The sequence below is a fragment of the Pseudoalteromonas sp. MBR-15 genome (assembly GCF_053628915.1).
In genome coordinates, this window is the sequence record NZ_JBRJHH010000009.1 from 56,343 (window position 1) to 114,013 (window position 57,671).

Below are 57,671 nucleotides of genomic sequence, written 5' to 3' on the forward strand. Positions count from 1 at the left end.
TAAACAACACCGTTATTTTATTAGACCCCTCTTTGAATCCTGATGGCTTAGCGCGTTTTGCGAATTGGGCAAATAGCAATCGAGGCATGAACTTATCATCGGACCCTGAAACACGTGAGCACCGTGAAAGCTGGCCGAGCAGCCGTACTAACCATTATCTTTTTGATTTAAATCGTGACTGGTTGTTACTACAACACCCTGAGTCACGTGCGCGTATTGCCCAGTTCCATCACTGGAAGCCTAATATTTTAACTGACTTTCATGAAATGGGCCCAAATAGCACATTCTTCTTTCAGCCGGGAATACCAACGCGTAAACACCCAATTACGCCAGAAGAAAATGTGACATTAACGAAAGCAATTGCAAATTATCATGCAAAGACGCTTGATGAGCACAATGCGCTGTATTTTACTGAAGAAAGCTTTGACGATTTTTACTATGGCAAGGGGTCAACCTACCCAGATGTAAATGGTGGCGTGGGTATTTTATTTGAACAAGCCAGTTCTCGTGGGCACTTACAAGAAACAATTAACGGCCCGTTGAGTTTTCCATTTACTATTAAAAATCAACTGTTAACGAGCTTATCTACATTCCAAGCAGCGATTGATAATCGCCAAGACTTACTAGACTATCAAGCTGAGTTTTACACTAAAGCTACGGATCTTGCTGGCGATGAAGATTTTAAAGGCTATGTGGTAAAAGGCGGCGCTGATAATAGCCGCATGGCGTATTTTTTAGACGTGTTAAAGCAACACCAAATCAATGCGTATTTGCTTGAAGAGCCCTTAAAAGTGAATGGTCAGAGCTTTTCTGAAAAAAGCTACTACGTGCCATTAGCACAGCCACAATTTCGTTTAGTAAAAGCGATTTTTAGCGAGCAACAACGCTTTGTTGACAATACTTTTTATGATGTTTCGGGCTGGACATTGGCCCATGCATTTAATTTAGAGTTTGCCAAAGTGAGCAGCAATTGGGGCTTAAATATTGCAAAAATGCCGTGGCAGAAAACGGTTAAATCAAGCTTCGCTGCGTTACCACAAAGCTATGCTTATGCATTTAAGTGGGATGACTACCTTGCTCCTAAAATGTTAAATAACTTACTTAAGCAAGGTGTTCAAGCGCGTGTTGCGCTTAGTTCACTTACAGCAAAAACACCCGCAGGTGAGGTTGCTTTTGAGCCAGGCAGTATTTTATTACCAGCCGGTATTCAAACAGACCCTAATTGGGTGCGTTATTTAAACCAAGCACAAACAGATTTCGGTATTGAAATTGTTCCCATCAGCTCTGGTTTAACAGTGAAAGGGGCTGATTTAGGGTCTCGTTCTATGGCTGTTGTTAAAGCACCTAAGGTACTGCTTATTGGTGGCGAAGGAACCAGCCAGTATGAGTTAGGCGAAGTGTGGTATTACCTTGATCGCTTTGTTGATATTGCCCCGAGTATTATTGAAATGGAGCGTTTAGATAATATTAACCTCGATAAGTACAGCCATATTGTGCTTGCGCATGGTAATTATAATCGCCTTGATGATGCGACTAAAATTGCAATAAAAGCGTGGGTTCGTAAAGGCGGGGTAATCTGGGGCCATAAAGGCGGTGCAAAATTCTTAGCGGATCAGCAACTATTAAAAGCGAATTATTTGTCACGCCGTGATGTTGCAAGTGCATTTGATACAAAAGGCCTTACTTATGCCGATAAAGATGACTTAGCAGGGCGCCAACGCATTGCTGGTGCCATCTTTAATACTCACGTTGACTTATCGCATCCACTGACGTTCTCGCTTGAGCGCAATACCTTACCTGTATTTAAAAATAGCACTTGGTTACTTGAAAAATCGGAAGCACCATTTGTTAATGTACTTACTTATACAGACACGCCATTACTTGCAGGCTTTACCGATGATGTCAATGTGGAGCAGGTAGCCGGTGCTGCAGGTTTAATTGCGCACTCTTACGGAAAAGGCAGTGTGATTGGTATGACTGATAATCCCGTTTTTCGTGGTTACTGGTATGGAACAAGCCGATTACTAAGTAATGCATTGTTCTTTGGTCATGCATTTAGTGCATCGGGTGACTAATTAAGGGGAGTCAAACACGTAAGGATTGCCCATACTTGTTTGGCCCCTGCCTGTTTTAATGCCTCTGTTGCTGCGTTTAATGTAGCACCAGAGGTCATCACATCATCAACAATAGCCACCGATTTCCCTGTCAGATCTTGCTGACATACAAACGCATTTTTTACATTCTTTACCCGTTTTGTTTTACTTAGTTTTGATTGTGGCTGGGTGGCTTTTTGTTTATGAAGAGGCGTAATAACGTCTTGCTGTAAGCCCTCTAGAACCGGTAACCACGTTTGGCTTACTTGGTTGTAGCCACGCGATAAAAAACGCCTTTTATGTAACGGCATTATGATAAATACATCAGGCCAGTGTGTGTTTGCTGCAAGGGCATGCTGCAGCTGTTTGGTTATGATTTGCTGTAAAGCCACTTTATAATGCTGTTGATTGTTAAATTTTAACTGTATGAGCCATTGTTTATAGGGTGCTTGATACCACGCACAGGCAATGAGATGATCAAAATGACAGTCAGGAAAAGCGTCACAAATATCGGGGCGATGTAAAAGGTTTGGATGACGTGCTAAGTCAAAAAGTGCAAGGTCATCCATACAGTGTGGGCAGAGTGACTGATTACTTTCAATGTGGCCCTTGCAACCCAAACAAAAATTTGGGAACAGCGCATCTAAAGCGACTTTAAACGCCTGAATTAAGCCCGCCATTGCATTCATTCCTTTAAACGCTATTATGAGCGCTAAGTGTGGTTGAGAGTTTATAAATATGCAAAATGAAATGGTGTTGTTACATGGCTGGGGAATGAATCAAGGTGTGTGGCAAGTCATTATGCCTGAACTTACGTTTTTTCATGATGGCGCTGTTCGCTGCTTAGATTTACCTGGGTTTGGTAACGCACAGTCAATACCAACACCTTACACTTTGCATGCTGCGGCAGAGCAGCTCAGTAGCGAACTAAATGAAGGATCAATACTTGTCGGTTGGTCACTGGGAGGGCTGTTTGCTTTGTATATTGCTGCGCACTGGCCTGACAAAGTGGCCAAAGTTGTGCTGGTAGCATCAACCCCATTTTTTGCCCAGCACGATGATTGGCCTGGTATTAAGCCGGACGTCCTGAATGCGTTTAAAGATCAGTTAGTGAGCCATAGAGAAAAAACCATAGAACGCTTTCTCGCTATTCAAGCTATGGGCAGTGAGTCTGCTCGTGATGATATAAAGCAGCTAAAATTATTATTGAATCAATACCCCGCTCCCAAAGAGCAGGCGCTAAGTGCAGGACTCGATATACTACAGCACGATGATTTACGCGCTATGTTTGCACAGTTAACGGTGCCTATAGTCGGCATTTTTGGTCGCTTAGATGCGTTAGTGCCTTATCGTGCTCTTAAGAAAATGCAGGCGCTGCAGCCTAATTTTGACTACGAGGTAATTGATAAAGCATCCCATGCCCCGTTTATTTCTCACAAAGAGGCATTTATAACAGCTCTTAAATCAGTGTGTTAAACAAAATCTAGCTTGAGGCCATAAAAATAGCGGGATTATACTTTATTTTGTTCGTTTTGTGAGCGATAATTACGGTTAGATCTCACTGTTGGAGACCATCATGGCAATCGGTTCTGTTTTTAATAATGCGGTAGAAGGTTATAACCGTGCTAGCCAAGGTATTGAAAAGGCAAGCGCAGAGATTAGCCGTGCCTCAATAGATCAACAAGATGATGCTCAGCTTGCGCAGCAGCGACAATTACAAGCCGCTCGCCCCGATGAAGCAGTCACGCCTCCAGTATCACAACCCGCGCGTATTGATGAGTCGTTGGTCAACTTAAAAGTAGAAGAGTTTAATGCCAAGGCGAATATCAATAGCATTCAAACCGCGGATGAGGTACTGGGCACTTTAATCGATATTAAAGTATAAATATCATGAACATCGTTACTCCTTATCCGGCCATTAACTTAAACACTGCGAATGTGCATACAGAAAGTGCGCGCCGTGATAACCAGTTGCGCGAGGTAATCCCCGCACCTACGGCAACCAAACCCAGTAACGCTGAAAATAAAACTTTAAACGATGGCGAAAAAGCCAGACAACCAGGCACTGACGCTGGCACTTATGATGCGAAAGGCCGTCTTGATGACAACACCGTAGTTCAAGAACGCCAACAAGGCGATTCTGAGCAATCGGAACAAGAGCAACAAGAAACAAAGCAAGAACAAAAAAAAGAGCAACAAGTTGCTGAACAAGAGCAGCAAGATGCGGAACAAATAAAGGAATTAAAAGCCCGTGATACTGAAGTGCGCATTCACGAGCAAGCACATGCATCTGTCGGTGGGCAATATGCGGGTGCGCCAAGTTATGAGTATCAGCGCGGTCCCGATGGTACTAATTACGTTGTTGGTGGAGAGGTTCAAATCGATGTTGCACAAATCGAGGGGGATCCAAAAGCCACCATTGAAAAAATGCAAACTGTACGAGCAGCAGCGCTTGCTCCACAAGAACCCTCAGGTGCTGACCGTGCTATAGCGGCAGATGCAACGCAAAAACTTGCGGCGGCTCAAGCTGAGTTAGCGACTCAGTCTGATGACGATAAGCAGCAAAATGGGCAAGCGTCATTTAAAATTAACCGTGAATTTGTCAATGAAGATAGCTCACAAGTGAGTGCATCGGAGACTAAAACAGCAAAGCGTGACGTGGAAGTAGATCAACGCGCTCAACGAATTGCTAATTTCTATCAAGCGGCAACCTCTGCTGCGGCTCAAAACCAATTTTCTGCGGTTATTTAACCTCATATTTTCTTACACATTACTTACTATTAATAGGGTTGTTCCTATTGTGGTAAAAAATTAGCTCTGTTAGATTGTCCACGATTTTAAATAAGGATGATTTAACATGAAATATGCTGTACTTATCGGTGCACTTTCACTTGTATCAACAGCTGTTATGGCACAAAACACCACACCTCTTAGCTATGATTATGTTGATGCTGGCTATCAGAAAATGAAAATTGATGATGCTGATGATCTTTCTCTCACGGGCTATGGTATCAACGTCAGTAAACAATTTGCACAAAACTGGTATGTGCAAGGCCACTACTCAAAAGTATCTGATGACTTTACAGAGTTAGATATCTACGACAATGTGACTGTTTATGATATGAACAACAACCCAGTCGGTACGGGGCAGACTGAATATCTTTATCGTACAGAGTTAGATATCACGCGTTATGAGTTAGCTTTAGGCTATATTTACTCTCTGTCTGATGTGACTAAAATTGATTATTCAGCGAAGCTGGGCCAGCTAAAATTTGAAGGTGACGTACTGTATAAGCAAGATATCACTTATCAAGAACAAGTACTCGATACCAACTCTGAGAGATATTCTGATTCAGATACAGCTGATATTTTATCTGTAAATGCACAAATTAGGCACTTATTAACCGATTCAATAGAGCTAAATGCGGGTATCGGTTACGAGCGTCTGCATGATGAAGAAAGCGAAAATAATACCGTGCTTCATGTCGGTGCAAATTATGCGATTACAGCTGATTGGTTAGTGACCGCAGCGTATCGAGATGTAAACGACTATTCAGATCTTACCTTCTCAATTCGTTATAATTTTTAGTTAATTAGTAAGCTAGCGAACCTTTCGCTAGCTTCTTTTTGTTTATTATTTCTGTTCCTGCAATAGTGTTCTCTACAAAAAGCTACATTTTGTATAAATAATCCGCAACGCTTTATATATCACCACTTCAATGTTTACATGGTGTTAATTTTGTATCTGAAATGTATACCTCACAGTTTGACCCCTCATAACGCCGCCTGTATATGTTTGTCTGCTAATAGAATTTAGTGTCTCAGCTTTTGCGTAAGCAAAGCTGTTTTAAATTAAATCAGTGGGAATCATATGCAACCTAGCAATAATAAAATAGCACACTTGAAAAAGAGCTCAGTTGCAGTACTTACAGCATTGTATGTAGGTACTTCAGGTTATGCTGCGGCAGAGCCGGGCTTTAATAAAGTGTCAGACAAAGGCTTTTATCAGCCAACATTTACAGCTGAAGATATCGCAAAGTATCAAGAACAAAAACAAATTGCTGATCATCCAAGCTTATTAAAGGGCAGTGTTGAGCGTTTAAATCAACATTATCAAAATCAACAACCAGAACATGTGTTCCAGCCTCAAGAGGGTGTGACAGGTGTTCAAACTTATATCGTTCAAATGACTGAAGAGCCAGTCGCGAGTTACCAAGGTGACATTCAGGGCTTTACTGCAACAGCGGTTACTGAATCTCGTTCGTTAATGGTTAATGAGCGCTTGGATACATCGGCACATAAGGTGCGTGCTTATCAGGGTTTCTTGAAGCAGCGCCAAACATCTGTATTAAGCAAAGCACGTGCCGTGGGTGCTAGCATTGATGTTAAAAAGCAATTTACGTTAGCAAACAATGCCGTTGTTGTCGAAATGACGCAGGCGGATGCTGAGCTACTGGCTAAGCAATCGGGTGTGAAACGCATCACACCAAACCGTATTTTCGAACTACGTACAGACCGTGGCCCAGAGTTTATTGGCGCAGATCAATTATGGCAAGGCGCTACACCTGCATCATCAGTGGGTGTTAAAGGCGAAGGCATGGTTGTAGGTATTATTGATACAGGTATCAATACTGACCACCCTGCGTTTGCAAGCGATGAAGAGTACAGCAAATCAAATCCATTTGGTGCAGGTAACTTCGTTGGTGATTGTGAAGCTGATCCTACGTTATGTAATGACAAGTTAATTGGTGTTCGCTCTTACCCTGAAATTACGGCTGCGAATTCAGACTATCGATTTGCACGTGCTGATCGTCGTCCAGAGAACGGTGAAGACTACAACGGTCATGGTTCACATACTGCAAGCACAACCGCGGGTAACTACATAGAGAATACGCCACTTCAAGCAGCCACAGGTGAGAAAGTGAGTGATGGTGAAAACTTACCATTTACCTTTGATCACACCAGTGGTGTTGCACCGCGCGCGCACATTATTTCATACCAAGTATGTCACGCGGGCAACTCGGGCGACTTATACGCTGGTTGTCCTGAGTCGGCGATTTTATCTGCTTTTGAAGATGCAATTGAAGATGGCGTTGATGCGATTAACTTCTCAATCGGTGGCGGTGAAAGCTTCCCGTGGGAAGATCCAATGGAAATGGCATTTTTAAGCGCACGTGAGGCCGGTATTTCTGTTGCCGCTGCTGCGGGTAACTCAGGTCCGTACTATATGTCTGCGGATCATACATCACCTTGGGTGACGACAGTGGGGGCATCAACGCATGATCGCGTGATGGAATTAGGTGTTAAAACCATTAACAACTTCCAAGGTACACGTGCACCTTCTGTTGGTGAGTATGCAGGTAAGAGTTTCGCTGGTGGAATTACTGGTGAGGTTGTTTTAGCTGAGAATTACGACGACCCTAATGCTGACGATGGCTATGATGCAGCTAGCTGTAATGCCCCATTCCCTGCGGGTACTTTCACCGCAGACCAAATAGTGGTGTGTTTACGTGGTGATATTGCGCGTGTTGATAAAGCGAAAAACGTAGCTGCGGGTGGCGCAGGTGGTTTTATCCTGCAAAATATTGCTTTTGGTGAGAACGTTGTTGCAGATAACTATGTGATCCCAGGTATTCACTTATCTTCAAGTGCGCGTTTTGCTATTCGCAACTGGGTGAATGCTAACCCTGATGGCGCTGCAATTGCGACTATTGGTGAGCCGCAAAATAACTATTCGTTTGACGAAGAAGCTGGCAACCAGCTCGCTATTTTTAGCTCTATGGGCCCAAGTTATTATATTAACAACCTTGTTCCTGATTTGACGGCACCAGGTGTTGATATTTATGCTGCGAATGCTGATGACCAACCATTCACTGCCAATCCTAGAGCATCAGACTGGACATTCATGAGTGGTACGTCAATGGCTACTCCGCATGTAACCGGCGCCATGACTTTATTGATGCAAATGCACCCAGATTGGACGCCTGCTGAAGTACAATCGGCTCTGATGATGACGGCGAATAAAGTGCGCATTTCTAATGGTGTTACGTTAGTTGACCCTTACTACAACTTCATGACGGGAAGTGGCTCAATTGATGTTGCGCAAGCGGCAAATGCGGGTCTTATCATGGATGAGACAATCGAAAACTATCACAATGCTAACCCACGTAATGGCGGTTTAGTGGAGTGGTTAAACCTGCCGACATTAGTAAACCAAGACTGTGAACTGACCTGCTCTTGGATGCGCACAGTGAAAGCGACTAAAGATGGTTCGTGGGATGCAACAGCCTATGGTTGGGGTATTGAAGGCGAGCAAGAAAGTGCGGGTGTCGAAGTGAGTGTTACACCAAGTAACTTCACACTTAAAGCGGGTGAAACACAAGACGTGATGGTAACGATGAAGTTACCGAATATCATTCAGTCTAAACTAGACCCTGCAGAACCCGGCGCACCATGGGACAGCATTATAAACAAAAATGCGTGGTTTAACGGTAAAGTACTTTTTAAAAATACCGATGGTAATTCACCTGATGCTCACTTCACATTAGCGGCTAAAAATGTCATTGATGAGCTTCCAGCCATGGTTGATATCGATATGGCTCGTGCCAATGCATCAGAGTCAATCGTTGTGAATACTGACAGCTACAGTGAGTTTACACCAACTTATTATGGCCTTGTAAAACCGACTGAAGTAACAGCCAATATCTTAGGTGTATCACCTTATGTAACGAAAGACCGTGTAGAAAAAGCATGGGATATTCAGGCAATTGAGGTACCTGAAGGTACAAAACGCCTGATGATTAAAGTGGCATCAACAGAGCAAACGACTGATTTATCAGATATCGTTGAACCGCGTTGGCAAATTAAAAAAGCACACTTAGTGGTGGGTTATGATGCGAATGGTAGTGGCTCGTTCATGGTGTCGGATGAAGACATTGCTGAAGATCCAAATGCATTAATTAAAGCACTGAACGAAGAGATGATTTGTTATTCTTCAAGCAGTGTTGAGGATAACTACTGTAATATTATCGATCCTAAGCCTGGTAAATACTGGTTCGCTACCGCAGCGTTAGCTGGTTTACGCGATGTGGGTTATCAAACAGTGACTCACTATGCATTTGTGAAAGAGCAAAATACGGGTGAATTCAGTGTGTCGGCTCCACAACAACATTCAGGTAATGGCAACTATGAAATTGCGATTAATTGGAATCTACCAGAAGCGCAGCTAAACGATGTGTATTACGGTGGTTTTGAACTGGGTGATTCAGAAGGTGCTGAAGGGACTTTAGGGTTTACATCAGTTAACTTTAAACGTGACGCTGAAGCGTTAACCCTTAATATTGATCAAGACTCAGCACGCGCTATGGATCTTGTAAATGTTAACGTGAAACTCAAAGCTAACTATGAATCTGACGCGCGCGATTACACTTTAGCGTTAACCATTCCTGAGGGCATGGAAGTTTGGCCTGATACATTGACTTCTAACAACGAGTCAGTTGCTGCTTCATTGGAAGTAGAGGGCAACACTTTAACAATTAAAGGGACTCAAGAGGCTACTCGCAATGTGAAGCGTGATTATGTTGTCACGAATAACATCACTAATGAAATGTGTAAAACGCCAATGATCGATGAGTACTCAACAGGTGGCTACATCGATTTATGGGGTGACTTCCGCATTCAACCTGATGCTTCTTGGTATGAAGGTGGCTCAAATGTTTACTTTGATGTACCAATTGATTGGTTATTCTACAAACAAGGCGCTAAGTTTGAAGTTTATAATCAAGCAAACAACAACGAAGTACGTTTACACCCAACAGGTGCTATGCAATTTACACCAATTTGGTGGATGATGAGTGCGCACCGTGGTCCAGGTTTCTTAGTTGAAGCATTAGCCCCGTTCTGGCGTGGTTCATTTGAAATCACTAATCTACGTGATCCAAGCGATCCAACAGGGTTAACAATTGCAAGTCAATATGCAGAAGAACGTCCTGATCTTGGTGACCTTCTGTTCATGGAATTTGATAATGTTACCGACAAGAATACGGGTGATACTTATGATTATGAAGTGATCTTACGCAGTGGTATTGATGACCATGAAGGTAAGTTTGAAGCGATTTTTGCATACGACAATCTAGGTGCTGATATTGATACAGGCACTATCTTTATTGAAGGTGGTGACAGTGTTTATGCTACAACCGCGGGCTTTAAAGACGGTGCTCTAAGCAATGTAATCGGTTTCGATGACCTTGGTAAAATCTTACAAGATGACTTAGTCATTTGTTTTGATTACGTGGGCCCTGAGCAAAGTGAAGTTGAATTTAACTTTACAGCGACAATAAAGCCAGAAGCGAAAGGCACCATGCAAGACATCGCGCTTGATTATCTATTAGGTAGCCAAGAGTCAGGTACATTAATGCACTCGATTGGTGTACAAAGCAATCTTAAAATGGCAGATATTGCTGATATGACGGTTGCTGAAAATGGTCGTATTGATGGCATTGAAGTGATGGTTATTGATGCTGATCAATCGCCAAATGAGCTAGTAATCACGGGTGAACATGTGTCAGCTGAGGTGAACGGTATGTCGTTTAATCTGATCCCTGAACCTTATTTCTTCGGTGAAACTTTTGTAACTGTTACAGTGCAAGACAAAGCAAATCCAACAGATAAAGTAAGCAAAGAGTTTTTACTGACTGTTGAGTCTGATGGTGAAGAAGCCCCCGTGATGGTTAACGACATTGCAGATATGACTGTGATGCAAGGCGATATGTTAGAAAGTATTGCTGTTTCTTTATCACGAGAAACAGAAGAAGCGTTCACTCTTACTGTAGACGCTGATAATGCGACATCAATGGTTGATGGCATGACATTTAGCCTTAAACCTGACGCTGACTTCTACGGTGAGATCCCTGTAACAGTGACATTAACGGGCACAGATACTACTATCTCAACTGACTTTATGGTTACAGTAACCGCCGTTGATCTTGCGATTGTTGCGCTAGAAGATATGTCGGTGATGGAAAACGAGTCAGTTGACAATATTATGGTTAGTTTAACGCGTGAGACAGCTGAAGAGTTCACACTGTCTGTTGATGCTGACAATGCGACGACATCAGTCGATGGCATGTCATTCAGCGTAACGCCTGATGCTAACTACTATGGTACAACGACAGTTAAAGTCACTTTAACCAGTGGTGAAAAATCATTGATGGAAGAATTTGCACTTACAGTTGTTTCAGACGGTATTGAATTAGGTTGTACAGATACCGCTGCAACAAACTACGATGCGAATGCTAATACTGATGATGGTAGCTGTGTATACCCAGAAGTAGAAGAAGATGATGACAGTGGTTCATTCGGTCACTTCATCGTGTTACTCCTTCCATTACTTGCACTACGTCGTCGTAAGTAATCGCTTTAAAGGCTCATTTTAGTGAGCCTTTAAAAACAAAAAAACCGCGTAAGCTTAACTTACGCGGTTTTTTATTAGCCAAATATAATGGCTACTTTTTAACTTTAGCGTTGGCAAAGGCATCGGCAAAGGCATTGCCCATGGCTGCATTACCAAAGTCACGTTTTGGTTTAGACGTGTTTTTTACCTTTTGAGCCGCGGCAGGTTTGCTTGTAGTTGCCGCTTTATTGCTGGTATCAACATCATCGTCTAAGCGCATGGTAAAGCTAATACGTTTACGAGCAGCATCCACTTCAAGCACTTTTACTTTTACGATGTCACCCGCTTTGACTACTTCACGCGGATCTGAGATAAACTTATTCGTAATAGCAGAAATATGCACCAAACCGTCTTGGTGAACACCTACATCAACGAAGGCACCAAAGTTTGCTACGTTTGACACCACACCTTCTAGAATCATGCCCGGTTTTAAATCGTTAATGGTTTCAACACCGGCTTTAAACTCGGCCGTTTTAAATTCAGGGCGCGGGTCGCGGCCTGGCTTATCAAGTTCTTTAATGATGTCTGTGACGGTTGGTAAACCAAATTTGTCGTCAATATAGTCGTTCGCAACAAGCTTGTTTAGTATATCTGAGTTACCGATTAAGCTATTGACATCCAGGTTGTTCTTTTCGCAAATACGCTTAACAACCGGGTAGGCTTCAGGGTGAACTGATGACTTATCAAGAGGGTCTGTACCATTAGTGATACGTAAGAAGCCCGCGGCTTGTTCAAATGCTTTTGGCCCTAAACGTTCTACTTTTTTAAGCTCAGAACGCTTGCTGAATGAGCCATTCGCATCACGGTAGTTGACAATGTTCTGTGCCAGAGTTTTGTTTAAACCCGATACACGAGTAAGTAACGGCACTGAAGCCATATTTAAATCAACACCGACAGAGTTTACACAGTCTTCAACCACCGAAGTCAAAGTTTGCCCTAACTGACTTTGTGACACATCGTGTTGGTATTGGCCCACACCAATTGACTTAGGTTCAATTTTAACAAGCTCTGCAAGGGGGTCTTGTAAACGACGCGCAATTGAAACAGCACCACGTAACGATACATCGAGATTAGGAAATTCATTCGCAGCAAACTCAGAGGCAGAGTAAACAGATGCTCCGGCTTCACTGACCATAATTTTGTTAAGGTTAAGCTCGCTGTTTGCTTTTATAAGCTCTGCGACGAGTTTGTCTGATTCACGTGATGCGGTGCCATTACCAATGGCGATTAACTCAACTTTATGCTGGCGACATAACTGTTCAAGCGTGCGCAGTGATTTTTCCCAATGATTTTGAGGGGCATGTGGAAAAATAGTTTGTGTCGTTAATAGTTTACCAGTGCTGTCTACAACAGCTATTTTACAGCCCGTACGTAAACCTGGATCTAGGCCCAATGTTGTACGAGGACCAGCCGGAGCTGCCATTAATAAGTCTTTTAAGTTCTTTGCAAATACGTCAATGGCACCGGTTTCGGCTTTTTCGCGCATCGCCCCTAAAAACTCATTTTCAAGATGTAAGCTTAATTTAATTTTCCACGCCCACTGCACTACGCTCATTAACCATGCACTCGCTGCTGAGTTGCTAACATCTAAGCGATAATGATCGGCAATCATTTGTGCGCAGATTTGTGCAGGATTTTCAGCACTGGGTTCAGGGTTAATATTGAGCTGCAATACGCCTTCATTTCGTGCTCTTAACATGGCTAAAGCACGGTGAGAAGGCACTTTTTTTAGTGGCTCTTGGTGTTCAAAGTAATCACGGTATTTTGCGCCATCATTTTCTTGGCCAGCAATAACGCGGCTCTCAATTTGACCATGTTGACTTATATGACTGCGGAATTTTGCAAGCAACTTAGCATCTTCAGCAAAGCGCTCCATTAAAATGAACTTAGCCCCATCGAGTACGGTTTTCGTATCAGCAAAACCAGCATCGGCATTGATGTAGTCAGTGGCGTGTTGTTCAGGGTCTAAGTTTGGATCATTAAACAGGGCATCAGCAAGTGGTTCAATACCTGCTTCAATTGCAATTTGCCCTTTGGTACGGCGCTTAGGTTTGAAAGGCAGATATAAATCTTCAAGCTCCGTTTTACTGTCCGCGTTATTAATATCCGCACTGAGCTCGGTTGTTAGTTTTCCTTGCTCTTTAATCGTGGCAAGTATAAAGCTACGGCGCTCTTCTAGTTCACGTAAATACGATAGGCGTTGCTCAAGTAAACGCAGTTGCGTGTCGTCTAAGCCACCCGTTACTTCTTTACGATAACGCGCGATAAAAGGTACTGTGGCACCTTCATCAAGTAATTTGATTGCAGCAACAACTTGTGGTTGCTGGGCATTTAGCTCAGTCGCTAAGCGTGCAGAGATATTGCTCATGCATAAACCTTTTTAAAAAATAGAAAATCAGTAAAACTGAAGATTAATTGCCTGAATAATATCACAATAAGAAGGCCTTAAAAGCACTGCTTTTAAGGCCCGCTGAAATAGTTCTTCACAACGCAAATTTTAATACTTAGTGAGGGTGATCGATGTGTTGCATCACTTCACTGAAGCTATTAGCAATGGGGTTGATATTAACAGGAATATGTAACTTTTTAGCAATTTGACGCGCAGAAATTAGCCCACAAATTTCATGCTCTTTACTGGTGACTAGCAAGAACATCATACCTTGATGCTCCATTGTTTGTAGTACATCGCCAATGCATGCGTAACTAATGCTTTGTAAGCTTGCACCCGCTAAATTACTAAGCGGTGTCATTACATCGTGTAATGTAATCTCGTCACGGTGCAGGTTTAAGCGCTGTGCAAGCATCATAATCTTAGAGCTTTGCAGGTCAGCACTTGATGTAATACCCAGTAACTTATCTTCACTATCAATTACTAAGATAAAGTCAGAACAGTGATTGCTAGTTTGTTTCAGTGCATTAACAACCGTTGTGTCGTAATGAGCGCGTAACGGGTCTTTACTGGTGAAGCTATTTAATACTTTAAGCGCCGGAGAGGTTAGGTCTAGGGTTGGCTCAACTTCATTTACAGCATTAGATAATGCGCCATTTGAAATGTCTTGTAGACGTAATTCTTTGAAATTATTCATTTTGATCACCATACATTTTAATAAAACTTTAATTGAAACAATTTTGAGTTAATTAAAAAGCAGGGGGACCTCGCTGATGCGCGCTGAACACAGAAATAACAGAACAAGGATTAACATACACCGCAACACGGCCATCTGGCAGTGGTTGAGCTGCACTGGCAATCAGCGATGGGGTATGTTTGTCAAAGTCAGTATCTGTATTGGCTGGGTCTGTACTGTCACACGCAATGAAATGTGCGGTTGGCGTAACACTGTCTGAGTGGCTTTCAATGTCATTGGCGTAAGATATCAAACTCGCACTCATTAAAAGCGCGAATACAATGGCATTACTCATGATGCGATGTATTAGGTTTGACATACTTACTACCTTCTAAAACCTCAAGCACTAAATGCGTCTTGAGTCTCTTTAGTTATAGAACACATTTTTAGAGTAGACAATCACTAATTAATGTTTTCTGAATATTTAAAGATAAATTAGGGTGCGTTAGGGTAAGTTATTTCATTGACGAACCATTCTTTTGTGCCTTCGGGTGTGATGACCGAAAATTCGTCATCCACTTCTTTACCCAATAGCGCACGCGCCATAGGTGCGTCGATAGAAATATAATCTTTACGCTCATAAATTTCGTCTGGGCCCACAATACGAAATCGTTTGATGTCGCCTTGTTCATTTTCAATTTCGACCCAAGCGCCAAAAAATACTTTGCCTGCTTGTTGCGGATTGTAGTCAACAATTTTTAGATCTGGCATACGTTTTCTTAGGTAACGTACGCGGCGATCTATTTGTCGTAAAACACGTTTATTGAATTGATAATCGGCGTTTTCAGAACGGTCACCTAAGCTTGCTGCCCACGTGACAATTTTGGTAATTTCAGGACGCTTCTCATGCCACAAATAGTCATGTTCTTGTTGTAATTGTTGATAACCTTCACGCGTAATTAAATTTGTTTTTGCCATTTTACTTAGCCTCACAAGAAAACCTGCCGCACGGTATAAAAGTCTTTTGTCTTTGTCGAGTAGGATTTTGAAATGTTCCGTAACAATCTAAGCGTGCAATTCGATTTTTATTCTTAAGTTTTTCATTTATATTAACAAGTAACACATTACAACAAGAATGAAAGTTATGGGACACGAAACGACAAAGGTATTAGTTGTTGATGACGATATGCGTTTACGCAGTTTGCTTGAACGTTATTTGGTAGAGCAAGGGTTTATTGTTCGTACAGCAGCAAATTCAGAGCAGATGGATCGCTTACTCGAGCGTGAAAATTTCCACTTAATCGTACTCGATTTAATGTTACCCGGCGAAGACGGTTTATCCATTTGTCGCCGTTTACGACAAAAAGAAAACGATATACCCATTGTGATGTTAACAGCTAAAGGTGACGAAGTAGACCGTATAATAGGTCTTGAGCTCGGTGCTGATGATTACATTCCTAAACCGTTTAACCCACGCGAACTATTGGCACGCATTAAAGCGATTTTACGTCGTCGTGCTAAAGAAGTACCAGGTGCGCCTGCTGCAGAGGAAAACGAAATTAGTTTTGGTGAATTCACACTAAATTTAGCCACGCGTGAGATGACGCAAGGTGATAACACCATGTCATTAACCAGTGGTGAGTTTGCGGTATTAAAAGCGCTTGTCACACACCCGCGTGAACCGTTAAGTCGTGATAAGTTAATGAACCTTGCGCGAGGCCGAGACTACAGCGCACTTGAGCGTAGTATCGACGTACAGGTTTCGCGTTTGCGTCGCATGATTGAGGTTGACGCTGCTAATCCTCGTTATATTCAAACTGTATGGGGCTTAGGCTACGTATTTGTACCAGACGGTGAAAAGTAGCAATAATGGGTATGTTTCCGCGAAGCGCATTTGGGCAAACCGTATTTTTAGTTGCAGCGTTGCTTTTAATCAACCAGATCGTGTCATATATCACGGTCAGCTTTTATGTTGTAAAGCCAACCATAGAGCAAGTAAATCTGATCCTCGCTAAGCAAATTAAAACGGTGTTTATCGAGTGGGAAGAAGGCGTTGAAGTGAGCAAAGAAGCCTCTGAAAAGTTCTTTGAAATAACAGGGATAGAAGTCATGACCCAGCGCCAAGCAATGCGCGAAGGGCTGGCTGAAACACGTGAGTATTCAATGCTTTCGCGCAGCATGTCTAAAGAGTTAAATGGTTCAGCACGTGTGCGCATTAGCCAAACGGATCCGCTTGTATATTGGGTTGAAGCACCGCAAGCCCCTGGTTATTGGGTGCGCGTACCCTTAACGGGTTTGCAAGAAAACAACCTGAAATTTTTAACTTTTTACTTGTCCAGTATAGGTTTTTTAAGTGTGCTAGGTGGCTGGTTGTTTGCGCGTCACTTGAACCGTCCTTTAAAAGCACTGCAACAAGCTGCTGTAAAAGTGGGGGTGGGCGACTTCTCCACCAAACTCGAAGAGCAGGGCTCAACCGAAGTCATTGAAGTAACGCGTGCTTTTAATCAGATGTCTCGGGGTATTGCGGCATTAGAAAACGACCGTCGTTTGCTAATGGCGGGGGTATCTCATGACCTTAGAACGCCGCTTACGCGCATTCGTTTAGCCACAGAAATGATGTCAGATGATGAAGACTACCTTCGCGAAGGGATAATCCATGATATCGAAGATATGAATGCGATTATTGATCAATTTATAGAGTACTTGCGTCATCACAAGCGCGAAGAGCTTGCGCTTGAAGATTTAAATGCGATTGTTGCAGAAGTCGTCGAAGCAGAACAAAAGCATCATCGCAGCATCACCTTTAAAGAAAACCCCAGTATTCATGATGTACCAGTGAGCATGGTGGCAATAAAACGTGTTGTCACTAATATGATTGAAAACGCGATACGTTATTCACAGGGTGATATTGAGGTTGAAACTCGCCTGAGTAGCAATAAAAAATTCGCGATGGTGGTTGTAAATGATCAAGGCCCTGGTATTCCTGAGAGTGAACTTGAAACCGTGTTTGAACCGTTTAAACAAGGTGATGCGGCGCGTGGTAGTGAAGGTAGCGGTTTAGGGCTGGCAATAATCAAACGTATTGTTGATATGCATGGCGGAAAAGTGCAGTTGCTTAATCGCCCCGAAGGTGGCTTAAGTGCACAAATCTATTTACCGTTGTAGATGAAATAACGTGACAGATTAAGACTGATTGCTTAAAAAGTGCGACAGGGGTGTCGCACTTATCTTATTGAACGTTATGACTGTGGTTGGCCGTAAATTTGCTCGGCACGATTAAACAATATCCACGAGGTCAAAATATACTTATCGTTTGAGATTGGCTTATTGCCACGGTGAGTGTGGGTAAAGTAGCCAGGAGCCACCACCATCGTTCCTTTCTTGGGCGATATTTTACGTTGTTGATAGTAAAATTCGGTTTCACCACCTTCCTCTACATCGTTTAAGTAAAACATAAACAACAATACGCGATGAAGCGCTTCGTTATGACCTACTTGCGGGTATACCTCACTGTGCCAGTATGGGTAGCCCCCTTTATTGATGTCGTATTTTTGCGCCTGAATGTTACCCATTCTAAAGATTTGCTGGACTAGTAAAGGCAGTTGCGGCTTGCCGACTTCTTCAAAGTTGTCTTGGTTTAAGTCAACGGGTTGACCGGTTTTTGGGTGATAGACTTTTAATCCAAACGCGCCAATCATCATAAAAATATGCTCTTCGAGATACTTAAAGATGTACCCTGCGGTGGTTTGTTGAATATGTTTTAATTGTTCGGCGTATTCTGGGTGATTATTTAGGTATAAATCGCGGCTGTCTTTTTTAGATAAATCAACGCCACCAGAGGTAATGCCTTGTTTTAAATGCGGGCTTTGTTCAAATACCGTGATAAAATTATCGCAAAATTCTTTGCTAAGGGCGTTTTCGTATACGCGAATAAAGTCCGTCATGAGCTACCTTTAGTTTATATTTTTTATAGGGTTACTATGTTTATTGAATCAATCACGCCCCGATTTAGCGAAACGGATGTCTTAGGGCATATCAACAATACCGTACTCCCCGTGTGGTTTGAAGCCGCCCGTGCGCCTATTTTTAGATTTTTTACACCGGATTTAAATCCGCATCAGTGGAAATTGATTATAGCCAAGGTTGAAGTAAGCTTTGTCGGAGAGTTGTTTTATGGCCACGATGTTGAGATAAAAACAAGTGTTGAGCATATTGGTTCAAGCTCCTTTGTATTACGTCAAGAAGCGTGGCAGCAAGGCACATGTTGTGCGGTGGGTAAAACGGTCTTGGTACGGTATGATTTTGCTAATAAATGTTCGCAAAAGTTAGATGAGCAAGAAAAAGCAGCACTTTCTGCACACTTATTCGTTTCTGAGTAGCCGTTTTTTGCCGACATTTCTGGGCGCTTGGGGTAAAATGTCGCTTCATTATTTTGACTGAGTAATTTTGGGTTACACGCAATGCTGTTAATGATCGACAACTATGATTCGTTTACCTACAACCTAGTGCAATACTTTCAGCGCTTGGATCAAGAGGTATTGGTTAAACGAAACGATGAGATAAGTGTTGCCGACATCAAGCAATTAAAGCCCGAACATATTGTCATCTCTCCTGGGCCTTGCTCACCAAATGAAGCCGGTATTTCGCTGCAAGTGGTTGAAGAGTTTAAAGGGCAGCTGCCTATTTTAGGTATCTGCTTGGGACATCAAACAATTGCGCAAGCATTGGGAGGTGAGGTCGTACGAGCACGACAGGTTATGCACGGTAAAACCTCCTTAGTGCACCATACAAACCAAGGTGTTTTTAAAGGCTTAGCCAACCCATTGACGGTATGTCGTTACCATTCGCTGGTGGTTGATAAACAGAGTCTTCCCAGTGAGCTCAGTATTACAGCGTGGACCGAACACAATACGCATTTTGATGAAATAATGGGAATAATGCACAAGGATCTCGCACTTGAAGGTGTGCAATTCCATCCTGAAGCAATTTTGACGCAACAAGGGCTTGAATTACTTGCCAACTTTTTAACTCGCTTCTAATCTTAAGCTAATTATTTACAAATATGAACGACAATACTGCTGTGCAAATGACCGATGAAATCCGACAACAAAGGACTGCGATGGTGCTTAATGAGCGTGCGCATGATCTTTTGCTTGGCCACAGTTTTGCACAGCGTCAGATTGGCTATATTCATACTTTAGAAATTGATTATGGCGAGCAAATGGAGCAGCGAACTTTATTAGAAGTTGAAGTTGCAGCGCAAAAGAAACGCCAAAAAAGCAGTACAGCGCACCATAAGTATCGTGCTCAAGCGAGTCAGCAATTACATCAAGTGATTGAAAATGCGATGAACAAGCAGCTGGAAGATATTGATTCAGTGGTACATGAAACCATTGGCATTCAAGACAGTGTGCCCGCTATTTTAGATATTCTTGCGACACGTTCAGCATCGGTAGGTCGCTTAGAGCCGTTAATTAAAGATTTAACCTGGCTTGGGCGTGAGCTCGTCGCGTTTGTTAATTTGCCATACTATCGCCAGCAACGCAGTAAACACACTTCCGTTAAAGTTGATAACCCGTTACTCGCATTGCGTTATATAGGTCTTGATAACCTGAAATTTGTGGTCCCGACATTCGCAGTACGTCACTGGATGCCTCACAGCACAGAACCCTTTCCTTTATTAAAGCGCCGCTTACGAGATAATTCAATGGCATGCGCTATTGCAGCACAAGAAATAGCAAAGCTAAACGGCGTTAATGAAGAACACGCGTTTACTTTAGGCATGTTATTGGATGTAGGGAAAATTGCCTTAGTAAGGCTCTATTTGCGCACTTTTGAGCGAGTGTGGCAACGCAAGGTGGCTATGGCGCGCGAAGAACAAAAGAAAGATTTGCATACTGCATTATTAGAGTTAAAACCCGATCCTTTATTTTTAAGTTCGTTATTAAGCAAATTGTCACTTAAAGTGACAGCCACCGTGATTGAGCAAATGGCATTTCGGTATTTGCCGTTTAACGCCGTTTTGCAGCAATTAACGACACCCCTTGCTAAAAATGATGAATACCTTCCTCTGACCCAAGTGATTTTAAAAGCACGGTGCTATGCGCAGTTTTTAAGCTTGAACGAACATCAGTTAGTTGAGAAAGATGAAGTTCAACGCTGGTTTACGCATTATGGTTTTACACAAAATGAGCTTGATGAACTGGCAAAATGCAACTTTGAGAACTTCCATATCCAAATTAATTAAAATAATTGTTAATTTTTTTGCGACTATTCATTCATTGTAAATGCTGAGCGATAGCAATATTTAGATAACGTGCCCATGCGTGGTTTGCTAGCAGCGCGCCTTTTAAGTGTATTTTGTATAAAAAATACCCCTCAAATAGTTATTCACTATCCATGAAAAAATATCTCAAACCCTTTATTTTCAAGGGCTGCATGAAAGTTTTCTAAGAGACAGATGGATTTTTTTCTGAAATAATGGATGAATGAAAATTGAACCAAAGAGTAATTAAGGTGATTTTACTCTAAGCTCAATTAGCTTAGTAAAATAGCTTAGTTTAGCTTTATAGCGCCGCTTAAGATGGCGTGTGCTTACGATAAAGAGGATATAAAATGACAGTCAATCGCGAATTATTTGATCACGTAATGGTTCCTAACTATGCACCATCAAGTGTTATTCCTGTGCGAGGCGAAGGCTCTCGAGTTTGGGACCAAGAAGGTCGTGAATTTATCGATTTTGCAGGTGGTATTGCTGTTAACTGCCTTGGCCACTGTCACCCGGCCTTAGTAAGTGCATTAAAAGAGCAGGGCGAGAAAATCTGGCATCTATCAAATGTGATGACCAATGAGCCAGCACTGCGTTTAGCTAAAAAGTTAACCGATGCAACGTTCGCAGAAAAAGTTTATTTTGCTAACTCTGGTGCAGAAGCAAACGAAGCCGCATTAAAACTTGCGCGTCGTTTTGCACTTGATAACTTTGGTGAGCAAAAATCACAAATTATCTCATTCAATAAAGGTTTCCACGGTCGTACATTCTTTACTGTAACAGTAGGTGGCCAGGCTGCCTATTCAGACGGCTTCGGTCCTAAGCCGGGCGATATCGTACATTGTGATTACAATGATTTAGCGGCATTCGAAGCACTGATCAGTGACAATACATGTGCAGTTATGATGGAACCTCTACAAGGTGAAGGCGGGATTATTTCACCAACAAAAGAGTTTGTAAAAGGTGTACGTGAGCTGTGTACTAAGCACAATGCGCTGTTAATTTTTGATGAAGTACAAACAGGTGTCGGCCGTACTGGTGAGCTTTATGCGTATCAAGGTTTAAATGTCACGCCTGATATCTTAACCACAGCTAAAGCGTTAGGTGGCGGTTTTCCTATTGGTGCAATGATCACCACAACTGATATTGCTCAGCACTTAAAAGTAGGAACACACGGTTCTACTTATGGTGGTAACCCACTTGCGTGTGCTGTTGCAGAAGCTGCATTTGATACGGTGAATACACCAGAGGTATTAAGTGGCGTTAAAGAAAAATCGGCTTTATTCCGCGAACTATTAACTGCAATCAACGACAAGTACAACGTATTTAGTGAAATTCGTGGCGAAGGTCTACTATTGGGTGCAGTGGTTACTGAGCAATTCAAAGGCCGTGCAAAAGAGTTTTTAGTGGCAGGGACCGAAGAAGGCGTCATGTCATTAGTAGCGGGTGCAGATGTTGTTCGCTTTACTCCTTCACTTGTTATCCCTGACGCTGATATCCGCGAAGGTATGGCTCGTTTCGAAAAAGCAGTTGCTAAAGTCGTTAACGGCTAATCATTCAACTGACATATCAGGGCAAGCACTGCTTGCCCGCGTTCATAATTTACCGTTATTTATAAGGGAGCAAGCGGACTCATGATGATCCTTCGCCCAATCCAGCAAAGTGATTACCCAGCATTACTTAAAATTGCCCATGAATCAGGGCATGGTTTTACATCTTTGCCTAATAATGAAGAGTTGTTACAAAAGAAAATCGATCATTCACTGAGCTCATTTGCAAAAGTAGCCCAGCAGCCTGGTGATGAAGGTTACCTGTTTGTTCTTGAAGATAGCGAAACAGGCGAAGTAGTGGGTACTTCAGCCATCGAAGCCGCCGTGGGTTTAGATGACGCGTTTTATCATTATCATTTAAGTAAAGCGATTCATTCATCGCGTACACTTAACGTTTATAAAGCCGTTGATATCTTAACGCTATGTAATGATTACACCGGTGCAACAGAGCTATGTACATTGTTTTTGAGAGATGGTTACCGCAAAAATAACAATGGTAAATTACTATCAAAAGCACGTTTTATGTTTATTAATCAACATAAAGAACGTTTTGCTGAAACTGTTATTGCAGAAATGCGTGGTGTGTCAAACGAGAATGGCGAAAGCCCATTTTGGCAATGGCTTGAAGAGCACTTTTTCTCAATGGATTTTCCAACAGCCGATTACCTGACGGGAATAGGTCAAAAAGTATTTATTGCCGAGTTAATGCCTAAATACCCAATTTACGTGAATCTATTAAGCAAAGATGCGCAAGCTGTTATTGGTCATGTGCATGATAATACTCGCCCAGCTATTGAGCTGTTGAAGAGTGAAGGTTTCACTTTTAACGGCTACGTTGACATTTTCGATGCGGGTCCTACGGTTGAAGCTAAAGTGGATAATATCGCTACGATTCGTAATTCAAGAAAGGTGCAGGTCGAAATAGGTCAAAGCCAAGGCGACACCACCGTGATGCTCGCTAATGATAAATTGACTGACTTTAGAGCCACAGTGACACAAATTAATCTACCGTGTGATGTCGATACAATTACCCTTTCAAGTGAGCTTGCAAAAGCCCTTCACTTAGAAGCTGGCGACACCGTATCAGTTGCAAAACTATAGAATTTAGGAGACACAGTAATGACGCATGCAGCGCAATTTATTAATGGTCAATGGCAAGCAGGCCTTGGTCATGCATTCAACTCTGTAAACCCTGCAAATAATGATGTTATTTGGCAAGCAAATACAGCCACGGCTGAGCAAGTAGACAGTGCTGTAAATGCCGCGCGCCAAGCTTTTTATAGTTGGGCAGATAAATCATTTGCAGAACGTTTAGCTATTGTTAAAACGTTCGCTGAAACGCTTAAAGAGCATAGTGAAGAGTTAGCGCTGATCATTGCGCAAGAAACAGGTAAACCGTTGTGGGAAACTCGCACTGAAGCAGGCGCCATGGTGGGTAAAATTGCGATCTCTGAAAAAGCGTTTTTAGAGCGTACCGGCGACGTTGAAAACCCCATGCCACAAGGCCGTGCGATGATCCGTCATAAACCACATGGTGTTGTTGCCGTTTTTGGTCCATATAACTTCCCGGGTCATTTACCAAATGGGCATATTGTTCCGGCATTACTAGCGGGTAACACGGTTGTATTTAAACCTTCTGAGCTCACTCCCGCTGTTGCAGAGCTGACTTTAAAACTGTGGCAAAAAGCAGGTTTACCTGATGGGGTTATTAACCTTGTTCAAGGTGAAGTTGATACAGGCAAAGCGCTTGCGGCGCATAAAGGTATTGACGGCTTATTCTTTACGGGGTCATCGCGTACAGGTCATATCCTACATGAGCAATTTGCAGGTCAACCGGGTAAAATCCTTGCTTTAGAAATGGGGGGGAATAACCCGCTTATCGTGACTGACGTTGCGGATACTAAAGCTGCTATTCACGATATAATTCAATCTGCGTTTATTTCTTCAGGCCAACGTTGTACCTGTGCGCGTAAGTTATTCTTACCTGTGGGCGAGCAAGGTGACGCCATCTTAGCGGGTCTAATAAAAGCAACCAAAGCGATTAAAGTAGGTGAATATGATGCTGATGAACAGCCGTTCATGGGCTCTATGATTTCAGCTGCGGCTGCCGCGAGTATGGCTGCAGCACAACAGCAATTAGTAGAACTAGGTGCTGACGTATTAGTTGAGTTAACGCATACAGAAAATACCGGCTTTGTAACGCCAGGCATTTTAGAGTGTACAAACGTGACTAATTTCCCTGATGAAGAGCACTTTGGTCCACTTCTTAAAGTTTTCCGCTTTACTGATTTTGATGCTGCCATTGATAAAGCAAATGACACAAGCTTTGGTTTATCAGCGGGTCTATTAAGTGACAATGCAGCTGATTACGACCACTTCTTACGTCGTATTCGTGCTGGTATTGTTAACTGGAACCGCCCAATTACGGGTGCATCGAGTGCGGCTCCGTTTGGTGGCATTGGTGCGTCTGGTAACCACAGAGCAAGCGCATATTATGCAGCAGACTACTGTGCATACCCTGTTGCGTCAGTTGAGCTTGAAAAAGTGGCTATGCCAGCCACATTAAGCCCAGGCTTAAAAATAGACTAAATCAGTATTAATGATTATAAAAAGCAGCTCCGGCTGCTTTTTTTGTATTGGCTTTATAGCAAAGGTAGCAATTAAAAGCGCTTTCTGCTTAAATCTATAGAGTTAGTCATTTTATTAGGTGTGCAGTCGTATGGTTTTAGATAGGCAAGGGTACGATGATCTTGTCATGTATCTCACTCAAAATTTAGCGCTATTTGAGAAGCCAGGTCAAATAAAGCCAGGAGCTCCAACGGTGCTAGAGCTAATTGAAGACGTGATTGCCGAGAATGTCATGCTGCTTTGCGAACAGCATACAGAATTGAACACCGAACAACGCAGCCAAATCGTTCGCGAAGTCGATGGCATCGTTTATGACTTACAAGAAGTACTAAGCAGTGTCACAAATCAACCTGTTACTGTTGAGCAACACGCCTTTATTGATGAGTTTGCTGGACTTGTAAAAAACTTATTCGATACAGCCGTTGCTGAAAGTGCGTAATCTCCTTTAACACCTAATATCGTTTTTCGATTGCATCTGAGTGTGACTTGCTTACAATCAAGCAAAATAACTTTTAGAGATAAAATAAATGCAAGCGAATGTAAAATGGGTAGAAGGTGATACCTTTATTGGCCTTTCAAATTCAGGTCACAATGTCGTTTTTGATGCGGGTAGTGACAGTGCTGCACCAAGTCCAATGGAAATGGTATTAATGTCGGCAGGGTGTTGCTCATCTGTTGATGTTGTTAGTATTCTTAAAAAAGCGAAACAATCATTTTCTGACGTGCAAGTAAAGCTCAGTGCTGAGCGTGCTGAATCTGCTCCTCGTGTGTTTACCAAGATTCATCTACATTTTGTGGTTACTGGCGATAACGTGTCTGAAAAACACCTTGCGCGTGCTGTTCAATTGTCTGCAGAAAAGTATTGTTCTGTAGCCTTAATGCTTGATAAAACAGTAGAAATTACACATAGCCATGAAGTTGTGGAAGAACAAGTAAAATAACGCTTTTTCCAAACGCAAAATTCGTATAAAATCCGCGAACTTTTATTTCTGCTGGTGCAGGTTTCACTCGTTTAAAGGTTGGTTTAGCATGAATAAACCCTTCGATAAAATTAAGCTTCATGGCTTTAATAATTTAACTAAGAGCTTAAGCTTCAGTATTTACGATATTTGCTACGCGAAGACTGAACAACAGCGTAAAGAATATATTGAATATATCGACGAACAGTACAGTGCTGATCGCCTTACCGATATTTTAGGTGAAGTAGTGGACATTATTGGTGCAAACATTTTGAATGTTTCTCGCCAAGATTATGATCCGCAAGGTGCCAGTGTAACAATTCTGATCTCAGAAGAGCCAATTGAGCAGCAAACAACGTACGACGTTGATGAAGCGCCGGGTCCACTTCCTGAAACTGTGGTAGCACACTTAGATAAAAGTCATATCTGTGTTCACACTTACCCAGAAGCGCACCCTGATGATGGTATTTGTACTTTCCGGGCTGATATCGAAGTATCAACGTGTGGCATTATTTCGCCACTGAAAGCGTTGAACTTCTTAATTCACAGCCTTGAGTCAGATGTAGTAACAATTGACTACCGTGTTCGTGGTTTCACGCGTGATGTTGATGGTGTGAAACACTATATCGACCATGCGATCAATTCTATTCAGAATTACATGACTGAAGATACAAAAGAAGCGTACCAAATGATGGACGTAAACGTGTATCAAGAAAACTTGTTCCACACTAAAATGATGTTAAAAGAAACCGACTTAAATACCTATTTATTCGGTGTATCTACATCTGATTTGTCAGAAGACGAAGAAGAAGAGATCCGCTCTAAGCTAACACGCGAGATGCAAGAAATCTTCTACGGTCGTAACTTACCTGACACTGAGTAGTCACTGGTAACGTATTAAAAAAACGGCGCATAAAATTATTATGCGCCATTTTTTATTTTATAAGCAGTAACTCAGTTTGTCTGCCATTTAGATACCACACCCCTGATTTATCGAAAAACGCATCTTCTTCGAGCATAATTCGAATTTCTTTATTCCATTGTTTTATAAAAACGGCGTTGTTTAATTCAATCGAATACGCGGTATTTAAGTGCAGTGGATAGTCGCCATCGCCAGCAACCCCTTGTTGTGAATCCCACATACCCAGCGTTGTTCCCGCAGCATGGCCATGGTAACCAATAGGGTGGGTGTATATTGTGGGCTTTAACCCTTGAGCAATCGCCTCTGCACGAGACTCTTTTAGTACTTCATTACCCGTTTTACCGGCTGCAAAGTGTGAGGTGAAAATATCTTGTAATTGATTGCCACTTTTTAAGGCATTCACTAAATAGTCTGGTGCCTGCGTTTCGTTTTCTTTTAACACGTAAGCATGTTGTTGAGTGTCAGTGTTCAAGCGCAAATAGGTAATGCCAAAATCAACATGCAGTAGATCACCCGCTTGAATAATGTGCTCATTATCTTTGCTAAAGCTTGTTTCATGATCAAACGTTGTTTTATCGGCACGCTGTATACTGACACTGGGATGAAACCATGTTTGTAGTTTTAATTCTCTTACCCGCTCTCTAAACCACCAGGCTAAATCGTTTGTGGTTGTTTCACCTACCTTTATCACTTTGCTTGAGAAGCCCTCAGCAATAATTTTATGCGCAATAGCCACTGCCTTTTTATACATGTCTACTTCTTCAGGTAAACGTTGCTCGAGCCACTCAATAGCGAGAGGTTCAGCAGAGATGAGCTTATCAAGGTATTTTTTAGGGAGTGCGCTTTTAAGATTATTAAAATCACCGACGACAAGACCATCGGCATGTGCCCAGTTTTGAGAGGTATTTAGGGCAATATTTTTAGGTTGGTATGTTTCAATTATGTCATTTAGAGCAAGCCATTGATCAGGTTGCTTTTGTTTATCCCATGACTTTTTGAATACCTTGCCGATTTTATATGGCGCGATAGCGTGCGCATCAACCCCACCTTGTTGGTTTCGAGCAAACACCAAAATGGTGGTGCGTCTGGCTGATAACCAAGTCGCAGGCAGCATTGTTTTTAAAATAGGATCTTCGTTATATTCTCTACTGATTAGCAGCCACATATCAATATTATGTTGCTTCATTAAAGGGGGCAGTAACGTTTTTACTCGTAATTCAATCATTTTATCAATAAATTCAGCGCGCGCTTTCATTGGTAAAATATCGACCGTATTTGCGCTTAATGGCAGGGCTAATAAGGCACAAAATAATGAAATAACCGTTTTTTTGTTATTAGTCATGGGTTAACTTTTTTTATTGTCAGTGTCTTTAGAACATAGCAATAATAAATAGACAAGACGATAAGATTAAGATGAATAACAGGTTTCTATCTACGGGGTTGCTTGCTACAGTAAATTGATAGATTGCTCAAAAATGACTAAACCAATGATTGAACATCAGTTATTTAAAGCCGAACAAATAAGAACGAATGAAGCCATTGCGGCTAAACGTTGTGGTGTTGCGATGTACACGCTTATGGAACGTGCTGGTCAGGCTGTGTTTATGCATAGCGTGAACTACTTTGCGGACGCGTTGCATTATGTGGTGTTGGTCGGCGTTGGAAACAATGCTGGTGATGGCTACATCGTTGCAAATTTGGCTAAACAAGCAGGAAAAAATGTGACAGTGATAGCCGCTGTACCTGACAAACCCTTGTCAGGAGATGCACTCACCGCACAACAAGCTTGGTTAGATGCCACAGGCGAAATCGCAACAGACTTTGCTGTGCTTGAACAGGCTGATGTTATCGTTGATGGTTTGCTTGGTACGGGTATTCAAAGTGACGTTCGCTCGCCATTTAGTGAGCTGATAAACGCGGCGAATAATAGCCGAGCGCCCATTATAGCTATCGATCTACCCTCTGGTATTCATGCCGATACTGGCGCCGTTCAAGGTATTGCAATTAAAGCGACTGTTACTGTGACCTTTGTGGGTATTAAACAAGGTTTGGTAACGGGACAAGGGCGCGCGCATGCAGGGCAATGTGAGTTTGCAGATTTAGGCATTGCTGATGCATTTGCGTTGCTGTGCCCACCCTGTGCTTTACTTATTAATCAGCAAACAATCAACTCACTACCAGCGCGTGATAACAATAGCCACAAAACCAGCCATGGTAAGTTATTGTGCATTGGGGGTAATGCAGGTACAGCAGGTGCTATTCGCTTAACGGCAGAAGCGGCACTGAGAACAGGTGCGGGTATGGTTAAGGTGTATACGCATACCAGCTCAATTCTCAGTGTAAGTATGGGAAGGCCAGAGTTAATGGTCACAGACGCTAATCTAATTGCTTCTCTTGAATGGGCAAGCTGTATTGCCATAGGTCCCGGTTTGGGGCTTGATAGTTGGTCTGAGGCTACCTTTGAAACAGTCATGCAGTACTGTTTCACCAATAATAAACCCTTAGTTATTGACGCCGATGCACTTAATTTAATTGCCCAACATGCGTCGTCATTTCCACTGACAAACACGGTTATCACTCCTCACCCCGGTGAAGCCGCACGGCTGCTTAATTGCAGCACCTCAGACATAGAAACTGACCGTTTTGCAGCGGTCAAACGTTTAGCGCACAGCTATACCACAACCTGCGTACTAAAAGGGGCTGGCACATTAATTAGCAATAACAATAAAACCTGGGTCTGCACAGATGGTAATCCAGCCCTTGCTGTTGGGGGGAGTGGAGATGTACTCACTGGCGTTATTGCAGCCCTAATTGCACAAGGGCTAGATACTCAGCAAGCAGCCTGCCTAGGGGTCTGCTTACATGCAAAAGCGGGTGATATCGCTGCTGAGCGTGATGGTGAGCGTGGTATGTTGCCAAGTGATTTGTTTATGATAGTCAGAGAGTTAGTTAATTCACCTTAACAAGCCATAAATTAAAGGGCCAATTTCATTTATGCCCATTCGCCTCATAAACAGCTCACAATCATTAAGTATTATTGTAGGTTGTATCAGAGTGTTTCAAAATGGTGGGCTCTTGTGTCGACAGTGTGGGTTTTATTTTTTAGTCATTAGTTATAAATTAAACAATATGTAGCACGGTTAATAGTCGCGTTGCTATTACATGTATACCCACTGTTTGGATTAAAATAATTAAAAGGATTTATATGAATAAAGCGGTTAATTTATACTTGCCTCTACTCGTGAGTGGCATAGCCTTAGTCACTGCAAGTGTGAGTGTGCAAGCTGACAGCTCTCATCCCGTAAAACACTTTCCAAAAACAGCAACCCAGTGGAAAGCCACTACACAAAAAGATATTGAAGCTGCTTATCAGCAATCAGTCGATAATCACCCCGGCATGTTTGATAGCGATAACCCAGGGTTTCCACAATTACTGTTTAATGCCAAGCAACACGCTTTAATGCTTTCCGACCAAGTAGAAAATGCACAAGGTTACGCAGCCGCAATTGCACGTTTTAATTCGGTTTTGCAAGATGGTCACGCTGGGGCAGTTGCACTGTTACCTGACGACGTTAAGTTGCCACGACGCTGGCCCGGGTTTTCTGCAGTATGGCGTGGTGATGGCTTAAAAGTGTATTACAGCGAGCATGATAAAGTAACGAAAGGGGATAAAATAGTGCGCTGTAATAACACGCCTATTGAACCCTTAATGCGCGATACCCTGTTTAAATTTTATGGTGAAGTTGATCAACCCGGTCATTGGTGGAACCAAGGATGGCGATTATTAGTGGATGATGGAAACCCATTTCTAACCCCCTTTAAAAGTTGTGATTTTGTGAAAGTCAGTGGCGCGACGTATAGCGTTAGACTTGAATGGTCTGAGCGCCCAAAAAATGTTCGCCAGCACTTAGTAAATGCTTACAATGGTGATGAGCTCGAGGTAGGCCTGCACTGGGCAACTCAAGAGATTGCTTGGGTAGCAATGCCTTCATTTTCACCAAATGAAGAACAAAAAGCACGTTACCGACAACTCTTCACTGATTTAGCCGAGCAGCGTGAACAGTTGCTAACGGCTAAAGCGGTGATATTCGATCTTCGCCATAATCAAGGTGGCTCAACATATTGGAGTATGAAAATTGCTGAGCAACTTTGGGGGCCGCAGCATGTGACATCACGAAGAGAGCAGTTAGCTAAAAATACACGCGTTTGGTGGCGAGCATCCAAAGATAATACGCAATACCTTGAGTCATTAAAAACAAAAGTGCAAGACCAGCCCGAGGTCTTCGCTATAGTAAAACAAGTCTCAGCAGGTATGCAGACGGCGTTAGATATGGGTGAACCTTTTTATATTGAGAAGAAGCCAGCAACGACACCGGTCTTAGATGAAGTATCTGAAAGCGATTTTAACACTAAAGCCATCGTTATAGTGCCCGGACAATGTGCCAGTGCGTGTCTGGATGCAATCGATACTTTTAAGTTATTTTCAAATACAGTGTTATTTGGTGCGCCGAGCAGTGCTGATTCAACCTATATGGATGTTCGATTTGTTGATACTCCCTCAGGGTTAAGCAAAGTGATAATCCCTAACAAAGTTTATGTAAACAGAGCGCGCGGTAAGGGGGATTTTTACTGGCCTGATATTCCATACCATGGCGTTGACTGGACAACAGAGGTGTTATTAGAACACATTGAGCGTGTTATAAAGTAAAGTGATCTGTAGAGATAAAAAACCCAGCCGAAGCTGGGTTTTTTAAGCGAAGTGCTTGGAGTGGACTACATCATGCCGCCCATTCCACCCATGCCGCCCATGCCGCCCATATCAGGGGCACCAGCGTCATCTTTTGGGATTTCAGCAACCATTGCTTCAGTTGTGATCATAAGACCCGCGATTGAAGCTGCGTACTGTAGTGCAGAACGCGTTACTTTAGTTGGGTCTAGGATACCCATTTCGATCATGTCGTTGTATTCGCCAGACGCTGCGTTATAACCGTAGTTACCTTCACCGCCTTTCACATTGTTAACAACAACAGATGCTTCGTCGCCTGCGTTTGTAACGATTTGACGCAGTGGTGCTTCCATCGCACGAAGTGCAACTTTAATACCGTGACTTTGGTCTTCATTGTCACCAATTAAGTCTACCAGCTTGTTTGCAGCGCGCACTAATGCAACACCACCACCCGGTACAACACCTTCTTCAACCGCTGCGCGAGTTGCGTGTAATGCATCTTCTACGCGGTCTTTCTTCTCTTTCATTTCGATTTCAGTTGCTGCGCCAACTTTGATTACTGCAACACCGCCAGCTAGTTTAGCCATACGCTCTTGTAGTTTTTCTTTATCGTAGTCAGACGTTGCTTCTTCGATTTGTGCTTTGATTTGTGCTACACGGCCATTGATACCGTCTTCTTCACCTGCGCCATCGATGATTGTTGTGTCATCTTTAGTGATCACAACGCGCTTCGCTGTACCGAGGTCTTCAACTGTTGCTTTTTCAAGTTCTAAACCGATTTCTTCAGAAATTACAGTACCACCCGTTAAGACTGCGATGTCTTGTAGCATTGCTTTACGACGGTCGCCAAAACCAGGTGCTTTAACCGCAGATACTTTAACGATACCGCGCATGTTGTTCACAACAAGCGTTGCAAGTGCTTCACCTTCAAGGTCTTCAGCAATAATTAATAAAGGCTTGCTTGCTTTAGCAACCGCTTCTAATGTAGGTAGTAACTCACGGATGTTAGATACTTTTTTATCTACAAGTAGAATGAATGGGTTATCAAGCTCTACAGCGCCTTTTTCGGCGTTGTTGATGAAGTAAGGAGACAGGTAACCGCGGTCAAACTGCATACCTTCAACAACGTCTAATTCGTTTTCTAGTGACTGACCTTCTTCAACAGTGATAACACCTGAATCACGACCCACTTTTTCCATTGCTTCAGCAATAATGTTACCAATTTCGCTATCAGAGTTAGCAGAAATAGTACCTACTTGGGCAATCGCTTTTGTGTCAGCACAAGGAACAGACAATGCTTTAAGCTCTTCAACAGCTGCTGTAACCGCTTTGTCGATACCGCGCTTAAGATCCATTGGGTTCATGCCTGCGGCAACTGCTTTTAAGCCTTCGTTTACGATAGCTTGCGCTAATACTGTTGCAGTTGTTGTACCGTCACCTGCAGCGTCATTCGCTTTTGACGCTACTTCTTTAACCATTTGTGCGCCCATGTTCTCGAACTTGTCTTCAAGCTCGATTTCTTTTGCAACAGACACACCATCTTTAGTGATGACTGGCGCACCGAATGATTTGTCTAAAACAACATTACGGCCTTTAGGACCTAAAGTTACTCTTACTGCGTTTGCTAAAATATTTACGCCTGTTAGCATTTTGCCACGTGCGTCACTTGCAAAAAGTACTTCTTTTGCTGCCATGATTTAATTCCTCTTAAATTCTGTAAACGGGTTGCTAAACGAAAAGTAGGATTAACCTACAATGCCTAGAATGTTATCTTCACGCATGATCAGGTACTCTTGACCTTCGATCTTTTCAGCTTTTTCAACATAAGAGCCAAACAGCACAGTGTCACCGGCTTTTACTTCTAATGCTCTTACCTCACCGTTGTCTAATACACGGCCATTACCAACAGCGATAACTTCTCCGCGCGTTGATTTTTCAGCTGCAGAGCCAGTTAAAACAATACCGCCAGCAGACTTAGTTTCTTCTTCTAGACGCTTAACGATGACGCGATCATGTAAAGGACGAATGTTCATTTATTTAGTTCTCCTAACAGTTTCTGAACAGTACAGAAAAAATCTTGTGTTATGCAGGGGAGTGCTAAAGCCACCCGTTGCGTTTCATTGCCTTCAATAATGGGGGTGGCTTAAAAAAATCCAAGTATAAAAATTAAAAATTTTTAATCTTTTCGCTCAAATTCGCCATCAATGGTTGTTGGCTGGTGAGTTGGCTCTTCATGTTGGCTGGTTTTACTATGATATTGAAAGTGTGCAGCGCCTTGATTCATTTGTGAGCTCATACGTACAGTCGCTTGACTGGCAAGGCCTGCCGCCAATTTATTGCGCACTACTGGCGTCAATAATAAAAAGCCAAACACGTCGGTCATAATACCAGGGGTCATCAGTAAGACACCGGCGATAATCACACACAGACCGGTAAATAACTCTTTTGCAGGCATTTGCCCTTGCGCCATTTGCAGTTGTACGTTTTGAATAGCACCAATACCTTGCTGCTTTACAAGTTTTGCACCGACAATCGCGGTGACAATGACAAGCGCTATGGTTGCAAAGCCGCCAATGACTTCACTCACTTGAATAAGCAGTGCAATCTCAACAATCGGCACTAAAATAAATAATAAAAACAAAAATCTAAACATAACGCTCTCTAAAAATGTCGCTCTTTTTTGAGTCAGTGAAATATAAATATGGGTGATCAGGTCTTTTTTCAAGGTAGAACCAAGGATCATTGAGGCCGCTACACATTGTAGTGACTATCGGCTACTATGGTGCGACTCATGTAATCAAATAAAGGTTCCTTATGACTACGCATTTTCGACTAATTTTTACTACCTGTGCAAATGAGAATGAAGCGCGTCTGCTGGCTCAGCACCTAGTTAAAGAAAAGCTAGCGGCCTGTGTGAACATTTTGCCGACCATTGAATCTATTTACATGTGGGAAGGTGAAGTGACTCAAGCCAAAGAGAGTAAGTTACTGATCAAAACAAAATCAGAAAAAATGAATGAGGTGATCCAAACTATCAAGAAGTTGCATAGTTATGAGGTGCCAGAAATTCAGGTCGTTGATGTCGCAACAGGCAATTTAGCCTATTTTAATTGGATGGATGAGGTACTTAATTAATGCGATCGTTCTTTTTATTACTCTGCGCACTGTGGTTATTGCCAGCCAGTGCAAGTAATAGCAATTTACTCGGAAATTTACTGCAACAACCAGCAGAACACACTTTTCTTCCTGTGGATCAGGCCTTTGTTTTTGATTTTGATCAGCAAGGTAACACCCTCTTCATTGGCTGGGACATAGCGCCAGACTATTACTTATATAAAAAGAAAGTCGAAATAATTGCCAAAGGAGCTGATATTGAAATTCCAGACCTTGGCAAAGGTGAAATAATCGAAGATGAGTTTTTTGGCAGAACCGAGGTTTTTTTTGATTCCTTAAGTATCATCTCAAAATTAAGCAACGTGACAGAAGATGCCGTTGTAAAAGTGCGATTTCAGGGCTGTGCAGAGGCTGGCTTATGTTATCCGCCAGAAGTTAGAACCATCCCTCTTTCAGTCATCGCCGGTGAGCAGGTTACCGACAGTGCATCTGCGGGTAATGCATTAGCGGCATTAACAGCCAATGCTGAGTCTTTAGAAAATGCAGAGCCTTCAAAAACAGAACAAAAAAATACATCTGCAGCTCCCAAGGGGGAGCAGTCTTATACAGATAAATTAGCCTCACAGGGATTACTGACTAATTTAGTGATTTTCTTCTTGGTGGGTGTGGGTCTGGCCTTTACGCCGTGTGTTTTTCCGATGTTTCCAATTTTATCGAGCTTAATAGCAGGCCAGCAAAACCTTTCAACGAAAAAAGCATTTTCATTATCTTTTGTCTATGTACAAGGTATGGCTGTGACATATGCTGCGTTAGGTTTGGTGGTTGCTTCACTGGGTGGACAAGTTCAAGGGTATTTACAGCACCCAACCGTACTGATTAGCTTTAGTATTTTGTTTGTATTGCTGGCCATGTCGATGTTTGGTTGGTACGAAATTAAATTGCCAAGCGGCATGATGAATAAGCTCACTCAGGTGAGTAACCAGCAAAAAGGCGGCAACTATGTTGGCGTGTTTATGATGGGGGTGTTGTCGGGTTTAATCGCGTCACCTTGTACCACGGCACCGTTATCAGCAGCCCTGCTTTATGTTGCACAAAGTGGCGACTACTTGGTAGGCGGCTTGACGCTTTATGTACTCAGCTTAGGTATGGGCTTACCGTTATTATTACTTGGCACGTCAGGTGGTAAATTACTTCCTAAAGCCGGCGGTTGGATGGAACAGGTTAAAATTTTGTTCGGCTTTATTATGTTGGTTGTGCCACTCATTTTATTAGAGCGAATTGTTGATATTGAAATCATTTGGTTGATGGCCGGTTTACTTGCACTTGCAACCGCGTTGTATTTACACCATTGGCAAAGTGGTCAGTCGCAAAGTAAGCTAAAAACGGTTTTATGGTTTGCGGCAACGTTATTAGTCATTACAGGGGCTTCGTTAACGAAAAACTACTTTTGGCCGACTAAATCAGTGGTTACTAATGTGGCAGAGCAAAACCACGGCTTTACACAAGTGGCGAACCTAGCAGAGCTTAAAGATAAAATTAGTGATGCAAATAGCCAAGGCCGTTTAGTGATGGTGGATCTGTATGCCGATTGGTGTGTTGCGTGTAAAGAATTTGAGCATTACACCTTTCCAGATGCCAATGTGCAAAGTGAGTTTGCTCATTTTGAGTTAATTCAAATTGATTTAACCGAAAGTGATGCAAAAACCATTGAGTTAATGGAAGAGTACACGGTGTTTGGTTTACCAAGTATTTTGTTTTTTGATACCCAAGGTAACGAGTTAGCCGAGCAACGAGTCACGGGCTTTTTAAATGCGAAAGACTTTGCCGAACATTTAGCAAAAGTACGAAATAACGCAAAATAAACGGTTAATTGCATCGAACAAGCTGAACGCCACTCAATTGAGTGGCGTTTTTATTTTTAAAAGAGCACTTCATGTAAAATCTAATACATTAGGTTTAATTTTAAACGGTTTGAATAATTAATCACCCTAATAAAACAACAAGGATAACTTGTCGCAGCTCCTTGTCACACGTACGATGCGCCTTGTTTAAGAGTGATTAGACCAGTATTTTGCTGCTATTTACGTCGAAATATCTATAATAGGTGGTTAACGTGAGAAATAGTTGCTATTTTACATTTACCCTCTTAAGTTAAGCAGGGGTTTATGTTGAATATGTTTAAACTAGTTACTTAAAGGATATATCGCGTATTATGGCTGCAAAATTCAGACTTTTAGTTATAAATGGGCCAAATTTAAACATGCTTGGCAAGCGTGAACCTGAAAAGTATGGCACACAATCTCTTGACGAGATTATGGCTGAACTAAGCACGGTCGCGACGCGTTACCATGTTGATTTAACGCATTTTCAAAGTAACAGTGAAGCGGCGCTTATTGAGCGAATTCATGCAGCGTGGCAAGCGGTTGATTGTATTATTATCAACCCTGCAGCATTTACACATACAAGCGTTGCCTTACGAGATGCATTACTCAGTGTAAACATTCCCTTTTACGAGGTGCATTTAAGTAATGTACATGCACGTGAAGCATTTCGTCATCATTCGTATTTTTCGGATGTGGCACAAGGCGTTATCGTTGGATTAGGAGCAATGGGTTATAAAGTAGCACTTGAAGCTGCGGTTAATCGGTTGCAAAACACACATTAATTTTAAATAAACTAACAGGCGGGTCGTTTAATGGATATTCGCAAGATCAAAAAACTTATCGAACTAGTAGAAGAATCTGGTATTGCTGAATTAGAAATCACTGAAGGTGAAGAATCAGTACGCATTAACCGTAATAATATGAGTGCAGGTCCTGCAATGCATTATGCACCTCAACATTTTGCGGCACCAGCGCCGGCAGCAGCACCTGCTCCAGTTGCTGAAGCACCAGCGGCAGAAGCAGCACCAGCCGCACCAACCGGTCATCAAGTTAAATCACCAATGGTAGGTTCTTTCTACTCAGCAGCATCACCAGAAGCAGCGCCGTACGTAGAAGTAGGTTCAAAAGTAAATGTTGGCGATACACTGTGTATCGTTGAAGCAATGAAAATGATGAACCAAATCGAATCAGACAAAGCGGGCACAGTAAAAGCTATCTTAGTTGAAAACGGCGAGCCAGTAGAATTCGATCAACCTTTATTCATCATTGAATAATAGCGCAACAAAAGGCCAACTCTATGTTAGATAAAGTAGTCATTGCAAACCGAGGTGAAATTGCACTTCGTGTATTGCGCGCCTGCAAAGAGCTTGGGATCAAAACTGTTGCTGTGCACTCAACGGCAGACCGTGATCTTAAGCACGTGTTACTGGCAGACGAAACAATTTGTATTGGTAAACCTGCTGCGTCTGAAAGTTACTTAGATATTCCGCGCATTATTGCGGCGGCAGAAGTAACGGATGCGGTGGCGATTCACCCAGGTTATGGTTTTCTTTCTGAGAATGCAGACTTTGCTGATCAAGTAGAGCAAAGCGGCTTTGTGTTTATCGGTCCAAGAGGCGACACAATTCGTCTAATGGGCGACAAAGTATCTGCAATTGAAGCAATGCGTAAAGCTGGCGTACCATGTGTACCAGGTTCTGATGGTCCATTAACGGCTGATAATGAACGCAATATTCAAATCGCTAAGCGCATTGGTTACCCTGTAATCATTAAAGCAGCAGGCGGCGGCGGTGGTCGTGGTATGCGTGTTGTGCGTAGCGAAAAAGAATTAGTAGATTCAATCGCATTAACACAACAAGAAGCGAAGCAGTTCTTCGGTAATGGCATGGTTTACATGGAAAAATTCCTAGAAAACCCACGTCATATCGAAGTACAAGTATTAGCTGACGGCCAAGGTAACGCTGTTCACCTTGGTGAGCGTGACTGTTCAATGCAACGTCGTCACCAAAAAGTGGTTGAAGAAGCACCCGCACCGGGCATTACAGCTGAAATGCGTAAGTTCATCGGTGATCGTTGTACTCGTGCATGTATCGAAATCGGTTATCGCGGTGCAGGTACTTTTGAGTTCTTATACGAAAACGGTGAGTTCTACTTCATTGAAATGAACACCCGTATTCAAGTTGAGCACCCTGTAACAGAGATGGTAACAGGTGTTGACTTAATTAAAGAACAGCTAAAAATTGCTGCGGGTCAACCATTATCATTCACTCAAGAAGATGTGGTTATTCGTGGTCACGCCATTGAGTGTCGTATTAACGCAGAAGACCCTGAAACCTTCATTCCTTCACCGGGTAAAATCACACGATTCCACCCAGCTGGCGGTTTAGGTATTCGTTGGGACAGCCACATTTATGCTGATTACACTGTACCACCTCATTACGATTCAATGATTGGTAAGTTGATCTGTTACGGTGAAAACCGTGATGTAGCGATTGCGCGTTCACGTAATGCGTTAAACGAATTAGTTATCGACGGCATTAAGACCAACACCCCACTGCACAAGAAAATCTTGGCAGATGAAAACTTCCAAAACGGTGGTACTAATATCCACTACCTTGAGAAGAAACTCGGTCTTTAAACATAATAATGTTTACCTAAAACAAACCGGCAACTTTGCCGGTTTTTTTGTGTCAAATTCAAGGCATGGCTGATTCTCGCCTTACATAAATAATCTGGTATGATTAACAAAGTAGTGTGTTTTTAGTTTTTCATGAGGTAATAATGACCGACAGTGTTGGTTTTCCACTGGCTGATGAAGCTGCAACGGTAAACATGGGTAAGCAACTTGCGGCGTTAATGGAGCAAGGCGCGGTAATTTATTTGCACGGCGACTTAGGAGCCGGCAAAACGACTTTAACGCGTGGTATTGTTCAAGGGTTTGGTCATCAAGGTAAGGTTAAGAGTCCGACGTATACATTAGTAGAGCCTTACCAATTAACGAAAGCAGATGTCTATCACTTTGATTTATATCGTTTAGGTGACCCTGAAGAACTTGAGTATATGGGAATTCGTGACTATTTTTCACCACAGGCAATTTGTGTGGTTGAATGGCCCGAGAAAGGGGGCGAGTTTATCCCTACGCCCGATTTAGATGTCACGTTACGCTATGAAGGTGAGGCACGTGCTATTGAAATAAAGAGTTTAACTGAGCGTGGTCAGTCTATAGTTAGACAATTAAAGAGCGCGCAATAATAAAATAAATAACAATAAAAGGTGTGTTATCAAAAATGGGTCGTTGTACATTTAAACTATTAATTTTTTGGATGCTTTTGATTGTTAGTGACGTTGCGCTGGCACAAAATTCCATTAATAGCGTGCGTGTGTGGCCCTCTCCAGACAGTACTCGGGTTGTGTTTGATTTAAACGACAAACCCGATTACAGCTACTTTATGCTGAAAAATCCATCGCGTTTAGTGATTGATCTCAAAGACACCGATAAGTTAGATACACTGCCAAGTATTCCAAACAAACACCAAATAGTTTCTAAGCTGCGTTATTCGAAACCAAAAGACAGCAAAAGTGTGCGCTTTGTCTTTGAATTAACCCGAGCGACGAAGCCCGTGGTATTTGCATTATTACCTACCGACCCTTATAAGCATCGTTTAGTTGTTGACCTTGTAGATAAAACACCAAAAGCGGAGCCGATAGCGAGTACGAATAGCAGTGTCAAAAAGCGCGAGCTTAATCAAGAGCGTGATATTGTGATTGCGATTGATGCAGGGCACGGTGGGGAAGATCCCGGTTCAATAGGGCCATCAGGCACCTATGAAAAAGACATCACGTTGCAAATCGCTAAACGCTTGGAGCGAATGATTGATGCTGAGCGCGGGATGATTTCACGTATGATCCGCCGCAGTGATTATTTTGTAAACTTGAATACGCGTACCAATATTGCGCGCGAGAAAAAAGCAGACTTTTTTGTGTCTATTCATGCTGACGCCTTCACCAGTCCGCAACCTAATGGAGCCTCTGTATGGGTGTTGTCGCTGCGCCGTGCAAACTCAGAAATTGGTAAATGGATTGAGGATAAAGAAAAGCATTCGGAGCTTTTAGGCGGTGCAGCTGGGGTGTTAAAAGACACCGCTAGTGAAAAGTATTTAGCGCAAGCATTGCTTGATATGTCGATGGACCACTCAATGAAAACGGGTTTTAACGTCGCTGAAGAGGTGGTTAGAGAGCTGAAAAAAGTGGCTAAATTACATAAAAAAGAACCACAAGCAGCAAGCCTTGCAGTGCTTAAATCGCCAGATATTCCCTCTATTTTGGTCGAAACAGGGTTTATCTCGAATCCGCGTGAAGAACGTTTACTAAAAACAGCCAATCACCAAGAGCGATTAGCTAAAGCAATCTTTAAATCAATTAAAAGCTATTATTTACAAAATCCACCTGATGACTCTTTATTTGCTAAATTAAAAGCGCAATACCCAACCAAGCATAAGGTACGCCCGGGTGAATCGTTAAGCATGTTGGCGAGTCGTTATGGCACATCTGTGAGCAAGCTTAAAACGGTAAATAACCTAAAATCGAACACTTTGTTTATCGGGCAAGAGCTTGATATTCCCCAAAGCTAGTCAATTAGCGTGTTAGGAACACTATGAGTATAGAAATATTACCCGCGCGACTGGCTAACCAAATTGCAGCGGGTGAAGTGGTTGAGCGTCCCGCGTCAGTCGTTAAAGAGCTGGTTGAAAATAGTTTGGATGCCGGTGCGACGCGAATCCAAATAGATATTGAACGTGGTGGTCATAAGCTTATTCGGATTCGAGATAATGGCTCAGGTATTAATAAAGATGAGCTCACATTGGCACTATCTCGCCACGCAACCAGTAAGTTAAAGTCACTCGATGATCTGGAGAATATTTGTTCGCTGGGTTTTCGTGGTGAAGCGCTGGCCTCGATCAGCTCAGTATCACGTTTGACATTGAGCTCGAAGCCAAAAGAGCAAGAGGCTGCATGGCAAGCGTTTGCTGAAGGCCGTGATATGGCGGTGCAAGTCAAGCCAACAGCCCACCCCGATGGCACTACCATTGAGGTGAAAGACTTATTTTTTAACACCCCAGCACGACGTAAATTTTTACGCACCGAAAAAACCGAGTTTTCGCATATTGATGAGCTCATTAAGCGAATCGCTTTAAGCCGCTTCGATGTGTCGATTACGTTAACGCATAATGCCAAGGTCGTGCGTCAGTACCGTGCTAAACCAAACCCTGAGGATGCGATTACCCGTGTTGCGCAAGTCGCTGGTAAAGCATTTAGCGAACACGCTTTACATATTCAATCTGGTGAAGCGGGGCTGATGCTGCGAGGTTGGGTTTTACCTGTAGGGTCAAGCAACAGTACGCAGTACACCTATGTAAATAATCGCATGATGCGCGATAAGTTGATTCTGCATGCAATTCGTCAGGCCTTTGAAGAGGTCGCAGGGTCTGAGGAGCTACCAGGCTTCGTTATTTATATTGATATTGACCCGCGCCAAGTTGACGTTAACGTGCACCCGGCCAAACACGAAGTGCGTTTTCACCAAGGGCGCTTGGTTCATGATTTTATTCTACAAGCGATTAAACAAGTGGTCGTGCCGCTTCAGCATGACGTCGATTTTGAGTCAGGTGTTAATAACACGCACTCTGTTGCAGACACGCCGCTTAATTTCACTCAATCAAGTACGTTGCCAGTGAGTCGCCCTGCTACAAGCTATTCTGAGCAGTATGATTACCCTAAGTCGGCATTACAGCCAACGCGTCACCCTTCGTATTCATCGTCGGGTGGGGCATCGCGTGCAGGGGGCAGTGCGCCAAGTGAGCCCCGAACTAAAACGACTCATCACGATGTTAATGCGTTTTATCAAGGAATTAGCGAGCAACACGCGGCACATTTTGACCGTGTTAGCCCTGAGCCCAGTGTTGCAGCGGTAATCGATACACAACCCGCATTGACCCAGCTTATCCATGTGCAAGAGGGGCAGTGTGTATTTTGTGAAGATAACCAGTTATTTGCAGCTCACTTTAAGCATGCACTGAGCCTCGACTGGCACACTCAGGTTGAACAAGCAGGAAACCTTGAAGGCAAAGCATTGCTGTTGCCTGTGCGTGTTAATGTGAGTGATGATGACGTTAATGCGCTTAATGCGCAGCAATCTTGGTTTACGTTATTAGGGTTTGACCTCGTCATTGAAAAACATTTTGTGATGGTGAAAAAACTGCCGCCCTGTTTGTATTTATTAGATGTGAGTGATGCAATAGCACGACTTATTAGTGCCTGTCAGAGTGTTGATAGCACATTAGACGGTTGGCTTATTTGGCTTGATAGCCAAATACCGACCCGGTATTTTGCAAGCCAAGTCTTTTTGGAACAAATATCGCGACTAGAAAATAATCCACAAACAATGCAACGTTTGCGTGAAAAAGCAGTTAAAATAGAACTATCTCAGTTTTTAAACGAAGCAAGGTAATCAGGCTTGAATAACTTACCCGTCATTTTTTTAATGGGACCAACAGCTGCAGGGAAAACCGAACTGGCAATTGCATTGTGCGAGCACCTTAACACTGAAATTATCAGTGTTGACTCCGCACTTGTATATAAAGATATGAATATTGGCACGGCTAAGCCCGATGCTGATGAATTAGCGCGAGCGCCACATCATTTGATTGATATTATTGATCCAGCAGAGAGTTATTCAGTCGCAGATTTTCGTCGCGATGCAATTGAAAAGATTGATCTATTTCATCAGCAAGGTAAAGTACCTGTACTGGTTGGCGGTACAATGATGTATTTTAAATCATTACTTGATGGCTTATCACCGCTACCAGAGGCATCACCCGAAGTACGTGCTGAGCTTGAAAAAGAAGCAAAGCAGTTTGGTTGGCCGCATTTGCACAAAGAGCTTATTAAAATTGATCCTGATGCTGCGAGCAAAATGAGTGAAAATGATTCACAACGCATTAATCGTGCGCTCGAAGTGTATCGTATAACAGGTAAAACAATGACAGAGCTGCAAAAACAAAAGCAGCCTGAGTTACCTTATACTTTCCATCAATTTGCGATTGCACCTGATGATCGCAGTGAATTGCATCAGCGAATTGAGAAAAGGTTTAAAATAATGCTCGACCAGGGGTTTGAAAATGAAGTTTCATCCCTATATAAACGTAAGGATTTACACCCCGATCTGCCATCAATTCGTTGCGTAGGTTATAGACAAATGTGGGATTACATTGCAGGCGAAACTGACTATGATGAAATGGTCTTTCGTGGTATTGCAGCCACACGGCAGTTAGCCAAGCGACAGCTAACTTGGTTAAGAGGTTGGCCAAATGTTACTTGGTTAACCACGGGTGATGAAGAAAACTTGCAACGTGTAGTAAGTTCGCTAAGCTAGTAGTAGTTGAAAAAATTTAGCTTTGTTAAATGAGTTCAGCTACTTAATTATAATAACACCTAGAACGAAGGAAAATAACATGGCAAAAGGCCAGTCGTTACAAGACCCATTTTTGAATGCGTTACGTCGTGAGCGCATTCCAGTATCAATCTTTTTGGTTAATGGCATTAAACTTCAGGGTAAAATCCAGTCATTTGACCAATTTGTTATTTTACTAGAAAACACCGTAAATCAAATGGTGTATAAACACGCTATTTCTACCGTTGTTCCAGCGCGATCTGTTAACTTCCAAGGTGTACAAGGAAGTGATGATGCAGAAGAGCAAGAAGCTGGAAACTTTTAAATTTAGGAGCGTAATGCTTGTTTGACCGTTATGAAGCCGGCGAACAGGCAGTTTTAGTTCATATCGACTTACCTAAAGAGGGGGATCGCGAAGATCTTCACGAATTAGAGTTGTTGGTATCTTCTGCTGGTGTTAGTAGTTTGGCGATTGTGCAAGGCAGTCGTCAAGCACCACATCCGAAACTATTCGTCGGGACCGGAAAAGCAGAAGAAATCGCTGAAACTGTCAAAATCCACAATGCAGATGTCATCATTTTCAATCATCAACTTAGCCCGTCACAGGAGCGCAATTTAGAGCGCGTTTGCCAGTGTCGTGTACTTGATCGTACGAGTTTGATCTTGGATATTTTTGCGCAGCGAGCGCGTACCCACGAAGGTAAACTTCAAGTGGAGTTGGCTCAGCTTCGCCATATTTCTACTCGCTTGATTCGTGGTTGGACCCACCTTGAAAGACAAAAAGGCGGGATTGGTTTACGAGGACCGGGTGAAACTCAACTCGAGACAGATAGACGCTTACTGCGTGCAAGAATTAAGAATATTCGTGCCCGTTTAGATAAAGTCGCTGTTCAGCGTGAGCAGGGGCGACGTGCGCGTACTCGAAATGAAATCCCCACGGTGTCATTAGTTGGGTATACCAATGCGGGTAAGTCGACACTCTTTAACCGTATAACAAATTCTGATGTGTATGCAGCGGATCAGCTGTTTGCAACACTTGATCCAACGTTACGTAAGTTGGACATTGGAGACATTGGCCCCGTTATTTTGGCCGATACGGTGGGCTTTATTCGCCACTTACCACATGATTTAGTGGCTGCCTTTAAAGCAACATTAACAGAAACGCGTGAAGCCGATTTACAGCTTCATGTGATTGATGTGGCAGACCCCCGCCGTAAAGAAAATATAGAGCAGGTGCAATCGGTACTCAAAGAAATTGAGGCAGACGATGTACCACAATTATTGGTTTATAACAAAATTGATGCGCTAGATGACGTTGCGCCACGTATAGATAGAAACGACGAAGGGCAACCTATTCGCGTTTGGCTTTCGGCACGTACGGGGGTCGGTTGTGAGTTGTTGTCTGAGGCAATTAATGAGTTACTTGCCAAAAAAATGTTTGCCGATGAGCTTAAATTACCGCCACAACATGGGCGTATTCGTGCCGCATTATTTAATTTAAATGCTGTGCATGAAGAGCAATTTGATGAGCAAGGCAATTGGCTTTTGTCAGTCCGTTTGCCTATGGCGGAATGGAATCGTTTGAAAAAAGAAATGGGGCATGACCTCGATTCTTTTGTAGCGGCGAACTAAAAATCAGCAGCATTTGTCATTTTTAGTATGAGAAATGCTGTATATTTGATAGATTTAACCTAATTCATTTAGATAACAATGGAGTATAGCTATGGCCTGGAATGAACCGGGTAATAATGGCAATGATAAAGATCCGTGGAATAATAAAGGCGGTAAAGATCAAGGCCCACCTGATTTAGACGAGGTACTGCGTAAGTTCTCCGGCAAGTTTGGCGGTTTATTTGGTGGTAACAAACCAGGTAACAACGGCGGCGGACTTGGTGGCGCAGGCATTTCTTTCATTTTAATCATTGCCGTCATCGTATGGGCATTGAGTGGTATTTACACCGTAAAAGAAGCCGAGCGTGGTGTGGTTCTACAGTTTGGTCAATTTGACCGTATTGCTGAACCTGGCTTACGTTGGAAGATGACGTTCATCGAACGTGTTATTCCTGTTGATATTGAAGCTGTTCGTTCATTATCAGCAAAAGGGTTTATGCTCACCGAAGATGAAAACGTAGTTAATGTTGAGTTTGAAGTTCAGTACCGTGTAATTGACCCACATCTTTACAAGTTTAGTGTAACGGATGCTGATCACAGCTTACAACAGGCACTTGATAGTGCACTGCGTTATGTCATTGGTCATGTGAAAATGGACCAAGTACTCACAACAGGTCGTGAGGTAGTTCGTCAACAAACATGGGATGAACTAAACAAAATTATCGAGCCTTATAACCTCGGTATTATCGTCAGCGATGTGAACTTTAAAGACTCTCGTCCGCCGGGCGAAGTGAAAGATGCCTTTGATGATGCGATTGCAGCGCAAGAAGATGAAGAACGTTTTATTCGTGAAGCCGAAGCATATGCCCGTGAAATTGAACCGCGTGCACGTGGTCAAGTCACACGTATGACACAAGAAGCAGAAGCGTATCGCGAACGTATTACCCTTGAGGCACAGGGTGAAGTGGCACGTTTTGAAAAGTTATTACCTGAGTACCAAGCAGCAAAAGAAGTCACGCGTCAGCGTTTATATATTGATGCAATGGAACAAGTGTTAGGTAACAGCTCTAAAGTGTTAGTCGATGTGAAAGGTGGCAATAACATGCTGTATTTACCACTTGATAAAATCATGGAAAAGCAAGGCACAGCAACGCGAGTTGCACTTCCAAGCTCAAGTGATATCAAGGACCTTCGCAATAAGATAAACACATCACGAAACAGCACTGTTAATCCAAGCGGTGATCGTTTCGCTACTGACCGTTTTAATGAGGGGAGATAAACAAGATGAAAAACTTTAGTTTAGTCATACTCGCCCTTGCTCTTGTATTGTCGTTCTCAGCAGTATTTGTTGTGCAAGAAGGCGAAAAGGCAATTGTGCTGTTATTCAGCAAAGTGCAAAAAGACGACAGTGATAACGCGGTGGTGTATGGGCCTGGTTTACACCTTAAAGTCCCATTTTTTAGCCAAGTACGTCGCTTAGACGCACGTATTCAAACGCTAGATGGTGCACCAGACCGCTTTGTAACCAGCGAGAAGAAAGACTTAATTGTTGATTCGTACGTAAAATGGCGTATTAACGACTTTAGCGCTTTCTACTTGCGTGCTCGTGGTGATAAGCAATACGCTGAAACACTCCTAAAGCAAAAAGTTAATAACGGACTGCGTACTAACTTCGGTTCGCGCACTATCAGAGAAATTGTCTCTGGTGAGCGAAGTGAGCTGATGGAAGAAGCATTAGTACAAGCATCAGAAAGTGCGCAAGAGTTAGGTATCGAAGTACTTGATGTGCGTGTTAAGCAAATTAACTTACCACAAGAAGTGAGTAGCTCTATTTTCCAACGTATGCGTGCTGAACGTACTGCAGTGGCAAAAGAGCACCGTTCTGAAGGTCAGGAAAAAGCGGAAACAATTCGTGCAGAAGTCGATCGCCGAGTCACCGTTATGCTTGCTGATGCAGAGCGAAATGCACGTACTGTGCGCGGTGAGGGTGATGCGAATGCCGCAGCTATCTACGCGAACGCATACAGTAAAGATGCTGAATTCTTTAGCTTTGTTCGTAGCTTAGAAGCATACAAAAATACCTTTAAAGATAAGCAAGACGTGATGGTTCTATCACCGGATAGCGATTTCTTTAATTACATGAAAGGTTCTAAAGCACAGTAATTTACTGTCGCTGCTAAAAGCCCCGCCTATTTTGCGGGGCTTTTTTGTTTCTGAGATTGCTTAAAATATAGACTGTCTGTTTTTATAAACCTCTGTTCTGCCTGTAATTGTGCTATTAAATAAGATGATAAAAATTCAGCCGCAGAAAAAATAAGCTAAACGGGGTGATCTTTCACCTCGTTTTCTGGTAAAATCTCGTCCTAATTTTTTCTAAGTGAATTTGCAATGGGTAAAAACGTTGTTGTACTAGGCACCCAATGGGGTGACGAAGGTAAGGGTAAGGTAGTTGACCTCCTTACAGACAAAGCATCTTTAGTAGTTCGTTATCAAGGTGGTCATAACGCAGGCCATACTTTGGTGATCAACGGTGAAAAGACGGTTTTACACCTTATTCCATCGGGTGTATTACGTGACAATGTTAAGTGTGTGATCGGTAATGGTGTTGTTTTATCACCAGAAGCATTAATGAAAGAAATCGGCATGCTAGAAGAGCGTGGCGTACCAGTACGTGAACGCTTATTAATCAGCGAAGCATGTCCGCTAATTTTACCTTTCCACATTGCATTAGATTTAGCCCGTGAAAAAGCACGTGGCGATAAGCCAATCGGTACGACAGGTCGTGGTATCGGTCCAGCTTATGAAGACAAAGTAGCACGTCGTGGTATACGTGTTGGTGACTTATTTAACCCTGAACAGTTTGCTAGTAAGCTTAAAGAAGTATTGGAATACCATAACTTCACGTTAGAGCATTACTACAAAGTAGAGCCAGTGGACTTCCAAAAGACATTTGACGATGCAATGGCAATCGCTGATATCTTAAAAGCAATGGTTGTTGATGTTACTGAGCTTCTTGATCAAACACGTTTAGCGGGCGACAACATCTTATTTGAAGGTGCGCAAGGTACGTTACTTGATATCGACCACGGTACATACCCATACGTAACATCGTCTAACACTACTGCAGGTGGTGTAGCTACCGGTGCGGGCTTTGGTCCATTACACCTTGATTACGTATTAGGTATCATCAAAGCTTACACAACACGTGTAGGTTCAGGTCCATTCCCTACCGAGCTTTACGACGGTCTAGATAAACAAGACCCAGTAGGTAAGCACTTAGGTGAGAAAGGCCATGAGTTTGGTGCAACAACGGGTCGTTTACGTCGTACAGGTTGGTTAGATGCAGTGGCTATGCGCCGTGCAGTACAAATCAACAGCATCTCAGGTTTCTGTTTAACTAAACTAGACGTACTAGACGGTTTAGAAACACTGAAAATCTGTACTGGTTACCAGTTAGAAGATGGCACAGTAACGAACGTTACACCATTAGCTGCTGAAGGTTACGAGAAAGTAACACCAGTATACGAAGAGATGCCTGGTTGGTCTGAAAACACAGTTGGTGTTACTTCAGTTGAAGAGCTGCCAAAAGCAGCGATTGACTACATCAAACGTATCGAAGAAATCACTGGCGTGCCAGTTGATATCATCTCAACAGGTCCAGACCGTGTTGAAACAATGGTATTACGCAACCCGTTTGCATAATCACGATATGTTTAAAAAAAGCTGCTTCGGCAGCTTTTTTTGTGCCTAAAATTTATTCTGGAATGAAAATTGTATATTATTTACTAAGACAGATTTTCATTAAGTGATTTTGATGCGTGTTTTATTGCCTTTAACATTCCTCTTTTCAAGCCTAGCCATGGCTGAAGAGCCTATTACAGCAGTCCCTTTGTATACTGAGAGCGAGTTAATTGGCTTAATTAATAAAAATGCACATTTGGCGCGGGTAAAGGCTGATGATTGCCAGCTAGTACAAGATATTGAAGCGCGAGCCAATAAAATGGCGTTGCCATCGTATCAATTCCTGTATGGTGATATGTTAGCGTATGCGGTGTGTGTAGACCGCAATGTTGAGCTGGGTGTTTATTACATGCGCCAAGCCGCACAGCAAGGTTTTGCAGCGGCACTCGAGCAGCTTGGCCGTTACTATGATGTCGGCCAGTTAGTGCAGAAAGATAAAGCCATGGCGGTCACCTACCTCAGAGAAGCGTCGGCACAGGGAAACCTTAAAGCACAAATTCGCTTGGTTAACCTATTCAATCAAGGCTATGGCAGTCCTCGTGACTATGAAGACGCCTACCGTTGGTTATTTCACTCAATGGTGGCTGACAAAGCACAACATAAAAAAGTAGAACAGTTACTGGCTAAATTGGCTGAAAAAATGCCCGACAGCGTTGTCGCCCGCGCCCGTCTACCTGAATAAACAAAGGCCAGCAAATGCTGGCCTTATCGTTATTATTAGTCTTCTTTTTTCTCTTTATTTTTACCGTTATTCGGATCTTTTAAAACAGAAAGTTTAGGAGGCTGTAGTGCCACGACTCGTTCACCAACTTGAGGTGTTTTTTCCATGTGGGTGGTGAAAGGGCGAAGACGTATAGGTGAATCATCGTCATCATCTTTTTCACCATTTAGAATAAACAATGGAATTGCTTCACTGTTGACTTCTTGGTACTGCTCCCAGCTAAACTCGTCAGAAATACGCGTTGCACTCACTTTACCCCCTTTCGCGATTAAGCTACTTAAACGAGCATAGGCCCCGTTATCACCAAATAAAATTTGTCGTGATAAGAACGTCGCACTGTCTTTATTCGCTTTAGCGTGGTTGGTTGATGAGCGCAGTGAAAATACATTTTTTTCATCCAATAGGTGAGAAAAATACTGTACGCCCAAGGCATTATGATGACGGTTTGGCGACAGGGCCAACACGTTTCTAATTGTGGTTAGGGGTAAGTAACGCTCAGCATGTTCTGATTGCGGGTTACCGTAATAACAGGGTAAACCATCCATGCGCGCCATGCGACAGTTTTCCCACGCGGGGTCAGATAAATGAACAGGAATGTTTTGTTCTTTTAAACCACAGGCGATAGCACGTGCAACATGGTTTGCACCTATGATAAGAATCGTATTAGGTGACGGCTGACGTACTTTTAATAATTTAGCTAAAGGCGTTGCCGTTAAACTCTGTAAAACCACAGTGACGATAATGACTGTGAAGATAAGCGGCACTATTTTTTCTGCATCCGCGATACCGGCTTCGACCATGCTTAGGGCAAACACAGAGCCTACTGCTGCCGCGACAATACCGCGTGGGGCTATCCACGATAAGACGAGACGAGATTTTAAGGGTAAATCACTTTTAAACGTCGAAATTGCGATACACGCAGGGCGCGCCACAAATAAAACAATGGCTAAAAAGATAAACACGTCGCTGTGCAGCATCATTAAGTCGGAAAGCTGTAAACGTGCAGCCAGTAAGATGAACAGGGATGAAATGAGAATCATCGACAGGTCTTCTTTAAATTCAAGCACAGAGTCTATTTCTAAGTCGTCCTGATTAGCAAGCCATATACCAAAGACGGTAACAGCAAGTAGTCCTGATTCATGGCTTAAGTGGTTAGAAACCGTGAAACTAATGAGCACTAAGGCTAGTATGCCAAACTTATGTAATTCGAACGGTAACCACTCTCGGCGAATAAGTAGGGTTGTTAACCAGCCAGCGACGACACCGATTGTTAAACCAACGCCTAAGGTCTTGAATAAAGCAATGATCGTGTGGCTGAGTACTTCGCCCTGACCAACAAGCATAACGGCTTCAAATACCAGCACTGCAAACAAGGCACCAATGGGGTCAATAACAATACCTTCCCAGCGTAATATACGGTCGATATCTTGCGTAGGCCGCATTGAGTTTAATAAAGGGGCAATAACCGTAGGGCCGGTAACCACTAATACTGCCCCCAGAACTGCTGCAACACGCCAGTTTAGTTCTAAAATCCAATAGGCACTGAGGCTTATAATTAAACAGGTGGTGATCATACCGATGGAGCATAGGTTTCGAACAACTTTGCCTATGCCTTTTAACTCTCGAAAATGAAGCGTTAAGGAGCCTTCAAAAAGGATCACTGCAACACTCAATGACACGACAGGGAAAAGCAAGTCGCCGAGTAAGGCATCGGGGTTTAAAATGCCGCTAAATGGGCCAAGTAATAAACCCGTTAGTAGTAAAAATAAAATAGCGGGTACACGAAACGCCCAGGCTATCCACTGTGCTAACACAGAGCACAAGGCGATCCCTGCTATATAAATTGCTGACATAGAATAAAGTATCCTTTAGTTACTACTATTTAAAAACACCAACGAGATAGGTAATCGCGTTTGAAAACGATAAACAGTCGTTAACTTTTAAATAAAATTGCTTACCTATTAAAGCCTACTCACCGTCATAGACACAAGCAAACTTGTTGCTTCACATACGATTTTAGTCGTTATTACTACTTTTTGGGCTGCTTTCGACAACAAAATCTTTAAAAGTTGATAAAAAATCATTAAGTGATAAATGCTAGGTCTTAACTGTTTGTTATTTTGGCTCTATTTTTCAAGGTTATGGTAAGTATAAAAGGTATGATTGCTTTTCAGACTTGATCTTACCCCTATGTTTACCGTATTATATTTCGTGTTCAAACAATTTGATATCTAAATGATTGGTAACGAAAACCCTTTCTACTTAGAGCTCAAGCTCTATTTAATCAATTGTTTGGCGAGCTAAGTGTGTATTTTACACTTTGTTTTCTAATTAAATAGAAATGAGCTTGGTCCTATTCAGTGTGTATTTATTACGTGTTGAATAGAATATAAGTTCATTGTCTGGTCAATGTTTAGTTCCCATCGTGGCAGCTAAATCTCGGTCATACAGTCTACACCCTATCTGTTGGTGTACCAGACTGTATAGGCTCTATGTATGTTGTTATTAATAAAAGCCGCACACAGCTTTTTACAGCGATACATAAACAACACTTATCTTTTTATAACAACTTATGGTTTATAACCGTTTGGTCTACTGACTGAATAAAAGTTGTGCTATATCTAATCGCATTACTTGCGTGGCTTAGCTGTGTGCTCAGATAAGTGGTTTGACAGATTAATTATGATCAGTGCGTTTAGCTCGGCTAAACGTGAGTCTTTTAATCAGTGGCATTTTGACACTGAACAGATAGTAAAATGGAAAGTTGAACAGTTATGCAAAAGTTTAAATGGCAACGTATAGTACTAAAAGTTGGTAGCGCCTTAATCGCACCCGATCAAGATGGGTGTCGTTCTCGTTATTTACTGACCATTGCACAGTTCATCGTTCGTTGTCGAGCGCAAGGTATCGAAGTTATTTTAGTATCGTCAGGTTCGGTGGCTGCTGGTTCGCATTTATTCCCAGAGCAAGAGCAACGCTCTGTGACGATGAAAAAGGCAATGGCAGCGGCTGGCCAAACAGAAATGATGGCCATGTGGGATCGCTTTTTTGATTTCCCATCGGCGCAAATTTTATTAACGCATGGTGATTTGCGAGACCGTGAACGCTATACAAGTATTAGAGAAACAGTATTTACTTTACTTGAGCACGGTGTATTGCCCATCATTAATGAAAATGACACGGTAACAACCGACGATTTAAAAGTAGGTGATAACGATAACTTATCAGCCATGGTTGCGGCTGCGGCAGATGCAGATGCCTTGATGATTTTCTCAGATGTCGATGGTTTATATGACAAGAACCCTAATTTACATGAGGACGCTGTCTTATTACCTGAAATCGAAAGCATTGATGAATCAATTTATGCTATGGCTGGGTGTGCAACCAGTGCTGTAGGTACTGGCGGTATGAAAACGAAAATAGAAGCAGCAGAAAAAGCGACTTCACATGGTATCACCACCTATATTTTAAACGGGTTTAAAGAAGAAACATTTAACCGTTTATTAGCAGGTGATAATCCAGGCACTATTTTCACCCCATACGAAAAACCAATGCAAGAAGCGGTGCATTGGATGACTCACACTGCCAATGAGCAAGGTGAAGTTGTGGTTGAAGGTTCAATTAATGAATCATCAAACCGAGAAAATGGGTGTATTCGCAGTGATGAAATTCTTGCGGTACACGGAGAATTTGGCGTAGGCGATACTATTTTAGTACGCAGTGACGATGGTACGCGTCTAGCAAAAGCAACAGCGAATTACAGTAGCTGTTTATTAAGTTTTATAGCTGACAACGAGCAAAGTGAATTTAGCGAGAAAATGCAGGATTCAATTGGCCCCGTTGTATCAGAGAAAGATATCGCATTATTGGAGAAGTCATGAGTTTAATTACGGATATTTCGAGCCAAGCAGCACACGCTGCTACCCAGCTAGCCTTACTGGATACAGCCACTAAAAATCAGGTTTTAACTGAGATGGCACAGGCACTTCGTGAAAGTAAAGCGTTCATTATCAAAGAAAATGAAAGCGATTTAGCTGCGGCGCGTGATAATAATCTCCCTGGGGCAATGATTGATCGCTTAACGTTAAATGATGAGCGTATCGAAGCCATGGCTGAAGGGATTGAGGTAATTGTTAGCCTTGACGATCCTGTGGGTCAACTACGTGAAATTACTGAGCGCCCGAATGGCATTAAGATCAGTAAAATGCGTGTGCCTTTAGGTGTGGTGTGTATGATTTACGAAGCGCGTCCTAATGTAACAGCGGATGCGGGTGCATTGTGTTTCAAATCAGGTAACGGTGTCATATTACGCGGTGGTAAAGAAGCGCTTAAAAGCTCGCAAGCGATTGCCAGTGTGATGCACAAAGTATTAGAAAAGCATGGCCTGCCAACAGCGTTAATTTCGGTGATTCCAGACCCAGACCGCGGTTTACTCATGGAGCTGATGCAGCAACGTGACACCATTGATTTAATCATTCCACGCGGTGGTGAAGGCCTAATTAACTTTGTAACAGAAAATAGTACGATTCCTGTTATTCAGCATTTTAAAGGCGTATGTCATCTTTATGTAGATAAAGACGCCGACTTAAATGTGGCTATTAATCTATTACTTAACGGTAAAACGCAGCGTACAGGCGTGTGTAATGCACTTGAAGGTTTAGTCGTTCACCAAGATATCGCTGATGAGTTTTTAAACTTATGTGCAGTGGTACTGCGTCAAGAAGGCGTAAAAGTGAATGCAGACGCAAAAGCCGCAGCGTATTTTGACAACGCGACTGTACTGGCCGACGATGAGTTTGGTGAAGAGTACCTCGATTTAGAAATCGCGATTAAAGTTGTTCCTGATTTCGCGGGTGCGATTGACCACATTGCTAAATTCGGTTCTAACCACACAGAAGTGATCTGTACAAAAGACCAAGCTGCTGCGCAGTTATTCCAACGTAGTGTAGATGCTTCAGTGGTTATGGTTAATGCATCGTCTCGTTTTTCTGATGGCTCGCAATTAGGTTTAGGTGCAGAGATTGGTATTGCAACAACCAAGCTGCATGCTTATGGCCCAATGGGCTTAGAGTCACTCACGACAGAAAAATACCTAGTGAACGGCGAAGGTCAAATTCGCGAGTAATTATTTACACAAAATAAAACATGAAAATGCCGGGCTCTGCTCGGCTTTTTTTTTATGTGAATAAAGTTAAGACGGCAAAAAATAACGGATAAACTAGATAATTTTTTTAGATAAGTTTGATATTAAATTTGGCAGAGTGCCTAAGAAAAGTAGGAAGGTGGTGGAGCTAAGCAGGATCGAACTGCTGACCTCCTGCGTGCAAGGCAGGCGCTCTCCCAGCTGAGCTATAGCCCCACATTCCTAAATACAGGATGCTTAAGTCTTACGTCCTAAGCGGGGTGAACTTTAATTATTTTTACATTCGCGGTCAAGTGTTTTTTAAAAAATGATCGAATTTTTACCCTCCGCTTTTATTTTTGATAGACTAGGTCGCATCTACTGTTCAAGGCTTATCCAATAATGAAAAAAATAGCATCGCTTTTGGTTGTTTTATTAGCTGGTTGCGCAAGCCAAGGGGACGCCCCTCCTTTTGAAATTAATAACAAACAGTTTTATGGAAAAAATGATGAGCAGGGAAATAAAATTTTTGCTTATGTTGTGTCAGTAAAAGCGCAAGGCCGAAAGCCTATTAATTTAGATAAGCCGATGACGCGTCGACAATTTAAAGACTTTGCCGAGCAAGAGTACTTTGAAGAGTCGAGCAACTTAAAATTACTGTTAGAAGATCAAGCTGTTGAATTATTAAATGAAGAACTCAAAGAGCGTTCGTATTGCGACGACAAACATGTAATTGACGAAGTATTATGGCGTGATTTGAGTGTGCAATTACGAGGACGTTGTTTGTAAATGTATGCCGATAAAACCAAGCTGGCAGCGGCACTTGCTCAGCTCGCTATTGAATACGAAGAAATAGAACACCCACCATTACATGGCAGCCTCGATGCTGATACGTTTATGGTTGATAGGCCTGGTACGCGACTGAAAAACTTATTTCTGCGTGATAACGAAGGTAAACGTCATTTTTTGGTGATAACAGCCCACGACAAACAGCTTGATTTAAAAGCGATTGCAAAGCAGCAAGGACTTTCGCGGATAGGTTTTGCCTCAGATGAGCGGCTTGCACGTTATTTAAAAGTGCCGCCTGGCTGTGTATCTATGCTGGCACTTTTAAACGACAAACAAAATAATGTCACGTTGTGGCTTGATCAAGAAATCTGGTTTAACGCGCTTTTTCATTGCCACCCGTTTGAGAACACCGCGACTTGGTTAATGAAAAAAGACGACTTAGAACGCTTCTTTGCCAGTACAGGGCATCAGCCTCGAGTCGTATTCCTTCCTGCTAAATAAACCAACGCGAGCCCTATTAAACATACCAGCAGCAGTACTGCCATAAAGGCAACTTGACCATGTTGCTGGTATATCAGCCCCGGTAACAGTGAACCAAGTGCACCACCACTGTAATAAAACGATACATAGCCGCCATTCGTCACACTGGCAGGGGCAGTGCTAATTTTATTAACCAATGGTGCGGCACTTGAATGAATCACAAACATAGCGCCACAAAAACCTGTAAATGCGATGACAAATAACAGCAGCTGTTGACTCATCAACAGCAACATTGTGAGGCTATAAAATAAAAATACCCCAGTGAGCAAGCGCCAAGGAGATGAAGACTTTCTCAGTAACCAAGGTGTGGCTATTGACGCAAGTGCACCGACTAAGTAGCCAGTATAAACAAGTCCGATTTCGCGCGTGTTAGTAATGGCAAAGCTATCTTGCAGAATAAAGGGCAAATAATTTAACAGCGCTGCAAAGCAAAAGAACATACAAAAAACCGCCCCATAGAGCTTCAAAACTAATGGGCTTTTTAATTGCTTTAAATATAAAAGGGGTGATTGTGGGGTATGAATTGCGGTTGTTTTTTGGGGTTTAGGGATAGCGAAGGCAAGACAGACTAAGCCAATCGCTATCACATAGTAAAAGCTTTGCCAGCTTAAAAAATCAGTAAATAAGGCCGCTAACATACGACCAAAATAACCACCAACAATCGTACTACCAATATACAAGGTCATATTACGCTGTAGTAGGTCGGCTTGGTAAGTGACACCAATATAACTGGTCATCGCGGTGAGTGCGGCTGGCAGCGTAATACCTTGAATAAAACGTATCAAAAGTAACACGTTAAAGCTCGGCGCAAAGGTAAAAATAACGCAGCTAATAGCCAGTATAACCATAGCGATTTTTAAAATAACCAGCGGGTTACGCTTTGCTAAAAATAACCCATACACTAATGGAGCGATTGCTAGCGGGAGCATTGTGGCTGTCATTAAACTGCCGGCGGCGGCTGGCGACACAGAAAAATGGCGAGCAAATAATCCAAGTAGGGGCTGGGGTGCGTATAAAACAAAGAAAATAAATACAGAG

General features: G+C 42.6%; 50 protein-coding genes and 1 tRNA gene (2 of these 51 cut by a window edge). 38 read left to right on the forward strand and 13 right to left on the reverse strand.

Annotation, left to right across the window (positions count from 1 at the left end):
* Positions 1-2,075 carry the 3' portion of a M14 metallopeptidase family protein gene (locus tag ACSSVW_RS13245; RefSeq protein WP_036973400.1) on the forward strand. The gene continues 475 nt to the left of window position 1, outside the view, so the window shows 2,075 of its 2,550 coding nt (coding positions 476-2,550); the start codon falls outside the window, past its left edge; the stop codon is at positions 2,073-2,075.
* Here the strand turns inward: ACSSVW_RS13245 and ACSSVW_RS13250 are convergent.
* Positions 2,072-2,773, reverse strand: a complete 702-nt coding sequence (locus tag ACSSVW_RS13250) for a ComF family protein (RefSeq protein WP_036973399.1) — start codon at positions 2,771-2,773, stop codon at positions 2,072-2,074. The two genes, ACSSVW_RS13245 and ACSSVW_RS13250, sit on opposite strands and share 4 nt — an antisense overlap.
* Positions 2,774-2,831: 58 nt before the next feature.
* On the opposite strand from ACSSVW_RS13250, the gene bioH reads away from it, so the two are divergent.
* The 5 genes from bioH (at position 2,832) to ACSSVW_RS13275 (ending at position 11,505) form a co-directional block, all read left to right on the forward strand.
* On the forward strand, positions 2,832-3,569 hold the full coding sequence (gene bioH, locus ACSSVW_RS13255) for a pimeloyl-ACP methyl ester esterase BioH (RefSeq protein ID WP_036973398.1): 738 nt from the start codon (positions 2,832-2,834) through the stop codon (positions 3,567-3,569).
* A gap of 100 nt (positions 3,570-3,669) precedes the next feature.
* Complete coding sequence (locus tag ACSSVW_RS13260) at positions 3,670-3,978, forward strand: hypothetical protein (protein ID WP_036973397.1); 309 nt, start codon at positions 3,670-3,672, stop codon at positions 3,976-3,978.
* A 5-nt stretch (positions 3,979-3,983) separates the two neighbouring features.
* Positions 3,984-4,844: a putative metalloprotease CJM1_0395 family protein gene (locus ACSSVW_RS13265; protein WP_454179474.1), complete on the forward strand. Its 861-nt coding sequence runs from the start codon at positions 3,984-3,986 to the stop codon at positions 4,842-4,844.
* 106 nt (positions 4,845-4,950) lie between these two features.
* On the forward strand, positions 4,951-5,682 hold the full coding sequence (locus ACSSVW_RS13270) for an outer membrane beta-barrel protein (protein ID WP_065979407.1): 732 nt from the start codon (positions 4,951-4,953) through the stop codon (positions 5,680-5,682).
* 282 nt (positions 5,683-5,964) lie between these two features.
* A complete protein-coding gene (locus ACSSVW_RS13275) occupies positions 5,965-11,505 on the forward strand; it encodes a S8 family serine peptidase (RefSeq protein WP_421419022.1) in 5,541 nt (1,846 codons plus the stop codon).
* Positions 11,506-11,596: 91 nt separating this feature from the next.
* Here the strand turns inward: ACSSVW_RS13275 and ACSSVW_RS13280 are convergent, their stop codons facing one another.
* The 4 genes from ACSSVW_RS13280 to greB form a co-directional block, all read right to left on the reverse strand.
* Complete coding sequence (locus ACSSVW_RS13280) at positions 11,597-13,912, reverse strand: Tex family protein (protein WP_036973390.1); 2,316 nt, start codon at positions 13,910-13,912, stop codon at positions 11,597-11,599.
* Between the two features lie 136 nt (positions 13,913-14,048).
* Positions 14,049-14,630, reverse strand: coding sequence for a CBS domain-containing protein (locus tag ACSSVW_RS13285; protein ID WP_454179475.1), 582 nt, complete (start codon positions 14,628-14,630; stop codon positions 14,049-14,051).
* Positions 14,631-14,682: 52 nt separating this feature from the next.
* Positions 14,683-14,988 carry a hypothetical protein gene (locus ACSSVW_RS13290; RefSeq protein ID WP_180311210.1) on the reverse strand — a complete coding sequence of 102 codons (306 nt, stop codon included), beginning with the start codon at positions 14,986-14,988 and terminating at the stop codon, positions 14,683-14,685.
* A gap of 116 nt (positions 14,989-15,104) precedes the next feature.
* Complete coding sequence (gene greB / locus ACSSVW_RS13295; protein WP_036973385.1) at positions 15,105-15,587, reverse strand: transcription elongation factor GreB; 483 nt, start codon at positions 15,585-15,587, stop codon at positions 15,105-15,107.
* 166 nt (positions 15,588-15,753) lie between these two features.
* Between greB and ompR the strand changes: the two genes are divergently transcribed.
* Positions 15,754-16,473, forward strand: a complete 720-nt coding sequence (gene ompR / locus ACSSVW_RS13300) for an osmolarity response regulator transcription factor OmpR (protein WP_036973384.1) — start codon at positions 15,754-15,756, stop codon at positions 16,471-16,473.
* A 5-nt stretch (positions 16,474-16,478) separates the two neighbouring features.
* Positions 16,479-17,774 carry a two-component system sensor histidine kinase EnvZ gene (gene envZ / locus ACSSVW_RS13305; RefSeq protein WP_118844720.1) on the forward strand — a complete coding sequence of 432 codons (1,296 nt, stop codon included), beginning with the start codon at positions 16,479-16,481 and terminating at the stop codon, positions 17,772-17,774.
* Between the two features lie 74 nt (positions 17,775-17,848).
* Here the strand turns inward: envZ and ACSSVW_RS13310 are convergent, their stop codons facing one another.
* The gene (locus ACSSVW_RS13310; RefSeq protein WP_065979402.1) at positions 17,849-18,553 is read right to left on the reverse strand and encodes a 2OG-Fe(II) oxygenase; all 705 of its coding nucleotides are present in this window, start codon (positions 18,551-18,553) and stop codon (positions 17,849-17,851) included.
* A 36-nt stretch (positions 18,554-18,589) separates the two neighbouring features.
* Here ACSSVW_RS13310 and ACSSVW_RS13315 point away from each other — a divergent pair, with 36 nt between their 5' ends.
* The 9 genes from ACSSVW_RS13315 to speD all read left to right on the forward strand — a co-directional run bounded on the left by ACSSVW_RS13315 (position 18,590) and on the right by speD (position 26,897).
* The gene (locus ACSSVW_RS13315) at positions 18,590-18,988 is read left to right on the forward strand and encodes an acyl-CoA thioesterase (RefSeq protein WP_036973381.1); all 399 of its coding nucleotides are present in this window, start codon (positions 18,590-18,592) and stop codon (positions 18,986-18,988) included.
* 81 nt (positions 18,989-19,069) lie between these two features.
* Positions 19,070-19,648 carry an anthranilate synthase component II gene (locus ACSSVW_RS13320; protein ID WP_036973380.1) on the forward strand — a complete coding sequence of 193 codons (579 nt, stop codon included), beginning with the start codon at positions 19,070-19,072 and terminating at the stop codon, positions 19,646-19,648.
* Positions 19,649-19,695: 47 nt separating this feature from the next.
* Positions 19,696-20,856 (forward strand): HDOD domain-containing protein, encoded by a 1,161-nt coding sequence (locus tag ACSSVW_RS13325; RefSeq protein ID WP_036973752.1) that lies wholly within the window; start codon positions 19,696-19,698, stop codon positions 20,854-20,856.
* A 368-nt stretch (positions 20,857-21,224) separates the two neighbouring features.
* Complete coding sequence (locus ACSSVW_RS13330) at positions 21,225-22,430, forward strand: aspartate aminotransferase family protein (protein WP_036973379.1); 1,206 nt, start codon at positions 21,225-21,227, stop codon at positions 22,428-22,430.
* Between the two features lie 81 nt (positions 22,431-22,511).
* Complete coding sequence (gene astA / locus ACSSVW_RS13335) at positions 22,512-23,528, forward strand: arginine N-succinyltransferase (RefSeq protein ID WP_036973377.1); 1,017 nt, start codon at positions 22,512-22,514, stop codon at positions 23,526-23,528.
* Between the two features lie 18 nt (positions 23,529-23,546).
* A complete protein-coding gene (gene astD / locus ACSSVW_RS13340) occupies positions 23,547-25,016 on the forward strand; it encodes a succinylglutamate-semialdehyde dehydrogenase (protein ID WP_454179476.1) in 1,470 nt (489 codons plus the stop codon).
* Between the two features lie 130 nt (positions 25,017-25,146).
* The gene (locus ACSSVW_RS13345) at positions 25,147-25,494 is read left to right on the forward strand and encodes a DUF3802 family protein (protein ID WP_065979400.1); all 348 of its coding nucleotides are present in this window, start codon (positions 25,147-25,149) and stop codon (positions 25,492-25,494) included.
* An 88-nt stretch (positions 25,495-25,582) separates the two neighbouring features.
* Positions 25,583-25,996, forward strand: coding sequence for an OsmC family protein (locus tag ACSSVW_RS13350; protein WP_036973371.1), 414 nt, complete (start codon positions 25,583-25,585; stop codon positions 25,994-25,996).
* Positions 25,997-26,084: 88 nt separating this feature from the next.
* Positions 26,085-26,897 carry an adenosylmethionine decarboxylase gene (gene speD, locus ACSSVW_RS13355; protein WP_036973370.1) on the forward strand — a complete coding sequence of 271 codons (813 nt, stop codon included), beginning with the start codon at positions 26,085-26,087 and terminating at the stop codon, positions 26,895-26,897.
* 52 nt (positions 26,898-26,949) lie between these two features.
* On the opposite strand, the gene ACSSVW_RS13360 is transcribed toward speD, so the two are convergent.
* Positions 26,950-28,278 (reverse strand): M24 family metallopeptidase, encoded by a 1,329-nt coding sequence (locus tag ACSSVW_RS13360; RefSeq protein ID WP_454179477.1) that lies wholly within the window; start codon positions 28,276-28,278, stop codon positions 26,950-26,952.
* Positions 28,279-28,423: 145 nt separating this feature from the next.
* Between ACSSVW_RS13360 and ACSSVW_RS13365 the strand changes: the two genes are divergently transcribed.
* Positions 28,424-29,899, forward strand: a complete 1,476-nt coding sequence (locus ACSSVW_RS13365) for an NAD(P)H-hydrate dehydratase (protein WP_454179519.1) — start codon at positions 28,424-28,426, stop codon at positions 29,897-29,899.
* A gap of 242 nt (positions 29,900-30,141) precedes the next feature.
* Positions 30,142-31,644 carry a S41 family peptidase gene (locus tag ACSSVW_RS13370; RefSeq protein WP_454179478.1) on the forward strand — a complete coding sequence of 501 codons (1,503 nt, stop codon included), beginning with the start codon at positions 30,142-30,144 and terminating at the stop codon, positions 31,642-31,644.
* A 65-nt stretch (positions 31,645-31,709) separates the two neighbouring features.
* Here the strand turns inward: ACSSVW_RS13370 and groL are convergent, their stop codons facing one another.
* The 3 genes from groL to ACSSVW_RS13385 all read right to left on the reverse strand — a co-directional run bounded on the left by groL (position 31,710) and on the right by ACSSVW_RS13385 (position 34,315).
* Positions 31,710-33,356 (reverse strand): chaperonin GroEL, encoded by a 1,647-nt coding sequence (groL, locus tag ACSSVW_RS13375; RefSeq protein WP_075594292.1) that lies wholly within the window; start codon positions 33,354-33,356, stop codon positions 31,710-31,712.
* Between the two features lie 51 nt (positions 33,357-33,407).
* Positions 33,408-33,695, reverse strand: a complete 288-nt coding sequence (locus ACSSVW_RS13380) for a co-chaperone GroES (RefSeq protein WP_036973362.1) — start codon at positions 33,693-33,695, stop codon at positions 33,408-33,410.
* A 143-nt stretch (positions 33,696-33,838) separates the two neighbouring features.
* Positions 33,839-34,315: an FxsA family protein gene (locus tag ACSSVW_RS13385; RefSeq protein ID WP_036973751.1), complete on the reverse strand. Its 477-nt coding sequence runs from the start codon at positions 34,313-34,315 to the stop codon at positions 33,839-33,841.
* Positions 34,316-34,476: 161 nt separating this feature from the next.
* Here ACSSVW_RS13385 and cutA point away from each other — a divergent pair, with 161 nt between their 5' ends.
* The 15 genes from cutA (at position 34,477) to ACSSVW_RS13460 (ending at position 50,143) form a co-directional block, all read left to right on the forward strand.
* Positions 34,477-34,797, forward strand: a complete 321-nt coding sequence (gene cutA, locus ACSSVW_RS13390; RefSeq protein WP_036973361.1) for a divalent-cation tolerance protein CutA — start codon at positions 34,477-34,479, stop codon at positions 34,795-34,797.
* A complete protein-coding gene (locus ACSSVW_RS13395) occupies positions 34,797-36,638 on the forward strand; it encodes a protein-disulfide reductase DsbD (protein ID WP_454179479.1) in 1,842 nt (613 codons plus the stop codon). The genes cutA and ACSSVW_RS13395 overlap by 1 nt, the downstream gene beginning before the upstream one ends.
* Positions 36,639-36,988: 350 nt before the next feature.
* Positions 36,989-37,441, forward strand: a complete 453-nt coding sequence (aroQ, locus tag ACSSVW_RS13400; protein ID WP_036973359.1) for a type II 3-dehydroquinate dehydratase — start codon at positions 36,989-36,991, stop codon at positions 37,439-37,441.
* Positions 37,442-37,471: 30 nt separating this feature from the next.
* On the forward strand, positions 37,472-37,933 hold the full coding sequence (gene accB, locus ACSSVW_RS13405; protein ID WP_036973358.1) for an acetyl-CoA carboxylase biotin carboxyl carrier protein: 462 nt from the start codon (positions 37,472-37,474) through the stop codon (positions 37,931-37,933).
* Positions 37,934-37,956: 23 nt separating this feature from the next.
* Positions 37,957-39,297, forward strand: a complete 1,341-nt coding sequence (gene accC / locus ACSSVW_RS13410) for an acetyl-CoA carboxylase biotin carboxylase subunit (protein ID WP_036973357.1) — start codon at positions 37,957-37,959, stop codon at positions 39,295-39,297.
* 143 nt (positions 39,298-39,440) lie between these two features.
* Complete coding sequence (gene tsaE, locus ACSSVW_RS13415) at positions 39,441-39,911, forward strand: tRNA (adenosine(37)-N6)-threonylcarbamoyltransferase complex ATPase subunit type 1 TsaE (RefSeq protein ID WP_036973356.1); 471 nt, start codon at positions 39,441-39,443, stop codon at positions 39,909-39,911.
* A 35-nt stretch (positions 39,912-39,946) separates the two neighbouring features.
* Positions 39,947-41,290, forward strand: coding sequence for an N-acetylmuramoyl-L-alanine amidase (locus ACSSVW_RS13420; RefSeq protein WP_065979395.1), 1,344 nt, complete (start codon positions 39,947-39,949; stop codon positions 41,288-41,290).
* 23 nt (positions 41,291-41,313) lie between these two features.
* Complete coding sequence (mutL, locus tag ACSSVW_RS13425; RefSeq protein WP_454179480.1) at positions 41,314-43,167, forward strand: DNA mismatch repair endonuclease MutL; 1,854 nt, start codon at positions 41,314-41,316, stop codon at positions 43,165-43,167.
* Between the two features lie 6 nt (positions 43,168-43,173).
* Positions 43,174-44,091: a tRNA (adenosine(37)-N6)-dimethylallyltransferase MiaA gene (gene miaA, locus ACSSVW_RS13430; RefSeq protein ID WP_036973353.1), complete on the forward strand. Its 918-nt coding sequence runs from the start codon at positions 43,174-43,176 to the stop codon at positions 44,089-44,091.
* Between the two features lie 79 nt (positions 44,092-44,170).
* Positions 44,171-44,434, forward strand: coding sequence for an RNA chaperone Hfq (gene hfq / locus ACSSVW_RS13435; RefSeq protein WP_036973352.1), 264 nt, complete (start codon positions 44,171-44,173; stop codon positions 44,432-44,434).
* Positions 44,435-44,451: 17 nt separating this feature from the next.
* Positions 44,452-45,741 (forward strand): ribosome rescue GTPase HflX, encoded by a 1,290-nt coding sequence (gene hflX, locus ACSSVW_RS13440; RefSeq protein WP_036973351.1) that lies wholly within the window; start codon positions 44,452-44,454, stop codon positions 45,739-45,741.
* Between the two features lie 91 nt (positions 45,742-45,832).
* Positions 45,833-46,999, forward strand: coding sequence for an FtsH protease activity modulator HflK (hflK, locus tag ACSSVW_RS13445; RefSeq protein WP_036973350.1), 1,167 nt, complete (start codon positions 45,833-45,835; stop codon positions 46,997-46,999).
* Between the two features lie 5 nt (positions 47,000-47,004).
* On the forward strand, positions 47,005-47,883 hold the full coding sequence (hflC, locus tag ACSSVW_RS13450; protein ID WP_036973349.1) for a protease modulator HflC: 879 nt from the start codon (positions 47,005-47,007) through the stop codon (positions 47,881-47,883).
* Positions 47,884-48,108: 225 nt separating this feature from the next.
* Positions 48,109-49,422, forward strand: a complete 1,314-nt coding sequence (locus tag ACSSVW_RS13455; RefSeq protein WP_036973348.1) for an adenylosuccinate synthase — start codon at positions 48,109-48,111, stop codon at positions 49,420-49,422.
* Between the two features lie 112 nt (positions 49,423-49,534).
* Entirely contained in the window at positions 49,535-50,143 is a 609-nt protein-coding gene (locus ACSSVW_RS13460) for a tetratricopeptide repeat protein (RefSeq protein ID WP_036973347.1), read from the forward strand.
* Positions 50,144-50,178: 35 nt separating this feature from the next.
* Here the strand turns inward: ACSSVW_RS13460 and ACSSVW_RS13465 are convergent, their stop codons facing one another.
* Positions 50,179-52,035 carry a cation:proton antiporter gene (locus ACSSVW_RS13465; protein WP_036973346.1) on the reverse strand — a complete coding sequence of 619 codons (1,857 nt, stop codon included), beginning with the start codon at positions 52,033-52,035 and terminating at the stop codon, positions 50,179-50,181.
* Between the two features lie 921 nt (positions 52,036-52,956).
* Here ACSSVW_RS13465 and proB point away from each other — a divergent pair.
* Together proB and ACSSVW_RS13475 are read left to right on the forward strand one after the other, a co-directional pair.
* Positions 52,957-54,063, forward strand: coding sequence for a glutamate 5-kinase (gene proB, locus ACSSVW_RS13470; RefSeq protein ID WP_036973345.1), 1,107 nt, complete (start codon positions 52,957-52,959; stop codon positions 54,061-54,063).
* Positions 54,060-55,307: a glutamate-5-semialdehyde dehydrogenase gene (locus tag ACSSVW_RS13475; protein WP_074989209.1), complete on the forward strand. Its 1,248-nt coding sequence runs from the start codon at positions 54,060-54,062 to the stop codon at positions 55,305-55,307. The genes proB and ACSSVW_RS13475 overlap by 4 nt, the downstream gene beginning before the upstream one ends.
* 158 nt (positions 55,308-55,465) lie before the next feature.
* On the opposite strand, the gene ACSSVW_RS13480 is transcribed toward ACSSVW_RS13475, so the two are convergent.
* Positions 55,466-55,541, reverse strand: a tRNA-Ala gene (locus tag ACSSVW_RS13480).
* Positions 55,542-55,706: 165 nt separating this feature from the next.
* Between ACSSVW_RS13480 and ACSSVW_RS13485 the strand changes: the two genes are divergently transcribed.
* Both ACSSVW_RS13485 and ACSSVW_RS13490 read left to right on the forward strand, forming a co-directional pair.
* The gene (locus ACSSVW_RS13485; protein WP_036973343.1) at positions 55,707-56,093 is read left to right on the forward strand and encodes a hypothetical protein; all 387 of its coding nucleotides are present in this window, start codon (positions 55,707-55,709) and stop codon (positions 56,091-56,093) included.
* The gene (locus ACSSVW_RS13490) at positions 56,094-56,594 is read left to right on the forward strand and encodes a prolyl-tRNA synthetase associated domain-containing protein (protein WP_036973342.1); all 501 of its coding nucleotides are present in this window, start codon (positions 56,094-56,096) and stop codon (positions 56,592-56,594) included.
* Here the strand turns inward: ACSSVW_RS13490 and ACSSVW_RS13495 are convergent.
* Positions 56,561-57,671, reverse strand: the 3' portion of a protein-coding gene (locus tag ACSSVW_RS13495; RefSeq protein WP_036973341.1) for an MFS transporter. Its footprint extends 26 nt past the window's final position; only the last 1,111 of its 1,137 coding nucleotides appear in the window; its start codon lies off the right edge, out of view; it ends in the stop codon at positions 56,561-56,563. The genes ACSSVW_RS13490 and ACSSVW_RS13495 overlap by 34 nt on opposite strands.

What these genes read in the sequence shown, in the direction of transcription:
- mutL (WP_454179480.1), top strand. Translation starts at nt 41,314, where the DNA reads ATGAGTATAGAAATATTACCCGCGCGACTGGCTAACCAAATTGCAGCG.
- ACSSVW_RS13490 (WP_036973342.1), top strand. Translation starts at nt 56,094, where the DNA reads ATGTATGCCGATAAAACCAAGCTGGCAGCGGCACTTGCTCAGCTCGCT.
- groL (WP_075594292.1), bottom strand. Translation starts at nt 33,356, where the DNA reads ATGGCAGCAAAAGAAGTACTTTTTGCAAGTGACGCACGTGGCAAAATG.
- ACSSVW_RS13345 (WP_065979400.1), top strand. Translation starts at nt 25,147, where the DNA reads ATGGTTTTAGATAGGCAAGGGTACGATGATCTTGTCATGTATCTCACT.
- cutA (WP_036973361.1), top strand. Translation starts at nt 34,477, where the DNA reads ATGACTACGCATTTTCGACTAATTTTTACTACCTGTGCAAATGAGAAT.
- tsaE (WP_036973356.1), top strand. Translation starts at nt 39,441, where the DNA reads ATGACCGACAGTGTTGGTTTTCCACTGGCTGATGAAGCTGCAACGGTA.
- ACSSVW_RS13475 (WP_074989209.1), top strand. Translation starts at nt 54,060, where the DNA reads ATGAGTTTAATTACGGATATTTCGAGCCAAGCAGCACACGCTGCTACC.
- ACSSVW_RS13275 (WP_421419022.1), top strand. Translation starts at nt 5,965, where the DNA reads ATGCAACCTAGCAATAATAAAATAGCACACTTGAAAAAGAGCTCAGTT.
- ACSSVW_RS13380 (WP_036973362.1), bottom strand. Translation starts at nt 33,695, where the DNA reads ATGAACATTCGTCCTTTACATGATCGCGTCATCGTTAAGCGTCTAGAA.
- ACSSVW_RS13270 (WP_065979407.1), top strand. Translation starts at nt 4,951, where the DNA reads ATGAAATATGCTGTACTTATCGGTGCACTTTCACTTGTATCAACAGCT.
- greB (WP_036973385.1), bottom strand. Translation starts at nt 15,587, where the DNA reads ATGGCAAAAACAAATTTAATTACGCGTGAAGGTTATCAACAATTACAA.
- accC (WP_036973357.1), top strand. Translation starts at nt 37,957, where the DNA reads ATGTTAGATAAAGTAGTCATTGCAAACCGAGGTGAAATTGCACTTCGT.
- ACSSVW_RS13465 (WP_036973346.1), bottom strand. Translation starts at nt 52,035, where the DNA reads ATGTCAGCAATTTATATAGCAGGGATCGCCTTGTGCTCTGTGTTAGCA.
- ACSSVW_RS13370 (WP_454179478.1), top strand. Translation starts at nt 30,142, where the DNA reads ATGAATAAAGCGGTTAATTTATACTTGCCTCTACTCGTGAGTGGCATA.
- envZ (WP_118844720.1), top strand. Translation starts at nt 16,479, where the DNA reads ATGGGTATGTTTCCGCGAAGCGCATTTGGGCAAACCGTATTTTTAGTT.
- ACSSVW_RS13420 (WP_065979395.1), top strand. Translation starts at nt 39,947, where the DNA reads ATGGGTCGTTGTACATTTAAACTATTAATTTTTTGGATGCTTTTGATT.
- ACSSVW_RS13360 (WP_454179477.1), bottom strand. Translation starts at nt 28,278, where the DNA reads ATGACTAATAACAAAAAAACGGTTATTTCATTATTTTGTGCCTTATTA.
- hflK (WP_036973350.1), top strand. Translation starts at nt 45,833, where the DNA reads ATGGCCTGGAATGAACCGGGTAATAATGGCAATGATAAAGATCCGTGG.
- ACSSVW_RS13365 (WP_454179519.1), top strand. Translation starts at nt 28,424, where the DNA reads ATGATTGAACATCAGTTATTTAAAGCCGAACAAATAAGAACGAATGAA.
- ACSSVW_RS13250 (WP_036973399.1), bottom strand. Translation starts at nt 2,773, where the DNA reads ATGGCGGGCTTAATTCAGGCGTTTAAAGTCGCTTTAGATGCGCTGTTC.
- speD (WP_036973370.1), top strand. Translation starts at nt 26,085, where the DNA reads ATGAATAAACCCTTCGATAAAATTAAGCTTCATGGCTTTAATAATTTA.
- hflC (WP_036973349.1), top strand. Translation starts at nt 47,005, where the DNA reads ATGAAAAACTTTAGTTTAGTCATACTCGCCCTTGCTCTTGTATTGTCG.
- ACSSVW_RS13485 (WP_036973343.1), top strand. Translation starts at nt 55,707, where the DNA reads ATGAAAAAAATAGCATCGCTTTTGGTTGTTTTATTAGCTGGTTGCGCA.
- accB (WP_036973358.1), top strand. Translation starts at nt 37,472, where the DNA reads ATGGATATTCGCAAGATCAAAAAACTTATCGAACTAGTAGAAGAATCT.
- bioH (WP_036973398.1), top strand. Translation starts at nt 2,832, where the DNA reads ATGCAAAATGAAATGGTGTTGTTACATGGCTGGGGAATGAATCAAGGT.
- ACSSVW_RS13290 (WP_180311210.1), bottom strand. Translation starts at nt 14,988, where the DNA reads ATGTCAAACCTAATACATCGCATCATGAGTAATGCCATTGTATTCGCG.
- ACSSVW_RS13265 (WP_454179474.1), top strand. Translation starts at nt 3,984, where the DNA reads ATGAACATCGTTACTCCTTATCCGGCCATTAACTTAAACACTGCGAAT.
- ACSSVW_RS13330 (WP_036973379.1), top strand. Translation starts at nt 21,225, where the DNA reads ATGACAGTCAATCGCGAATTATTTGATCACGTAATGGTTCCTAACTAT.
- ACSSVW_RS13385 (WP_036973751.1), bottom strand. Translation starts at nt 34,315, where the DNA reads ATGTTTAGATTTTTGTTTTTATTATTTATTTTAGTGCCGATTGTTGAG.
- ACSSVW_RS13460 (WP_036973347.1), top strand. Translation starts at nt 49,535, where the DNA reads ATGCGTGTTTTATTGCCTTTAACATTCCTCTTTTCAAGCCTAGCCATG.
- ACSSVW_RS13280 (WP_036973390.1), bottom strand. Translation starts at nt 13,912, where the DNA reads ATGAGCAATATCTCTGCACGCTTAGCGACTGAGCTAAATGCCCAGCAA.
- aroQ (WP_036973359.1), top strand. Translation starts at nt 36,989, where the DNA reads ATGGCTGCAAAATTCAGACTTTTAGTTATAAATGGGCCAAATTTAAAC.
- ACSSVW_RS13325 (WP_036973752.1), top strand. Translation starts at nt 19,696, where the DNA reads ATGACCGATGAAATCCGACAACAAAGGACTGCGATGGTGCTTAATGAG.
- astA (WP_036973377.1), top strand. Translation starts at nt 22,512, where the DNA reads ATGATGATCCTTCGCCCAATCCAGCAAAGTGATTACCCAGCATTACTT.
- hfq (WP_036973352.1), top strand. Translation starts at nt 44,171, where the DNA reads ATGGCAAAAGGCCAGTCGTTACAAGACCCATTTTTGAATGCGTTACGT.
- ACSSVW_RS13260 (WP_036973397.1), top strand. Translation starts at nt 3,670, where the DNA reads ATGGCAATCGGTTCTGTTTTTAATAATGCGGTAGAAGGTTATAACCGT.
- ACSSVW_RS13285 (WP_454179475.1), bottom strand. Translation starts at nt 14,630, where the DNA reads ATGAATAATTTCAAAGAATTACGTCTACAAGACATTTCAAATGGCGCA.
- ACSSVW_RS13350 (WP_036973371.1), top strand. Translation starts at nt 25,583, where the DNA reads ATGCAAGCGAATGTAAAATGGGTAGAAGGTGATACCTTTATTGGCCTT.
- astD (WP_454179476.1), top strand. Translation starts at nt 23,547, where the DNA reads ATGACGCATGCAGCGCAATTTATTAATGGTCAATGGCAAGCAGGCCTT.
- ACSSVW_RS13320 (WP_036973380.1), top strand. Translation starts at nt 19,070, where the DNA reads ATGCTGTTAATGATCGACAACTATGATTCGTTTACCTACAACCTAGTG.
- ACSSVW_RS13315 (WP_036973381.1), top strand. Translation starts at nt 18,590, where the DNA reads ATGTTTATTGAATCAATCACGCCCCGATTTAGCGAAACGGATGTCTTA.
- ACSSVW_RS13310 (WP_065979402.1), bottom strand. Translation starts at nt 18,553, where the DNA reads ATGACGGACTTTATTCGCGTATACGAAAACGCCCTTAGCAAAGAATTT.
- ACSSVW_RS13395 (WP_454179479.1), top strand. Translation starts at nt 34,797, where the DNA reads ATGCGATCGTTCTTTTTATTACTCTGCGCACTGTGGTTATTGCCAGCC.
- ompR (WP_036973384.1), top strand. Translation starts at nt 15,754, where the DNA reads ATGGGACACGAAACGACAAAGGTATTAGTTGTTGATGACGATATGCGT.
- ACSSVW_RS13455 (WP_036973348.1), top strand. Translation starts at nt 48,109, where the DNA reads ATGGGTAAAAACGTTGTTGTACTAGGCACCCAATGGGGTGACGAAGGT.
- proB (WP_036973345.1), top strand. Translation starts at nt 52,957, where the DNA reads ATGCAAAAGTTTAAATGGCAACGTATAGTACTAAAAGTTGGTAGCGCC.